53 protein-coding genes (1 of these 53 running past the window's edge) are annotated in these 57,671 nt (G+C 47.2%); 16 read left to right on the forward strand and 37 right to left on the reverse strand.

Translation table 11 applies throughout. The annotated features are described in order from the left end of the window. Window positions 1–209 precede the first annotated feature (209 nt). Window positions 210–551, reverse strand: a complete 342-nt coding sequence (locus tag VN447_RS16330; protein WP_325526407.1) for a DUF192 domain-containing protein — start codon at window positions 549–551, stop codon at window positions 210–212. Between the two features lie 192 nt (window positions 552–743). Here VN447_RS16330 and VN447_RS16335 point away from each other — a divergent pair, with 192 nt between their 5' ends. Continuing rightward, the gene (locus VN447_RS16335; protein WP_325526408.1) at window positions 744–1,061 is read left to right on the forward strand and encodes a pyrimidine/purine nucleoside phosphorylase; all 318 of its coding nucleotides are present in this window, start codon (window positions 744–746) and stop codon (window positions 1,059–1,061) included. 55 nt (window positions 1,062–1,116) lie between these two features. On the opposite strand, the gene VN447_RS16340 is transcribed toward VN447_RS16335, so the two are convergent. From VN447_RS16340 to corA, 11 genes are all read right to left on the reverse strand, one after another. Next, on the reverse strand, window positions 1,117–2,043 hold the full coding sequence (locus VN447_RS16340) for a type II secretion system F family protein (protein WP_325526409.1): 927 nt from the start codon (window positions 2,041–2,043) through the stop codon (window positions 1,117–1,119). A gap of 15 nt (window positions 2,044–2,058) precedes the next feature. Continuing rightward, on the reverse strand, window positions 2,059–3,429 hold the full coding sequence (locus tag VN447_RS16345; RefSeq protein WP_325526410.1) for a CpaF family protein: 1,371 nt from the start codon (window positions 3,427–3,429) through the stop codon (window positions 2,059–2,061). A 98-nt stretch (window positions 3,430–3,527) separates the two neighbouring features. Beyond that, complete coding sequence (locus tag VN447_RS16350) at window positions 3,528–4,451, reverse strand: Tad domain-containing protein (protein WP_325526411.1); 924 nt, start codon at window positions 4,449–4,451, stop codon at window positions 3,528–3,530. Continuing rightward, entirely contained in the window at window positions 4,448–4,864 is a 417-nt protein-coding gene (locus tag VN447_RS16355; RefSeq protein ID WP_325526412.1) for a TadE family protein, read from the reverse strand. The genes VN447_RS16350 and VN447_RS16355 overlap by 4 nt, the downstream gene beginning before the upstream one ends. Before the next feature lie 232 nt (window positions 4,865–5,096). Then, a complete protein-coding gene (locus tag VN447_RS16360; protein WP_325526413.1) occupies window positions 5,097–5,273 on the reverse strand; it encodes a Flp family type IVb pilin in 177 nt (58 codons plus the stop codon). A 205-nt stretch (window positions 5,274–5,478) separates the two neighbouring features. Beyond that, entirely contained in the window at window positions 5,479–6,612 is a 1,134-nt protein-coding gene (locus VN447_RS16365) for a sensor histidine kinase (RefSeq protein ID WP_325526414.1), read from the reverse strand. A gap of 130 nt (window positions 6,613–6,742) precedes the next feature. Beyond that, a complete protein-coding gene (locus tag VN447_RS16370) occupies window positions 6,743–7,720 on the reverse strand; it encodes a type II secretion system F family protein (protein WP_325526415.1) in 978 nt (325 codons plus the stop codon). A 15-nt stretch (window positions 7,721–7,735) separates the two neighbouring features. Beyond that, entirely contained in the window at window positions 7,736–8,953 is a 1,218-nt protein-coding gene (locus tag VN447_RS16375) for a response regulator (RefSeq protein ID WP_325526416.1), read from the reverse strand. A gap of 5 nt (window positions 8,954–8,958) precedes the next feature. Beyond that, on the reverse strand, window positions 8,959–10,194 hold the full coding sequence (locus VN447_RS16380; protein WP_325526417.1) for a type II and III secretion system protein family protein: 1,236 nt from the start codon (window positions 10,192–10,194) through the stop codon (window positions 8,959–8,961). A gap of 44 nt (window positions 10,195–10,238) precedes the next feature. After that, window positions 10,239–11,093, reverse strand: coding sequence for a Flp pilus assembly protein CpaB (gene cpaB / locus VN447_RS16385; protein ID WP_325526418.1), 855 nt, complete (start codon window positions 11,091–11,093; stop codon window positions 10,239–10,241). A 109-nt stretch (window positions 11,094–11,202) separates the two neighbouring features. Further along, window positions 11,203–12,273, reverse strand: a complete 1,071-nt coding sequence (gene corA, locus VN447_RS16390; protein WP_325526419.1) for a magnesium/cobalt transporter CorA — start codon at window positions 12,271–12,273, stop codon at window positions 11,203–11,205. A 192-nt stretch (window positions 12,274–12,465) separates the two neighbouring features. Between corA and VN447_RS16395 the strand changes: the two genes are divergently transcribed. Beyond that, window positions 12,466–12,642 (forward strand): aspartyl-phosphate phosphatase Spo0E family protein, encoded by a 177-nt coding sequence (locus tag VN447_RS16395; RefSeq protein ID WP_325526420.1) that lies wholly within the window; start codon window positions 12,466–12,468, stop codon window positions 12,640–12,642. 104 nt (window positions 12,643–12,746) lie between these two features. On the opposite strand, the gene VN447_RS16400 is transcribed toward VN447_RS16395, so the two are convergent. Both VN447_RS16400 and VN447_RS16405 read right to left on the reverse strand, forming a co-directional pair. After that, window positions 12,747–14,519 carry a sigma-54-dependent Fis family transcriptional regulator gene (locus tag VN447_RS16400; protein WP_325526421.1) on the reverse strand — a complete coding sequence of 591 codons (1,773 nt, stop codon included), beginning with the start codon at window positions 14,517–14,519 and terminating at the stop codon, window positions 12,747–12,749. Window positions 14,520–14,852: 333 nt separating this feature from the next. Continuing rightward, complete coding sequence (locus VN447_RS16405) at window positions 14,853–15,593, reverse strand: beta-ketoacyl-ACP reductase (RefSeq protein WP_325526422.1); 741 nt, start codon at window positions 15,591–15,593, stop codon at window positions 14,853–14,855. 436 nt (window positions 15,594–16,029) lie between these two features. On the opposite strand from VN447_RS16405, the gene VN447_RS16410 reads away from it, so the two are divergent. From VN447_RS16410 to VN447_RS16450, 9 genes are all read left to right on the forward strand, one after another. After that, on the forward strand, window positions 16,030–17,430 hold the full coding sequence (locus VN447_RS16410) for a GntP family permease (protein ID WP_325526423.1): 1,401 nt from the start codon (window positions 16,030–16,032) through the stop codon (window positions 17,428–17,430). A gap of 118 nt (window positions 17,431–17,548) precedes the next feature. Beyond that, window positions 17,549–18,385, forward strand: coding sequence for a methyl-accepting chemotaxis protein (locus tag VN447_RS16415; protein WP_325526424.1), 837 nt, complete (start codon window positions 17,549–17,551; stop codon window positions 18,383–18,385). 195 nt (window positions 18,386–18,580) lie between these two features. After that, a complete protein-coding gene (locus tag VN447_RS16420; RefSeq protein ID WP_325526425.1) occupies window positions 18,581–20,131 on the forward strand; it encodes an acyl CoA:acetate/3-ketoacid CoA transferase in 1,551 nt (516 codons plus the stop codon). Window positions 20,132–20,173: 42 nt separating this feature from the next. Next, the gene (locus tag VN447_RS16425; protein WP_325526426.1) at window positions 20,174–21,355 is read left to right on the forward strand and encodes an acetyl-CoA C-acetyltransferase; all 1,182 of its coding nucleotides are present in this window, start codon (window positions 20,174–20,176) and stop codon (window positions 21,353–21,355) included. 81 nt (window positions 21,356–21,436) lie between these two features. Next, window positions 21,437–22,576 (forward strand): acyl-CoA dehydrogenase, encoded by a 1,140-nt coding sequence (locus tag VN447_RS16430; RefSeq protein WP_325526427.1) that lies wholly within the window; start codon window positions 21,437–21,439, stop codon window positions 22,574–22,576. A gap of 93 nt (window positions 22,577–22,669) precedes the next feature. Beyond that, window positions 22,670–23,455 (forward strand): electron transfer flavoprotein subunit beta/FixA family protein, encoded by a 786-nt coding sequence (locus VN447_RS16435; RefSeq protein ID WP_325526428.1) that lies wholly within the window; start codon window positions 22,670–22,672, stop codon window positions 23,453–23,455. Window positions 23,456–23,468: 13 nt separating this feature from the next. Further along, window positions 23,469–24,668, forward strand: a complete 1,200-nt coding sequence (locus VN447_RS16440) for an electron transfer flavoprotein subunit alpha (RefSeq protein WP_325526429.1) — start codon at window positions 23,469–23,471, stop codon at window positions 24,666–24,668. Between the two features lie 37 nt (window positions 24,669–24,705). Further along, complete coding sequence (locus VN447_RS16445) at window positions 24,706–25,125, forward strand: MaoC family dehydratase (protein ID WP_325526430.1); 420 nt, start codon at window positions 24,706–24,708, stop codon at window positions 25,123–25,125. Window positions 25,126–25,137: 12 nt separating this feature from the next. Further along, window positions 25,138–25,995, forward strand: coding sequence for a 3-hydroxybutyryl-CoA dehydrogenase (locus VN447_RS16450; RefSeq protein ID WP_325526431.1), 858 nt, complete (start codon window positions 25,138–25,140; stop codon window positions 25,993–25,995). Window positions 25,996–26,114: 119 nt separating this feature from the next. Here VN447_RS16450 and VN447_RS16455 read toward each other — a convergent pair whose 3' ends face one another. Next, window positions 26,115–26,930 carry a methyl-accepting chemotaxis protein gene (locus tag VN447_RS16455; RefSeq protein WP_325526432.1) on the reverse strand — a complete coding sequence of 272 codons (816 nt, stop codon included), beginning with the start codon at window positions 26,928–26,930 and terminating at the stop codon, window positions 26,115–26,117. A gap of 400 nt (window positions 26,931–27,330) precedes the next feature. On the opposite strand from VN447_RS16455, the gene VN447_RS16460 reads away from it, so the two are divergent. Beyond that, on the forward strand, window positions 27,331–27,879 hold the full coding sequence (locus VN447_RS16460; protein WP_325526433.1) for a hypothetical protein: 549 nt from the start codon (window positions 27,331–27,333) through the stop codon (window positions 27,877–27,879). A 302-nt stretch (window positions 27,880–28,181) separates the two neighbouring features. After that, complete coding sequence (locus VN447_RS23320) at window positions 28,182–28,379, forward strand: Spo0E family sporulation regulatory protein-aspartic acid phosphatase (protein ID WP_414714922.1); 198 nt, start codon at window positions 28,182–28,184, stop codon at window positions 28,377–28,379. On the opposite strand, the gene VN447_RS16465 is transcribed toward VN447_RS23320, so the two are convergent. Then, a complete protein-coding gene (locus tag VN447_RS16465) occupies window positions 28,374–28,847 on the reverse strand; it encodes a GNAT family N-acetyltransferase (protein WP_325526434.1) in 474 nt (157 codons plus the stop codon). The genes VN447_RS23320 and VN447_RS16465 overlap by 6 nt on opposite strands. A 358-nt stretch (window positions 28,848–29,205) precedes the next feature. On the opposite strand from VN447_RS16465, the gene wrbA reads away from it, so the two are divergent. After that, on the forward strand, window positions 29,206–29,817 hold the full coding sequence (gene wrbA, locus VN447_RS16470; protein WP_325526435.1) for an NAD(P)H:quinone oxidoreductase: 612 nt from the start codon (window positions 29,206–29,208) through the stop codon (window positions 29,815–29,817). A gap of 111 nt (window positions 29,818–29,928) precedes the next feature. Here the strand turns inward: wrbA and VN447_RS16475 are convergent, their stop codons facing one another. Both VN447_RS16475 and VN447_RS16480 read right to left on the reverse strand, forming a co-directional pair. Continuing rightward, window positions 29,929–31,092 carry a type III PLP-dependent enzyme gene (locus VN447_RS16475; RefSeq protein WP_325526436.1) on the reverse strand — a complete coding sequence of 388 codons (1,164 nt, stop codon included), beginning with the start codon at window positions 31,090–31,092 and terminating at the stop codon, window positions 29,929–29,931. A gap of 154 nt (window positions 31,093–31,246) precedes the next feature. Beyond that, window positions 31,247–31,873 (reverse strand): DUF3793 family protein, encoded by a 627-nt coding sequence (locus VN447_RS16480; RefSeq protein ID WP_325526437.1) that lies wholly within the window; start codon window positions 31,871–31,873, stop codon window positions 31,247–31,249. Between the two features lie 283 nt (window positions 31,874–32,156). On the opposite strand from VN447_RS16480, the gene larA reads away from it, so the two are divergent. Beyond that, window positions 32,157–33,416, forward strand: a complete 1,260-nt coding sequence (gene larA, locus VN447_RS16485) for a nickel-dependent lactate racemase (RefSeq protein ID WP_325526438.1) — start codon at window positions 32,157–32,159, stop codon at window positions 33,414–33,416. Between the two features lie 49 nt (window positions 33,417–33,465). Beyond that, complete coding sequence (locus VN447_RS16490) at window positions 33,466–33,969, forward strand: flavin reductase family protein (RefSeq protein WP_325526439.1); 504 nt, start codon at window positions 33,466–33,468, stop codon at window positions 33,967–33,969. A gap of 180 nt (window positions 33,970–34,149) precedes the next feature. On the opposite strand, the gene VN447_RS16495 is transcribed toward VN447_RS16490, so the two are convergent. The 19 genes from VN447_RS16495 to VN447_RS16585 all read right to left on the reverse strand — a co-directional run. Further along, window positions 34,150–36,597, reverse strand: coding sequence for a diguanylate cyclase (locus VN447_RS16495; protein ID WP_325526440.1), 2,448 nt, complete (start codon window positions 36,595–36,597; stop codon window positions 34,150–34,152). Between the two features lie 57 nt (window positions 36,598–36,654). Continuing rightward, window positions 36,655–38,370, reverse strand: a complete 1,716-nt coding sequence (locus tag VN447_RS16500; RefSeq protein WP_325526441.1) for a methyl-accepting chemotaxis protein — start codon at window positions 38,368–38,370, stop codon at window positions 36,655–36,657. An 85-nt stretch (window positions 38,371–38,455) separates the two neighbouring features. Next, a complete protein-coding gene (locus tag VN447_RS16505) occupies window positions 38,456–38,677 on the reverse strand; it encodes a hypothetical protein (protein ID WP_325526442.1) in 222 nt (73 codons plus the stop codon). A gap of 183 nt (window positions 38,678–38,860) precedes the next feature. Further along, complete coding sequence (locus VN447_RS16510; protein ID WP_325526443.1) at window positions 38,861–39,592, reverse strand: response regulator transcription factor; 732 nt, start codon at window positions 39,590–39,592, stop codon at window positions 38,861–38,863. Further along, window positions 39,593–40,267: a response regulator transcription factor gene (locus VN447_RS16515; RefSeq protein ID WP_325526444.1), complete on the reverse strand. Its 675-nt coding sequence runs from the start codon at window positions 40,265–40,267 to the stop codon at window positions 39,593–39,595. It abuts the gene before it with no gap. Window positions 40,268–40,342: 75 nt separating this feature from the next. Then, a complete protein-coding gene (locus VN447_RS16520; RefSeq protein WP_325526445.1) occupies window positions 40,343–44,593 on the reverse strand; it encodes a PAS domain S-box protein in 4,251 nt (1,416 codons plus the stop codon). Between the two features lie 334 nt (window positions 44,594–44,927). Then, a complete protein-coding gene (locus tag VN447_RS16525) occupies window positions 44,928–45,608 on the reverse strand; it encodes a DUF2225 domain-containing protein (RefSeq protein WP_325526446.1) in 681 nt (226 codons plus the stop codon). 43 nt (window positions 45,609–45,651) lie between these two features. Continuing rightward, window positions 45,652–47,379, reverse strand: a complete 1,728-nt coding sequence (gene cydC / locus VN447_RS16530) for a thiol reductant ABC exporter subunit CydC (protein ID WP_325526447.1) — start codon at window positions 47,377–47,379, stop codon at window positions 45,652–45,654. Beyond that, a complete protein-coding gene (cydD, locus tag VN447_RS16535) occupies window positions 47,372–49,096 on the reverse strand; it encodes a thiol reductant ABC exporter subunit CydD (RefSeq protein ID WP_325526448.1) in 1,725 nt (574 codons plus the stop codon). Before cydD ends, cydC begins: the two co-directional genes overlap by 8 nt. A gap of 195 nt (window positions 49,097–49,291) precedes the next feature. Continuing rightward, a complete protein-coding gene (locus VN447_RS16540) occupies window positions 49,292–49,489 on the reverse strand; it encodes an H-type small acid-soluble spore protein (RefSeq protein ID WP_325526449.1) in 198 nt (65 codons plus the stop codon). 45 nt (window positions 49,490–49,534) lie between these two features. Further along, window positions 49,535–51,283 carry a methyl-accepting chemotaxis protein gene (locus tag VN447_RS16545; RefSeq protein ID WP_325526450.1) on the reverse strand — a complete coding sequence of 583 codons (1,749 nt, stop codon included), beginning with the start codon at window positions 51,281–51,283 and terminating at the stop codon, window positions 49,535–49,537. Window positions 51,284–51,446: 163 nt separating this feature from the next. Further along, window positions 51,447–51,854, reverse strand: a complete 408-nt coding sequence (locus tag VN447_RS16550) for a heme-binding protein (RefSeq protein WP_325526451.1) — start codon at window positions 51,852–51,854, stop codon at window positions 51,447–51,449. A 27-nt stretch (window positions 51,855–51,881) separates the two neighbouring features. Further along, window positions 51,882–52,397, reverse strand: a complete 516-nt coding sequence (locus tag VN447_RS16555; RefSeq protein ID WP_325526452.1) for a GNAT family protein — start codon at window positions 52,395–52,397, stop codon at window positions 51,882–51,884. A 181-nt stretch (window positions 52,398–52,578) separates the two neighbouring features. Next, window positions 52,579–53,163 (reverse strand): 4Fe-4S single cluster domain-containing protein, encoded by a 585-nt coding sequence (locus VN447_RS16560; RefSeq protein WP_325526453.1) that lies wholly within the window; start codon window positions 53,161–53,163, stop codon window positions 52,579–52,581. Beyond that, window positions 53,160–53,363 carry a DUF2997 domain-containing protein gene (locus tag VN447_RS16565; protein WP_325526454.1) on the reverse strand — a complete coding sequence of 68 codons (204 nt, stop codon included), beginning with the start codon at window positions 53,361–53,363 and terminating at the stop codon, window positions 53,160–53,162. The genes VN447_RS16560 and VN447_RS16565 overlap by 4 nt, the downstream gene beginning before the upstream one ends. A gap of 17 nt (window positions 53,364–53,380) precedes the next feature. Beyond that, entirely contained in the window at window positions 53,381–54,928 is a 1,548-nt protein-coding gene (locus tag VN447_RS16570; protein WP_325526455.1) for an AAA family ATPase, read from the reverse strand. 26 nt (window positions 54,929–54,954) lie between these two features. Then, window positions 54,955–55,335: a DUF1257 domain-containing protein gene (locus VN447_RS16575; RefSeq protein WP_325526456.1), complete on the reverse strand. Its 381-nt coding sequence runs from the start codon at window positions 55,333–55,335 to the stop codon at window positions 54,955–54,957. Window positions 55,336–55,348: 13 nt separating this feature from the next. Next, a complete protein-coding gene (locus tag VN447_RS16580) occupies window positions 55,349–56,677 on the reverse strand; it encodes a hypothetical protein (protein ID WP_325526457.1) in 1,329 nt (442 codons plus the stop codon). Window positions 56,678–56,696: 19 nt separating this feature from the next. Then, window positions 56,697–57,671, reverse strand: partial view of a hypothetical protein gene (locus tag VN447_RS16585; RefSeq protein WP_325526458.1) — the final stretch only. Its footprint extends 1,140 nt past the window's final position; 975 of the gene's 2,115 nt are visible here — the last part of the coding sequence; the start codon falls outside the window, past its right edge — the gene reads right to left on this strand; its stop codon occupies window positions 56,697–56,699.

Here is a 57,671-nt window from a genome sequence, read left to right on the forward strand (position 1 = left end):
TACGGAACCGTTAAGAGTTAGAATGTAGGTCTTAAGCGAGCAATAGACCCTCTTTCTTGCTTAAATAAAGACATTGTGATGATTTATCTCTCTCGAATGGACTGGAACAGTCCAAATCACTCTTTTTTTAAGCAGACTCAACAGGACAAAAAGAGCTTTGCAAAAGTCCCGGCACAATTAGGAAGACCTTCGCAATCGCTTAGCAAGTGTTACTCGATAAGCTCCAGTTTGTCGCCAATTTGGGTAAGGGCTGCGGCTGCAGTGCCTTCAGGCAACTCAATGACATAGCTAGCGCCCAGTGAAATCGCCAGACAGCAGGGCTTTAGCCCTGCCACCACTTTGACTACTGCGTGAGAAGAATCAACAAATATTACATCAATCGGATAGCGCATACCAAAGGTATGTACACTGCTGCACGGCTTTATCAAAAGCCCCGCTCCCTCCTGCAGCTTAGGCGTAGCTAAAAGTCCAATCATCCGGGTAAAAAAACTGGCTGCTACCTTGATATGTTCACCTAATATCTGTTGTCTTGTTGTGTTAATAATCCGCATATTTATCCTTGCCTTTCTTAACTGTTCTATCATTAACCAAACATTTCTATCGACAATTGCAACGAAAATCGATAACTGAAACATAACATACGGCTTTTCTATTTTACTAAGGCACTATGATAAATTATAATAAAAGCAGTGAAGAGCGCGTTAAGTAAAAAACCATAAATATTAATCAGGAGGCTTAGCAGTATGGAGCAGTTTGAAAAGGTATCTGTCGTCAAGAAAGCTAATGTATATTTTGAGGGAAAGGTGACCAGCCGCACAGTGATTTTTGCAGATGGCAGCAAAAAAACACTGGGAATTATGCTCCCTGGTGAATATGAGTTTGGTACGGCGGCGGCTGAGGTTATGGAGGTTTTAGCAGGTGAGCTAATCGTATTATTGCCAGGACAAAGCAACTGGATTACGTATAAAGCCGGCGACAGCTTTGACGTTCCCGCTGACTCACGCTTTAAACTCAAGGTACCAATAGTAGCAGACTATTGCTGTTCCTATGTCTCAAACTAAATATCACTATAGCAGAAGGAGCCGGCTGACTAATTGCCAGGGCTCCTTCTGTTTTTTATTTACCCATTAAACTGCTAGCCATCTGGATGACGGCTGGGCCAAGCAGCACGACAAACAGCGAAGGAAAAATAAAGAGAACCAGTGGCAGCAGCATCTTTATCGGCGCTTTCATGGCTTTTTCTTCTGCCCGCTGGCGGCGTTTTTCCCGCATGGAGGCAGACTGCACTCTGAGCACATTACCAATGCTTACACCAAGTTGGTCAGCCTGAACTAGCGAAGTAGTGAACAGCGATAAGTCCGGCACATCACAGCGCGTGCCCATAGCGCTTAACGCGTCGCGCCGCGCAACGCCCATGCGAATTTCCTGCAGTACCCGGTTAAACTCTTCCACAAGCGCGCCTTTCATCTTTTCCGCCAGTTTAGCCAGCGCCCCATCAAAACCCAGACCGGCTTCCACGCTGACTGTTAATAAATCAAGGACATCAGGCAAGTCTTTTTGAATGCTCAGCTTGCGGGCAGCAATCTTATGATTTAAAAGCAGAAATGGCAACAGTTGGCTCACAAGGAAGGCCATGAGAATAAACCCAATTACTTGACCACCGGCGACGCCGGCCAGCACGCTTAGCGTTCCGGCAATTACCGGTAAAGCGACTGCCAAAAAGCCCATTAACAAGAGAAACTCATCACTGGTTAATCTGCAAAATCCGCCAGCCATAATGAGTTTTTGCTCAATGGTGGCCCGCACAGCTTTGGGTGTCAGTTTTGTCAGTACTCCGGCCATATCGCCTCGTAGCGGGGCTAAGATACGCTGCCGGAATGGCTTGGCCAGCTCATCATCAATGTCAGTGCGTCCTGACACTATGCCGTCAAGAGCTCTGAGCCGCATCTCAACCTGATCAGCCACCGGTACAAAGGTGTGAAGTACCAGGTAAAGGAGTACAAATGCTGTTATAAAGGTAAGCGCTATTATGGCAATAAGCATATGCATCCCCCCCTTTTATTTGGGCCAAAAGGTTTCGTTAGGCAGGTTTATTCCGTTTGCCGACAGCTTCTCCAGAAACTTAGGCCGAATGCCTGTCGGCTTAAAATAGCCGGTGATTTTACCGGTTGCATCCCGCCCGGTCTGTTCAAAGATAAATATATCCTGCAAGGTAATAACATCACCTTCCATACCTTGTATTTCTGTCAGGTGGGTAATCCGTCTACTGCCGTCCTGCAGTCGTGACTGCTGGAGAATTAGGTCAACAGCTGACGCTATCTGCTCTCTGATCGCTCTGACCGGCAAATCCATGCCAGCCATGAGCACCATGGTTTCCAGCCGGCTGAGCATATCGCGCGGCGTGTTGGCGTGACCTGTGGTAAGCGAACCGTCATGACCGGTATTCATAGCCTGCAGCATGTCAAGCGCTTCACCGCTTCTGACCTCGCCTACAACAATTCGGTCTGGCCGCATCCTGAGACTGTTGCGGACAAGATCGCGCATAGAAATTGCACCTTTACCCTCAATATTGGACGGCCGGGTTTCAAGGGTAACAACATGTTCCTGCCTAAGCTGCAGCTCAGCAGCGTCCTCGATGGTGACAATCCGCTCATCATGGGGGATAAATGACGAAAGAATATTGAGTGTGGTTGTTTTACCCGAACCGGTACCGCCTGATACCACAATGTTAAGCTTGCCTTCTACGCAGGCCAGTAAGAAATCCGCCATTTCCTGGGTCAGGGTGCCAAAGTTAATAAGATCCTTTACCATGAGTGGGTTTTTGGCAAATTTCCGGATAGTCAGGCATGGGCCCTTTAAGGCTAGCGGCGGGATGATGGCGTTGACCCGGGAGCCGTCAGGCAGCCTGGCGTCAACCATGGGCGAGCTCTCATCAATACGGCGGCCAAGCGGCGCAACAATTTTCTCAATGACATGCATGACATGGGCATCATCGCGGAATCGCACATCGCTAAGCACTAGTTTACCTTTACGTTCAACATAGACTTGTGTAGGACTATTGACCATAACTTCGGAAATAGACTCATCTTTTAATAACGGGTCAATCGGTCCATAACCTAAAACCTCATCAACAATTTCGGTAATAATCCGCGACCGCTCGCTTCTGGGTACTGGTACTGTTTCTTCATCCATAACCACATTGGCAATGCGGGCAACAACCTCTTCCAGCATTTTGCGGTCAGCATCCTTATCAACAAGCACTTTGCTTTCTTCCAGGCTCATTTCTTCGACTATTTTCTTGTGAATCTTGCCTTTAAGACTTTGATAAGGATCGATTTTCGGCGGCGCTGCCGTTTTTGGCTTTTCTACACCTTTGGGCGGCTGCTCCTGCTTTATCTGAGCTTCTTCCAAGCGTTTTAACAGCGACATAGTGTTCCTCCTATGGCTAATGGCGTTATTCAACAACAGTACCAGACATGAAGCACAGATGCCGCAGTTGCCTATCAGTGGATGCAATGTTACTGCGGCTAGTTTGGCGCTACTGATTCATACGGAACAAGCGCGGCACTATATACACCATAATCGGTCGCGGTGCCAGACGATTCACCGGCAACTACAGTCTGCATGAACTTGCCGCTTACAAGGTTGTCCTTCCCTGATCCAGCTACTCCCTCTAGAAAAAAGCCGGCAAAGCCAACAATCTTTACATCATGCCGCCCTGTATCATTAGTGATTGATTCAATCAATGGCACAATTACTATCCGTGGCGAACCTATCTCTACCGTATTAAAGGTAGCATACGGATCAAGGCCTATACGGTAGTTGACTCCTTCACTGGTACCACCTGACATATTACCAGTTTCGGTGGACACCCATTGACCTACCGACAACTTGGCATCATAGCCCAACTTAATATTATCGGTATAATTACGCGAACCGGTCCCCCCCAAAGCCAACGCATCGTAGTTACCGGCGTAGCCATCACCAGCACCAACTTTCAGAGCATAAGTCTGGCCGTAGATAAACTCCTGCCAGACTACTCCAAACGGCACCACCCCAATAACCCCGCTAGTGGGTCTTATAACGGCTGCAGCTTCTGCCCGGACATCGACTGCGTTCAGACCAAGGATTTTGGCAAATGTCATGTTAACTGTCCGTTTAGCGGTAGCAGTAACCACCTTATTGGTAGGAACAGCGACCTCTACCACATCGCCGGGATGGCTGTTCCGGGCGCCATACTCTCTGCCACTGGCCTCAGCATGAGCAGTATCATTAGGCAGATCCTGGACCCCGGCTAGAGCCGCGGCATCAGCTATGTTAACAAGCTCCGCCCTGTTTACATATAAAAATCCAACATCGACAACAAGGGCGGTAAAACCGATCAGGGCAGTGATTGCACAAGCAGTTAATACTGTTATTGTGCCTTTTTGATTATTAACAAATATCCTCATGGCAGTTCCACCCGCATAACCGACCGCCCGGTAAGTACCGGCGCGTCAGGCGCAAAAGCGCTATCAATGATTTCCTTAATTATAGGTGTTGTTACTTCAATCGGCTTGCTAGCCGTCACAGTAACTGATTTGCCCTGCTCGCGTTTGCCGCCTGGATAGGCAATGTTAACTTGCAAACCAGTATTACCAATGCTGGCGACTACATCGTTGACGACTGCCCGTGCTGCAGTATCGTCACTCACCGCAGCAGTTCGCGCGCCTTCCCGGGCGGCTGCCGTCAACACCAGATACTGATTCATTACCAGTCCGAACTCTAAGATGGCAAACAAAAGCAGTATGAATACAGGTAGTACAATGGCTGTCTCAACCATAGCCTGCCCCCGGTTCCGTTTAAGATAGTGGGTAATTTTCATATCATCACCCCTAGTAAGTAGTCATTATGAGATTATTCTCTACCATCATTGTAGCATGCCTACATCTATGATAACATAATGCCTGAGTCTTATCTCGCAAAGGAACTTAGTCCTTAGCAACCTAGGAGTATAGTCCTAACCTACTACTGAAAGAACAAGCCCTCCTGACAAAAGGCCAGGAGGGCTATATTTTACGCCAATAGTTCGATATATAAGTGCTAAAAGGATTCGTTTATTTGAATTTCGCGGTAAGGGTATCCAACTTGGACGCCAAGTCGACGCCCATAGGGGTGAATGATGCCACCGCAACGGCGGCAATTAATGCCAGAATCAAACCGTACTCAACCATGCCTTGGCCTTTCTCATTCAGATATCGAGCTTGGATCATTTCCCAATACATTTTCAACATTTGTCATACCTCCTAAATTTTTATGATTGTATTTTATTTAGGTAATCTCGTTTGGTTCTGATTTCATTATACCAGCGAGAAGGTATGTTAACATCGTCCTAGAGTCTCATTTACAGTAGGCATTGAGGCTTATTCTGGTAATCAATTTGGTAGGTGCTGGGTCCCAGCCACACCAAGGAAAAAGTCCTAACAGGTATCGACAGGCCTATGGCTTGAGCGGTACAGTAGCAAAGATTCGCGTGCCTTTACCTAATTCAGATTTTATATTTAGCTCGCCCCCTAGGAGGTTAATCCGTTCACGCATGCCCATTAAGCCAAAGCTCTCGCTGCCAACGTTCTCTGCAGACGCAAAGCCTTGTCCATCATCTTCCACGACAGCCGAGACTACGCTGGGGCGAAAGTCAATACGTACCCATACCGAGGATGCCTGCGCGTGTTTTTCTACATTGTTGAGAGCCTCCTGGATAATACGGAACAGGCCGATCTCAACATGGGAATCCAAACGCTTTTCTTCTCCCATTATTTTGACTTCGGGAAAAATACCACTCCGCTCTCTCATCGTATCAAGCACCCGTCTAATTGTAGGGACAAGCCCTAAGTCATCAAGGGTCATGGGTCTCAGATCAAAAATAATCTTTCTGGTTTCCCTAAGCGCTACCCGTACTTGTTCGCGAAGATCCTTGAGTTCGTGTTTTGCCCGGACAATGTCGGTATCAATCAAACGTTCGCATACCTCAGCCCGGAAAACGATATTGGCCATTGACTGTGCCGGGCCATCATGAATCTCCCGCGCCACCCGCCGCCGTTCCTCTTCCTGGGCTCTGATTATCTTCGCTCCAAAGACCTGGCTTGCCTGCAAGGATTCAATCTGAGTGACGACTGTTCCCATCTGATTACCCAAATAGCCGAGTACCGCTCCGACCTGTGAAACAAGCCCTTCCGCCTTCTCAACTGTGCTCTTCAGTACTTTAAGCCTGAGTTCCAAATCATCGCGCTGGCGGCGCAAATTCTGTTCCTGCAGCCGGGCCATCGCCAATTCGAGCTGGACATTACTGGTGTCTTCATAGGCGGCTTTAATATCGGTTTCTGTATATTCGCGAAAATTGCGGCTCACTTCCATAAGCCGGAGCCGGGAGCGACGCTCTTTTTTTTCCAGTTCGTCCACCTTGAAAATGATCTCGGCCGTTTCCTGTTTGATGCGCTCAACATCCCGCCGCACATTCTCCATTTCAGTCCGTGCAGCCTCATATATATCAAAAATCTGCGATTTGCTTTTTTCTACCGCGGCTATTGTTCCTTTTACGATCTTATCTAACATTTTTACATCAAGATTCTTCATGCAGGCCCAGGCTCCTCACCACACTAATTGAATTACACATTATAAGCCAAATTCGTCATACCAGGCCCATATCCTGCTAATAAAACACGCCAAAAGAGGGTGGAAATTTTTTCACCCTCTCACGCTTCTTTCAGATGTCAATATTGACAATTTTTTGGATGGCCACAATTCCTAGAAGCTGGCCACCAACAGCGGCCCCCAGCATAAGCTGCCCTGTCGGATGTGTGAAAAGGATATTACTATACCCGGGATTAAGAACCTGAAGCAAAAGCAGCATAGCGACTGGCAACAAGCTCACAATAATGCCTGACATGCGTCCCTGGGCGGTAAGTGTTTTAATCTGGCCTTTAATGCGAATCCGCTCACGGATGGTCGCCGCAATATTATCAAGAACTTCGGCAAGGTTGCCTCCTACCTGCCGTTGAATTAACACGGCGGTAATAGCCAAATCGAGGTCGTCACTGTCTACACGCTTGGCCATGTTACTCATTGCTTCCTCTGTGGGGACACCCAGATTCATTTCTTTCAGTGTCCGGCCAAACTCGACGGAAATGGGCGGCAGCATTTCCCGCGCAACCATTTCAATCGACTGCATAAAGCTATAGCCTGTTCTAAGGGCATTGGCAATCAAAATCAGCGTATCCCCCAACTGAGCATTAAATGCCCTGGCCCGCCGTTTAATTTTTATTCGCAGGAACAGAAACGGTGCTAAGTAACCAATAACACCACCAACCACCGCGCCGGTCAATCCGCCTTTAAGCAGGCACAGCACTGCTCCGGCAAAAGTTGTTCCCAGGCATATGACTAAAAGCTCGGAGGTTTTCAGCGGTAGTCCGGCCTGAATAAGACGATGCTCAACTCCCCTTGACCAGGATCCATCAGATAGCTCCAACAATTTACTCAATTGCCTGATTAACGCCCGCCAGCCGGTCAATTCGCGTGCTGCAGCCCTCTGCACCGCAGCCTGACTTGTCACATCTGCGGCTTGCTTGACATAGTGGCCGAGACGCTGTCCAACTGCTTCTCTGTCATGTGTCTGCCAACGATAGAGCAGCAAGCAGACAACAAGCAGATTAAGAAATAGTGCAATTCCGATCAGCGGCAGCATGCTACCGTCTCCTCTCTAGCCAAATAACCGTTTAAATCTTCCTACAACCCCCAGGGCCGGCTGCTCTTCGATCTGCTCCTGCCACTCGCTGCCGGCAACCAGGCGAGCCAAATTGACGATACTATGGGCCACCGGCGTTTCCGGATGACTGACAACAAACGGTACACCCCGGTTGACCGAGGCCACAACCACCTTGCCATCACTAGGCACAGTAGCCGAGAACTTATATCTCAGGCTTTCTTCCACCTCGCTGATCTCCATACCGGCATCGGTATTGGCCCTGTTTAACACTACTTTGACCTTATCCTCACCATATTTGAGTGACTCCATAATCTCTAAGCATAGTTTGACATTCTTAATTGTCGGCAGGTCAAGCGCAGCCACTACCAGGATAATATCAGAGGCATCAAGTATGGCCAACATACTGTCAGAAAAGGTTGGCGCAGTATCAATAACCGTGTATTTGAAGCTTGAGCGCATAGTCTTAAGGATAGCTGACAGGTGGCTGCTTGTCACAGTTTCGGCTTGTTCGGGCCGGAGGGGTGCCGGCAGCAGTTTTACATTGTTGTTAAACTGCGCCAGATAACCGTCTAGAACATTGGTATCCAGATGTTCGATATCCCGCACCAAATCGGCAATTGTAGCACGTGGTATTAGATTTAAGAACAGTGCGACATCACCGAACTGCAGATCAGCATCAACGATTCCTACATTTGATCCGGTTTTAGCCGCCAGAGCCACTGCCAGATTTGTTGAAATCGTTGTTTTGCCAATACCGCCTTTGGTACTGAATACTGTGATGATTTTGCCTTGCTCTTCCCGCTTGGGCTCAAGCTTTACGACATTGCGCCGCTTTTTCTCATTACTAAAACTTTGCTTAATGGCCTGCAGTAATTCATCCCCACTAAAGGGCTTTACCAGATAATTTTTGGCTCCGGCGACCATCGCCCGCCTTAGGTATTCCTGTTCGCCCTGTACACTCATGATGATAATAGCGGAATCAGGGGCTTCAGCGGCAATTTTTTCCGTAGCCGCAATCCCATCCATGCCTGGCATATTAATATCCATTAAGATAATATCAGGCTGCAGTTTTTTTACCTTTTCGACAGCTTCACTACCTGATTCGGCTTGACCGATTAAAACTAAATCCGGATCAAACTCCATCAGTTTGCAAATATTTTCCCGGGTTGCCGCAATATCGTCGGCTATAAAAACTTTAATCTTTTCAGCCATTTGTCTTACCCCCTAAATGGGTTTTCTTTGACAAACTCCTTCATTTCCTGTGTCTGCGATGGAATATATTCGGCAGGATTAACAATCGTCGGAGTTACCAAAATAATAACTTCTGTCTCTCCCCGGCTAAATGAGGTGCTCTTAAACAAGTTGCCAAGGATAGGAATATCTCCTAACAGCGGGATTTTCTGTACGTCTTTAGATGTTTCACTGGAAATTAAACCACCAATGGCCATGGTTTGGCCGGAAGACATTGCAACAGCAGTCTCGGCTTTACGCATTTTAATAGGCGGAATTTTCATGCCCAGACCAAGTTCAATTTTGTGTTCACTAGACCAATCCAAAGTGCTGACCTCAGCTTTAATTTTGCTCTGAATAAGTTTTTCAGCGTTCACTTCAGGCGCGATGTCCAGCTTAATTCCATACTCTTTCCATTCAATGGAAATACGGCCATTATCTAAGCCAACAGGCACTGGTATCTGGCCGCCTACCATAATATTGGCCTTATCACCGCTTAGTGTGATCATATTGGGTTGGGATAATATCTTGGCCAAACCGTTTTTCACCAGTGCGTCTAGCTGTGCATTTATCGGACTATAGGTGCCCAGATTACCAAATGCTGTTGGTGCCAGCGGGTTTGTACCGCCATATGATTGACCAAAGGCGAAATTACCAGGGGTTCCAGCCTCATTGCCAGACCATTTAATGCCTAAGCTCTTAGCCGCTTCCCGGTTAATCTCAATCACCCTGGCCTCGATTTTCACCTGTACCGGCCGGGTAAGCTCCAGCAGATTGACAACTTTATCGGCATACGCTGACGCCACCTTTTCGGCCCGGGTTTTCTGGTATTGATCATTGACGGTGCCTTCCAGAATAATAGTTTTATTAACCTTGCTTACAGTAATATCGGAAAGTCCGAGAATATTCTTAATGTCGTTGGCAATAGTGATATCAGCGGCGCCGACCTCCACCAAATAGCTGTACCGGTTGCCGCCGGCCCAGATATGAAGGGTGGTTAACCCTGGCGCTTTGCCGACTAAGAGCACTTCAACACCTGATACAACTACTACATCGGCAATTTCAGGATTAGCCACTGCCACACGCTCAACGGCGTTAAAAGTAAGAACGCGCGATTGATTGACGGCCACTGCCAGTTTATCCTCGGCAGCCACTGCAACAGCACTGATCAGCATAATCGCTAGTATAATACCAGCTACCACAGGCAACTTAAGTTTCTTCATAAGACTCCTGCCTTTCTATTCGGCTCAACTTGCAGAGAATTTTGCTAATGGATTGGCACTACCTCTGTTTTGGTACCACGAATCATCTGGATGCCTGAAGGCGGCTGCTTGACCGGAGGTGGTGGGGGCGCCTGCTCTCTTGGCTCTGTGTTTGGCACATGACTACCGACAAGGTCATACGGTGTAACCGGACCGGCAATACTGATACCTGCATTGTGAAGGAACGGTCTCAAGGCCAGGCGCACTTTGCCTTTGTCTTCAGACAGCGCCAGCTTGGAGGCTTCCTCTGGCGCTACGGCCAGCGTTACTGTCGCTGTTTTAATAACATCTTTTTTATCTTTAGAATTATTGCTATTAACTGTTTCAGCAGCTCCACCCTCGGTTTCCCGGTTAGAAGCCAGTACCAGAACATTCTGTAAGACTAAATGGCTGAGATTATCGCCTGTAATGTTTTGGTCAAATGTAACAACTACATCCACATAGTCACCGGCTTTGACAAATCCAGCCACCCCGGTTACTTCGTTCACGCCGATCGTTACAGCTCGTTTATCTGAGGGAATCAAACCGGTAAAGCCTGCTGACTTGCCTTCGATAATAAGCCGCCTGGCCGTAATCTGTTCACCGGCCACAATCTGCTCCTTGGACAGGGTACCAACAACTTCTTTGCTATCCTGTACTACGCCAGGCTGCAGATATGGGGCAGGGACCTTTATCACCTTCACCATCTCGGGGGTAATTCTAGTCTTGGCGCCGATGTCAACTTGGGCGACCACGACTGCTACCGTATCCTTGGGCTGACTGCCACTTGACTTTTGCAAATAGCTGTACACTAGACCTGTTGTTAATAAACTAAGAATAACTGCACTCATTAAGAGCCCTTTGTTAGAAAGCTTGAGCATGCCTTCCCTCCTGCCCGTTACTCATACTCTTACTATAATTTTAACCGAGCAGCCCCCCGTGACCTATCGGACCTACCGTTTAATTTCTTAGGACTTATGACCTGTACCCTTATAACCAATGTTTTTGCCGGAAATAACGCATCATAATCAGGCCTATCCCCAGCATGACAGACATAATAAGCGGATAGCCGTACTCCCAAGTCAGTTCAGGCATATTCTCAAAATTCATGCCATATACCCCGGCAATGAAAGTAAGGGGAATAAAGATCGTCGAAATGATTGTCAGCATCTTCATGACTTCGCTCATCCTGTTGCTAATACTGGATAAATAGATATCCATCATCCCTGTCAGCATGTCACGGTAAATCTCAACTGTCTCAATGACCTGAATAGCATGATCGTACACATCTCTTAAGTAAATCAGCGTCGATTCCTGGACATGAGCGGTTTCCCCCCGTTCAAGCACACTGATTAATTCACGCACAGGCCATACCGACTTACGCATAAACAGCATATCATGTTTAAGAGCGTGTAGCTCATGCAGCAGTTCCGGGCGTGGCTGAGCAACAATCTGATCTTCTACCATTTCAATTTTTTCACCCAAATGTTCAAGTACCAAAAAATAATGGTCGACCACACTGTCAATCAAGGCATATAGCAAGTAGTCTGCTCCCAGCTTTCTGATTTTGCCCTTCCCGCTTTTAATTCGCTCATATACTCCGGCTAAAACGTCTCTGTCACCTGGTAATCTTTCCAGAAAAGAGATTACATAGTTGGAGCCAAGGATAAGACTAACCTGTTCGGCCTCATAATCAGGCGCCTCATCTGTCACGTTCAATGATTTTACAATTACGCACAAATAATCTCCATAATCCTCCAGCTTGGGACGCTGGTCGGTGTTTAAGATGTCTTCGAGCACCAAGGGGTGAATATTAAACTGCTGACCAATACTTTCAACGGCTTTAGAATTAAGTCCGCGTACGTTAATCCAGGTAACGCCAGATTTTGTCGACAACTGCGCTAACCCATTGTACGAAGCACCATTTGTTTCAGTAAATGTATCGCCGTCATAATGCACTACGCTAATATAAGTCTTCTCGGCGCGGGTATCACCAATATGTACCAGCGTTCCCGGCGGTAAACCAACCTTAGAAGCCTTGACTCTCTGAAATTTAGGCATAACACACCTCACAAAAAAATATGTAAGGAAAGACGTTCTCTCTTCTTACATATTTTCCCTTTATGAATTCTCTGTCTTACTGTTCATATTAGCTAGCACCATACAACCACCGCAATAAAAGAGCCGACATGTGATCTACATCATACTTTGTCCAAACATCTTCTAGTAAAATATTACATAAAGAGGGTGGCAATGATGGATAAGACGATGATCCGACTGTCTGAAGAGATTGAGAGATTGCGTGAACAAATGCATAAACGGTCTGAAAAAGTCGGTATATCACATCCTGATATTATGCGCCTCAGCCGTAAGCTTGACAAATTAATTAATCAATATTTGTATTATACCCGCTGTCTAAAAGTTTTCTAATGCGGTTAGTTACAGTTTCGTCCACAACAAATCTGCGTAGTTACTATATAAGCCCTTGCGTATTCTACCGGGAATTCGCAAGGGCTGTTTACTTACATCGCAAATCATATATTATTTATTAGATTATACTTCTGCATCTTTTGATAAAAACCTGAGCGATGAATACCCAAAATTCTGGCTGCCTTACTCTTATTGCCGCCAGCTGCCGCGAGAGCCCGCAAAATTGCCTGCTTCTCCGCATCATCTTTTATATCAGCTAAATCGTGAGGGGGTTCTCCGCCGCCAGTCTCTGCCTGGATTCCGGTCACCTTTTTGAGCATTGGCGGCAAATGCTCCGGCGCAATGATTATCTCGTCATCCATCAGGTTAATCGTACGTTCCAGTACATTTTCAAGTTCGCGAACATTGCCAGGCCAGTTATATTGCATTAACAAAGCAAGCGCTTCCGGCGAAATGCCTTCCACCCAGTGCTCAACCTGACTATTAATTTTTTCGAACAACATCTGGCATAACAAAGGAATGTCTTCTGTTCTCTCTCTTAACGGGGGAATATTGAGTGTAAATATATTTAACCGATAATATAAATCCTGCCGAAACTGCTTTTGCTCGATCATGTTTTCCAGATCGCGGTTTGTTGCCGCAATAACACGGATATCAAGCTTGGTGGACTTAGTTCCGCCCAGGCGCTCCAGTTCCCGCTCCTGCAGTACCCTAAGCAGTTTGACTTGCATGGCAAGAGGCATCTCACCGATTTCATCTAGGAAGATCGTACCGCCGTTAGCCAATTCAAATTTACCGGGTTTTCCCCCCTTGCGGGCACCAGTAAATGCACCTTCCTCATAGCCGAATAATTCCGCTTCCAGGAGATTCTCAGGCAGTGCTGCACAATTGATCTTGATAAAAGGACCCTGACGCCGTCGGCTGGCATTATGCACAGCATGAGCAAACAATTCTTTGCCAGTACCGGTTTCCCCCAATATCAGCACAGTCGACATCCCTTTAGCCGCTTTAGCCGCTACATCTCTCAGGCACTTCATCGTATCACTATTGCCAACAATGCTGTCAAAAGTATACTTGCCGCCATAAGCCTTGAATAACTCTTCTTTGTAATACTCCAACTCTGATTCAAGCTTGTTGATTCTTCGGGCAAGCGACTTCAGGTCCTTTACGTCTCTAAAAACCACGTTTCCGACAGCGCCGATGATTTCGCCATCTTTGATAATGGGAATCCTAGAAACGACACAGGTATTTGCCTGGATTTTTTGTAGATCAGTGACTTCGGCCTTTCCTTCCTGAGCCACAAGATGCATTCTGGTATTAGGAATAACGTCAGCTACGTGTTTTCCCACCACCGCTTTAGTGTCAAGATCCAGGAATTCGCCATACGCTTTATTCATCATGGTAATATTGCCTGATTTGTCCACAACCACAATGCCTTCATGCAGGCTTTCTAAAATGGATTCCAATGTACTCTTGAGCCTTTTTATGTCTTCAAGTTGAGTAACTACTTCATTAAATTCAGTAATGTCCTGAAAAATAGCAACAGCGCCCATAATTATGCCGTCTTTGATTATGGGCGTACGATTGGTTAATATTTCACATTTCCCGATATTCTGGCGCTGATTAATCTCAGCTAAGCCTGTCTCCATAACCCGGATAAGTCCGGTGTTGGGAATCACGTCATCTATCATTTGTCCGATCACGTTTTCGGCCTTTAGCCCGCTAAAAGTTTCCGCGGCAGTATTAAGAAATGTGATGATACCATGAGAGTTAACCACCATTACCCCATTGCAGACCGAATCAAGCACAGCGCGCATCTCCGTCATTCCGGTCGACGAGAATGCTTCCAGCAGACCGCTCACTCCACATTTTTGCATTCCGGGACCTCCTATATAAAATAATTGTCTCAGTAGGAAGTGTTCAACAGCCTCTGACTAGTTCAAGTATCGAGGATCTTAGCGCTACTAATCCCGCTCTAAAAAAGGATTTAACAGCTAATCTTGCTTAAAAAGAAATTAGTCTTTAACAACAATTATAGAACGTGACCATGTTAGTGTCTACAAAAAAAAGTCATCATAGTATGAAAATTGTCAGAAACTATCGAATTTTGAAGAGGGAGAAGCTATATACGAAAAAGATGATAACGCGAAGTGCAAGCACTCCACGTTATCATCTTTTTTATACATAACCAAACAAGCAGTTATTGAATCCTACAGCGTACAGGCACCGTCAACGCTAAGAACTGTGCCATTGATGAACTTGGCATCATCAGATGCCAGGAAGGCAAAAGCCGCAGCAATTTCTTCCGGCTCACCCAGTCGCCCTGCGGGTACTTTAATCAGTATTTTTTCATTCAGTACTTGTTCAGGAATTTTCTTGACCATTTCTGTGGCAATAAATCCTGGCGCAACGCAATTAAACCTGATACCATTTCTCGCCATTTCTTTGGCCCAAGACTTAGTCATACCAATTACCCCCCACTTAGTGGCTGCATAGTTAGTTTGACCAAGATTACCGTACAGGCCTACAACTGAAGAGGTAGTAAGTACCACCCCAGATTTCTGTTCAAGCATATGCGGGAGCACGGCGGAAGTGCAGTTAAATACACCTGTCAGGTTTACATTTATTACTGAATCCCAAGCCTCTTTAGTCATTTTTTTCATCATTGCATCTTTAGTAATACCCGCATTGTTAATCAATACGTCTACTTTGCCAAATACCTCTACTGCTTTAGCTACCATAGTCGCTACATTTTCCGAGTCAGTAACATTGACTTGAACGTAGATAGCCTGCACGCCTTTTTCTGTCACCTCTTTCACAGTAGCCGTGCCATCAGCAAAATCCGCAACAACAATATTTGCACCCTCTTCAGCAAACCTTAGCGCAGTCGCCTTGCCAATTCCGCTCGCAGCCCCAGTAATAATTACGACCTTGTCTTTCAAACCCTTCATAAAAAAAAACCTCCCCGTTTTAAATAAAGACCATTAGAAGTAACATAAGGTTTCAACGTTCATTTAAAGTATGATGCAAAAATCATGCCAATATCCTAGGTAGCTACAAATTACAGATAAGAATTGTCTGCAAGCGACTATACCACTACACCACTTTTTAGTGAAGCTATGTATATATGTCTCACTTCATACACACACTGTCTATTAATATATACACCAACTAGTGTTGTTTTTCAGCCGCCACCCCTGGTAACTCCCGCACAGAAGACAGAAAATAATGATTTTACATTTACTTTGCCAAAAAAATTTTCATTGGCATGATACTTGCTTATAAATATATTTGAAATGCGCACTATGTAAGAAAGGAGGTTATTCCAGCTAAACGATTTGATTTATGATTACAAAAACACTCTAATATCTTTAGGAGGTTAATTAAATGGAAGTAATCGGCATTCTCCTTAGTTTATTTTTACTTATGTTCTTTGCCTACCGTGGTTTTTCGGTAATCTTATTTGCCCCAGTGTTCGCTTTACTTGCCGCTTCGTTGTCAGGGCTCCCTCTTATGCCAGCCTACACCGAGCTGTTCATGGCTAAAGCAGTTACCTACATTAAGTCATTTTTTCCGGTATTCTTACTTGGTGCGGTTTTTGGCAAATTGATGGAAGATACCGGCTTAGCCAAAGGCATTGCGCAAGCCATTATTAAAGGCTTGGGTAAGGATCGTGCAATTCTGTCCATTGTTTTGGCAGGCTGTGTACTTACCTACGGCGGCGTAAGCCTGTTCGTTGTTGTATTTGCCATCTACCCTTTTGCATCGGCGTTATTTAAAGAAGCCGATATCCCCAAAAGATTGCTGCCAGCCACTATTGCGCTTGGCGCGTTTACTGCCACTATGGACTGTATTCCCGGCACACCTCAAATCCAGAACCTTATTCCTACTAACTTCTTTGGAACCAACATTTATGCCGCTCCCATTCTTGGCCTTTTAGGTGGTACGGCTATTTTAACCCTTGGTATTTTATGGCTGGAACACCGCCGAAAAAAAGCGGCGGCAGCAGGCGAAGGGTACGGTAACCATACTATTAACGAACCCGAAATCAAAAAAGACACTGCACTTCCTTCCTGGCAACTGGCTATTTTACCGCTACTCGCCGTACTTGTAGTTAACTACGTTATGACCAATATGTTCACTTGGAACCCTGCCATGCTTGAACCGTTTAAGGCCATGAAACTGCCGATGACTGCTCCCGCTGTTAAGAACGTTATCAGCATCTGGTCTTTGATTATTGCGCTTGTTACCGGTATAGGCTTGGCCATAGCCTTAGGTTACAAAAACCTCGGCTCAACCGGTATGCTGGCAAAATCACTCAACGCCGGTGCGGTTGGTTCACTCCTGGCTATCATGAATACTGCCTCTGAAGTAGGCTATGGCAATGTTATCGCTTCCCTCTCAGGCTTCAAATCGATATCAAGTGCCTTGATGAGCATTAAGGTGGGCGGTTCACCACTGGTATCTGAAGCTGTGACAGTCAATATCCTGGCCGGTGTTACTGGCTCGGCCTCAGGCGGTATGTCTATCGCGTTAGACCTTATGGCCAAAGACTGGCTGGCTTGGGCAAATTCTATCGGCATGTCGCCGGAAATACTGCACCGGGTAGCCTCCATGGCATCAGGCGGTATGGACACTCTGCCCCACAATGGCGCAGTTATCACCTTGCTTGCAGTATGCGGTCTAACTCACAAAGATTCCTACGGCGATATTTTTGTCCTGACCTGTCTCAAAACCCTCATGGTGTTCGTCATCATTCTCCTGCACACCATGACTGGAATACTGTAATTTGTACATTCGCAAGACTAATAAAAAACCTGTGTTGTCATCAACACAGGTTTTTTATTAGCAAAAGCAGTGTAGCAATTGAGTTGCACCAGCAAGCATACCTAAGAAGGGAGAAGCCATGGAAACCTCGATTATTGACCACTTTACCAAGACCATCCCGTATTTGCTAGATTTGTCCATTGGAGATATTGGAGTGAGTCTAACTGACAGAGATAAATATCTATTTTATAAACCTGGCAAGACTCTAAATTTGCAAGTGGCCGTAGGCTCGGCAATAAAACCCGGAAGCGCCGTTTACCGTGCGGTACATGAACGTCGTCGCGTGATTATCAAGGGTGATAAAGCGTTATTTGGTCAGCCTTATATCGCGGTAGCTGTCCCGCTTTTCAACGATTGCCATGAAGTAGTGGGAGCTGCCTGCATCCAGGAAACTGTCGACAGGCAAGAATCGCTGAAAGAAATGGCAGCCCAACTATCTGCCACCATCAGTGTTCTTGCTACAACAACAAATAACATCTCGGCACAAGCCCAAGAGCTGTCGGCTGTAAGCCAGACACTGGCAAAAGTCTCACATGAGTCTGCAGCCAGAGTAACCGAAAGCGATCAAGTTTTACGATTGATAACGAACATCGCAGCACAAACAAATTTACTTGGTCTTAACGCAGCGATCGAGGCGGCGCGCGTGGGCGAGCAAGGGCGGGGCTTCGGGGTTGTAGCTGAAGAAATTCGCAAACTGGCTACCAGCAGCACTGATTCTATAAAGAAGATTGATACCATCATTAAAACAATTCAAACAGATAGTCATAATTCCAACTCACAAATTGAACACATTCATCAAGTTTTGTCGCAAGTAGCTGAAGCGATCACCAGTATCGCCGGTACAGCTCAACAAATCAGCAGCATGGCCCACCAACTAGATAACATAGCAGACAGCCTGTTCCAGGATAAACGATAGCCGTCAACCTGTATATAGACGGTGTACAAGAAATTAGACGCATGTGTTTACAACAATAAACACATAATACCCTGGACAAATTCTGTATCTGCTCACAATTCCGGCTACTAGCTTTAACTTTTTAAAAATACAGACTGTTGGCATGTTCCTTGCATTAATCATTGTCGAGATACTTCAACAAGGAGAGTGGGCATATTGGCAAAAGTAATCAGTGCGCAGGACGCCGCCAAACTCGTACAAGACGGCAAAACTGTTGCTACCAGCGGTTTTGTCGGCAACGGTCACCCTGAAGCGTTGACAGCCGCGTTAGAAGAACGATTCATCAACGAAGGCGCCCCAAGAAACTTAACTCTTATTTACTGTGCCGGTCAAGGCGACGGCAAAGACCGCGGTCTTAACCATTTTGGGTCAGAAGGCATGGTCAAAAGAGCTGTCGGCGGCCACTGGAATCTTGCACCGAAGCTCGGCAAGCTGGCTGTTGAGAACAAAATAGAAGCCTACAACTTTCCCCAGGGAACGCTTACGCATTGGTTTCGCAATATAGCCGGCCGCAAGCCAGGCGTAATCACCAAAGTTGGTCTTAACACATTTGTAGACCCGCGGGTTGATGGTGGCAAAATCAACAGCATCACCAAAGAAGACCTTGTCGAGGTCATTGAACTAGGCGGTGAGGAATGGTTATGGTATAAGCCTTTCCCTGTTGATGTTGCGATACTCAGAGGTACCAGCGCGGATGAGCGCGGCAACATCACCATTGAACACGAGGCTGTTTCTTTAGAGCAGTTATCCATCGCTCAGGCAGTCAAAAGTTCTGGTGGTATTGTCATCGTCCAGGTTGAGCGGCTTGTAGCCAACGGCAGTCTTAAGCCCATGGATGTTAAAATCCCTGGCATCAGCGTAGACTATATAGTGGTGGCTGCCTCTCCTGACTTGCATATGCAGACATTTGGCGAACAATATAACCCCACCTATTCTGGAGAAATCCGCGTATCACTGTCAGCCATTGCCCCACTGCCACTTGATGAACGGAAGGTCATCGCAAGGCGGGCCGCACTTGAATTAATTCCTAATGCTAAAGTTAACTTAGGCATCGGCGTTCCAGAAGGAGTGGCACTAGTGGCCAACGAAGAATGCATCGGTGATACATTGACCCTGACGGTGGAAGCAGGTCCTGTTGGCGGCGTTCCTGCAGGCGGGCTGAGTTTTGGCGCAGCCATCAATGCCGAGGCCATCTTGGACCAGCCTTATCAATTCGACTTTTATGACGGCGGCGGCTTAGACCTTGCCTTCCTTGGCCTGGCTGAAACCGATAAACAAGGCAATATCAATGTCAGCAAATTCAAGGGACGAGTCGCAGGCTGCGGCGGTTTCATTAATATTACTCAAAACGCTAAACGGGTCTTCTTCTGCGGCACCTTCACAGCCGGCGGCCTCAAAGTGCAGGTTGCTGATGGGAAACTGTCGATACTGAACGAAGGCAAGGCAAAAAAATTCCTTGACCAAGTTGAACAAATTACCTTCAGCGGTCAGTATGCTCAAAAAGTAAAGCAGCCTGTCATGTACATCACTGAAAGAGCAGTATTTGAGCTTTCCGCGGACGGAATGATGCTTACCGAGATAGCCCCAGGCGTTGATCTGGAAAAAGACATCCTTTCGTTGATGGACTTTAAACCACTCATCTCCCCCAACTTAAAAACCATGGATGAGCGCATCTTCCGCGATGAGCCTATGGGCCTGGATAAGTAATAACCAATGCAGTCAAATAATCACTAAAGGATGGTGCAATTAATGAAAGAAGTAGTAATCGTCAGCGCAGTACGTACTGCCATCGGCAATTTTAACGGTTCCCTGGCCGCTGTAGCCGCAACAGACCTTGGTGCTTTAACCATTAAGACCGCTATTGAAAAAGCCGGTATTAATAAAGAAGCCGTTGACGAAGTCATCTTCGGCAACGTACTGCAAGCAGGCCTGGGGCAAAACCCCGCCCGGCAGGCGGCGATAAAAGCCGGTCTGCCAGTGGAAGTTCCTTCATTTACAGTTAATAAAGTTTGCGGTTCTGGCTTAAAAACAGTAAATCTGGCGGCTCAAGCCATTATGACCTGTGACGCTGATATTGTGGTAGCCGGCGGCATGGAGAATATGTCTCAAGCCCCCTATCTCATGGACAGCAAAGCCCGTTGGGGCTACCGCATGGGGCATGCCAAGCTCACCGATGTCATGATTCACGACGGTCTCTGGTGCGCCTTTAACGATTACCATATGGGAATCACTGCCGAAAATGTGTCTGCTCAATATAATATCAGCCGGGAAGATCAGGATCAACTGGCTTATGAATCTCAAGCAAAAGCACTCAAAGCCATTGAGACCGGCGCTTTTAAAGAAGAAATATGCCCGGTCGTCATCAAAGGCAGGAAAGGCGATACTATTTTCGATACTGACGAATATCCTAAAGCAGGCACAACAGCTCAGTCGCTGTGCGGTTTAAAACCTGCTTTTAAAAAAGACGGTTCCATCACTGCAGGTAACGCCTCAGGTATTAATGATGGAGCTGCCGCACTGGTCATTATGTCTGCCGACAAAGCTAACGAACTAGGTCTCAAACCACTGGCCCGCATTCGTTCCTTTGCCTCAGGCGGTGTTGACCCCTCCATTATGGGTATGGGACCAGTGCCGGCAACCCGCAAAGCGCTGAAGAAAGCCGGTCTTACCATTGCCGACATCGACTTGATCGAAGCTAATGAGGCTTTCGCGGCTCAGTTTCTTGCAGTAGGTAAAGAGCTTGGCTTTACCAAAGAAAAAGTCAATGTCAACGGCGGTGCGATTGCGTTAGGCCATCCTATCGGCGCCAGCGGCGCGCGGATACTTGTTACCCTGTTGCATTCCATGCAAGCCAGAGAGGCTAAGCTAGGTCTGGCCACCCTGTGCATCGGCGGCGGCCAAGGCGTTGCCACCATCATCGAGCGCATTTAGTTAACATCGGTTAGCTGCCACCTCCCTTTCAGCCAAAAAGGGAGGTGGTATATATAATTTTATATAAGGGGGTCTATTATTATGTTGTTTGAACTTACTGAAGACCAAAAGATGACTCAAAAGCTGGTACGGGAATTTGCCGAAAAGCAGGTCGCACCCAGTGTTGCCGAACGCGACGAAAGCGAAGTTTTTTCCCGCGAGCTCTTTGATGCCATGGGAGAAATGGGGTTAACCGGAATTTGCTTTCCTGAACAGTACGGCGGCGCTGACGGCGATGTGCTGAGCTACATTCTGGCCGTAGAAGAACTCTCCAGAGTGGACGACGGCATCGGCATCACCCTCTCCGCGACCGTATCGTTGTGTGCCTGGCCTATTTATGCCTTCGGCAACGAAGAGCAAAAACAAAAATACCTGGCGCCCCTCCTTGAGGGCACAAAAATGGGAGCGTTCGGTCTGACTGAGCCTAATGCCGGTACTGACGCCGCCTCCCAACAGACAATCGCGGTCTTAGAGGGTGACCACTATGTGCTAAACGGCAGCAAGATTTTCATTACTAATGCCGGCGAAGCTGAAACCTATGTTGTGTTTGCCATGACTGACAAAGCTAAAGGCGTAAAAGGTATCTCCGCTTTTATTGTGGAAAAAGGCATGCCTGGTTTCACCTTTGGCAAAAAAGAGCACAAAATGGGTATCAATACCTCAATTACAATGGAGCTTGTATTCCAGGATGTTAAAGTGCCCAAAGAAAACCTGATGGGCAAAGAGGGCGATGGCTTTAAAATCGCGATGGCTACCCTTGACGGCGGCCGCATCGGCGTAGCCGCACAAGCACTCGGCATAGCCCAGGCCGCGCTTGATCATGCTGTTAAATACTCTAAAGAACGCGTACAATTCGGCAAGCCAATTGCCAGCAATCAAGCGATTGCGTTTATGCTGGCCGATATGGCCACAAAGGTCGAAGCGGCCCGCCTGCTGGTCTACCGCGCTGCCTACCTGAAGGACAAAGGCCTGCCCTACTCCAAAGAAGCGGCTATGGCCAAAATGTATGCGTCCGATGCTGCCATGTCAGTTACTACTGATGCCGTACAAATCTTTGGCGGTTATGGCTACAGCCGTGAGTATCCTGTTGAGCGTCTCATGCGCAATGCCAAGATTACTCAGATCTACGAAGGAACAAACCAAGTACAGCGCATGGTTATTTCTGGCGCTATTTTGCGGTAATTTACCTACACAAAATCCAATAAAGATTTCCGCTTCGGCGTACTGCCAGTAAATCTTTATTGGATACTTTTATAACAGGAGGATTTTGGTTTTATGGAAATAGTAGTTTGTGTTAAGCAAGTGCCCGACACTACCGAAGTAAAAATTGATCCTGTCACAAATACGTTAATCCGACAAGGTGTGCCCAGCATTGTCAATCCCTTTGACAAAAACGCGCTAGAAGCCGCTTTGCAGCTTAAAGATAAACATGGTGGCAAGGTAACCGTCATTACCATGGGACCACCCCAGGCCAAGGATGCACTTAAGGAGTGCCTCGCTATGGGAGCGGATGAAGCTATTTTGATGAGCGACAGGGCATTCGGCGGTGCAGATACTTTAGCTACCAGCCACACCCTGGCTGCCGGAATTAAAAAGTTAGGCAACGTAGATATCATCCTCTGCGGCAAGCAAGCCATTGACGGCGACACAGCCCAGGTAGGCCCCGAAATCGCAGAGCATCTTGATATCCCGCAAGTCACCTATGTGGCTAAAATTGAAGCTGACGGCAACAAGCTCCGGATAGAGCGGGAGCAGGAGGAGGGTTACGAAGTGATCGAGGTGTCTACGCCGGTTATGCTGACTGTAGTCAAATCGATCAATGACCCCCGTACCCCCACCGTCAAAGGTACCATGAAAGCCAACCGTAAAGAGATTCCTGTCTGGACGGTAAATGACGTACCTGTGGAGGCCGAAAAGATCGGTCTTAAAGGCTCACCTACACAGGTACGCAAGATCTTTACCCCCAAACAACGTACACAAGGCGAGATTATTCAAGCAGACACCGCCCGTGCAGCGGCTGCCCTGTTAATTCAAAAATTGTCTGATGCCAAGATCGTTTAGGGGGTTATAGAACATGGCTGTAAAAGTAATTGCTGAGAAATGTATCGGTTGTACCGCCTGTGTAGGCACCTGTCCCTTCGGCGCTATTATTATGGAAAACGACAAGGCAGTCATCACCGAAGCGTGCACAGCCTGTGGCGCTTGTGTGGATGTTTGTCCTGTAGGGGCTATCATTCGTGAAGTAGAAGAAAAATCAATCACAGTTGACAAAGACCTGTATAAAGGCGTTTGGGTATACATTGAGCAAGTAGATGGGCACATCCGCAATGTGAGCCATGAGCTTTTAGGCGAAGGCCGCAAACTTGCTAACGCTATGGGCCAGGATTTATCGGCTGTATTAATCGGCCAGGACGTAGCCGGCTTAACCAAAGAGGTATTTGCCAGCGGCGCTGACAAAATTTACTTGGTCGAGGGCTCTGAATTCAAACATTATTCTACCGATGGGTATACCATCACAATGACTGACTTGATTAATACCTACCGCCCGTCAGTTATCCTTATGGGTGCAACCAACGACGGCCGGGATCTTGGCCCCCGGGTTGCCTGCCGGGTAGGCACCGGACTTACAGCTGATTGTACTAATTTGGACATTGACGAAGCAACCGGACTTGTTGCCTGGACGCGGCCAGCCTTTGGCGGCAATATTATGGCTACCATTCTGTGCCCCGACCACCGTCCGCAGATGGGGACCATTCGTCCTAAAGTATTTAAGCGTCCGGAACAAGATTTCTCCCGTACCGGCGAAGTTATCAAGGTAGCCAGCAAAGTACAGCCTGGCGATATTCGCACCAAACTCATTGAGGTAATTCAAGGCAGTGCTGTTGCCTGCAATCTCGAAGAAGCCGAATTCATTGTTTCCGGCGGCCGGGGTATCTGCAAACCCGAAAATTTCAAGTTGATTGAGGAACTTGCCGCTGTTTTGGGCGGTGCAGTCGGCGCTTCCCGCGCTGCTGTTGATGCCGGTTGGATACCTGCTTTAAACCAGGTTGGCCAAACAGGAAAAACGGTTGGTCCTAAAGTTTATATTGCCTGTGGCATTTCCGGCGCTATCCAGCACTTAGCCGGTATGTCGTCTTCAGACATCGTAATTGCCATCAATAAAGACGCCGACGCTCCCATCTTTAAGATGGCAGACTATGGTATTGTCGGCGATGTGCTGGAAGTAATACCAGCACTTATTTCTGAGTTTAAGAAGATCAAAGCTGCAGGCTAAACGCAGCTAAAAAATTCTGTAACAAGGGGTGTTTTTTATGGTACAGGACGTAAAATTTGCTGACATTAAGATTGGCGATAAGGCCAGTATGGCTAAGACGGTAACAGAATATGATGTATATACCTTTGCTGGTCTCAGCGGAGACTTTAACCCAGTGCACATTAATGCTGAATTTGCCAAAAATACCATGTTTAAAGAGCGTATTGCCCACGGCATGCTGTCTGCCGCCTTTATCTCCGCCCTGCTTGGCACAACACTGCCGGGGGCCAATACGATTTACCTTGCTCAGGAACTAGCCTTTAAGGCTCCTGTAAAAATCGGCGATACTGTTACAGCGACAGTAGAAGTTATTGAAAAAATCGAAGCAAAAAGCCGGTTAATCTTGAAAACTACAGTCACTAATCAGGAAGGCACTGTTGTTATCGACGGAAAAGCCACAGTAATGAAAAAAGACTAACGAGGTACTTACATGGAAATAAAAAAGGTCTTAATTATCGGCGCCGGGCAGATGGGCAGCGGCATTGCTCAGGTAATGGCCCAGGGTGGTCTTACTGTTATCCTTAGAGACATCAGTGAGGAGTTTGTTCAAAAAGGCGTAAAAGCCATCGATAAAAACCTCGCGAAAGCTGTTGAAAAAGGTAAACTGACTCATGAGGATAAAACGGTTATTATGAGTCGAATCACCGGAGCAGTTGAACTGACCACTGAAGTCTGCGCTGTGGATTTAGCCGTCGAAGCGGCAGTAGAAAACATGGATATCAAAAGAGATATCTTTCAAGCACTGGACAGGTTGTGTCCTGCCCATACAATACTTGCAACAAATACCTCGTCTCTGCCTCTTACCGCGGTTGCAGCTACTACCAAGCGAGCTGATAAAGTAATCGGCATGCATTTCTTCAATCCAGCTCCTGTCATGAAACTTGTAGAAATCATTAATGGCCTGGCAACATCGCAAGAGACCTTTGAAACGGTACAATCCCTCGCCCTCAAACTGGGAAAAGATCCGGTTAAAGTTGAGGATTTTCCCGGGTTTATTGGCAACCGTATCATGATTCCTATGATTAATGAGGCAATCTATGCTTTGATGGAGGGAGTAGCCAGCGCAGAAGATATCGACACCGTAGCCAAGCTTGGCTTTAACCACCCTATGGGCCCGCTAGCTCTATCTGATTTGATTGGCAATGACACCGTGCTGTCTATCATGGAAGTCCTATACACCGGTTATGGTGACCCTAAGTACCGTCCCTGCCCACTTCTTAAGAAGATGGTGCAGGCCGGATACCTCGGGCGTAAAAACGGCAAAGGGTTCTTCGAATATACCCGGTAATTGTAATTTTCGCTAAGTGCATAAAAACTACCCCTTAAGGCATACAGGATATCTCCCTGCACTGCTTTTTAGGGGTAGTTTATTATTCGCAGACCAGCTATTTCAGCATCTTATTTGATTTAAACCATATTTGCGATGTTTTCCACTTCATTAGCGGTAGCAGTCAGCTCCTGCATCGTTTTTCCGATCTGCTCCGTCGCCGTCGCCTGATGCTCACTCAATTGCGCCGTACTGCCAATTACCTCTACAACAGAAACAGCCTCCCGCTCAATATTTTGAAGAATTTTTTTGATATCATTTACCGACTGGGCGCTGTGAACCGCCATTTTGCGTATCTCGTCAGCGACAACCGCAAAACCACGGCCTTGCTCACCGGCCCGGGCGGCTTCAATTGCGGCGTTAAGCCCCAGTAGATTGGAATTTGCGGCAACATCACTCACAAATCGCAAAATCTCGTCAGTCTTGTTAATCTCGGTAATAACACGTTCGCTGCCGCTTTTCACCTTGACAAGATCGTGTGCCAGGCGACTGGCCGAAGCGGCCAGTTCTTCGGTAGTTGCCGTTATTTCTTCAGTCATAGACGCAATGGTATGAGCAGCGTTGTGTAAAGCTTGTTCTGTCAGAAGGCTGATTGCCATACCAACCACGCCGGAAAGTGTCCCATCTTCTTCAAAGATAGGCCTGACAATGGAGCGCAGCTTAACACCGTAAAGATGCTCCGGGATTAATGTTTTGACTGTCTGCCTGGTGGCAATACAATTCTTCACTGATGTTCCCGGTGCCGGCTCACCCACCTTTACTTTTGCCTGAAAAGTTTTCGCTTCGATATAATGAATAATTACACCCTCGGCATTTGTCACCAAAACAGAACAGTCGAACGCGTTCAGATCACGATAAAGTTCTGCGGCGGCAATTGCTGCTTCCAATTTTTTCATATTATTAACCCCTCTCTTAGATGTCATTAGATTTGATTACTAAATCAAACGAAATATAGTAACTAAAAATCCTGCAATACCTTTTATATGTCTGATTGTTTGTATGTCTAGACAAGTACTGTAAACAATACGCCATATTGCCGCATTTCTCCTGCCCAACACCGGCAAATATTCACAATTATCGTTCTTTTTTAAAAACTACATAGCCCGAGCATACAATGCGCTACAAAATAACTGCCTCATAATCTGCAATAAAAAAGCAGGCTGCCACAGCACACACCCGCTCCGTTTTCGAACTGATATGCACCAGCACCTCAGCTTGCACCACCAATATTGACAGGCTGCATAGCGTAGTCGTTCCACAAGCATACTAAAACCACTACAATTATGGGGGCGGCAAATGATGGAGGACAGGTTGTTTCGAGGCTTTGTGGCTGGAGTTGTTGGCGGGGTTGTGTCAAGTGCATTAAGCCATCTTTCATACTTTTTAGGATTCACTACGCTACGGTTATCAGATTGGGCTGCAATCCTTATCTTTGGGCATGTGCCTCCGTTCAGCTTAGAGGAACATATGTTCGCTGTCTTCATTCACATTGGCTTTTGCGGGGCTGTCGGCTCCATGTTCGCTTATTTCCTTGTATGGGTCACTAGCCGTAAGATTCTTTTCAAGGGTTGGATGCTGGGAACCACGCCTTACTTTGTAATCTATTTATTAACTGCACTTTTTCAAACCCCAGGAACGGTGCCAGCGCCATTTAGCACGGCGCTTTCGAATTACATTACGTCATCGATATTCGGTGTTGTCATGGGATATAGCTTCAAAGTTCTGGACCAAGCAATCATGCAGCATCGTAGCCCCCTAAAACTCTTAGCTCATCCCGCTGCAAAACGCACCGACGAAGATAAAAGCCAGCACCGTCCCGACAATGACGCAAGAGATGGCACATAGTCATCGCAACCGCACTTAAAAAGTGCGTTTTGGGGGAACAGAAAATATTTTATGAATTTGTGTTTTCTAAAATTCACCTGCAGTTGAATCCGGCATTATAAATAAAAAGTTGATATGCAAAGAAAAAAACCATTAATAATGTATGTTATTATCAATGGCTTTTTTGCTGTTTTTTCAAAAACCAGTTCCAAAACGAAGCGGGTGTGCCGCAGCACCTGCATAGGAATCCTTTTTACCCATTTTGATATGTATCATATTTGTATAGCTGACTCTAGTAAAATTACCGTTAAAGGGGTGGTGGCATGGACAACACGGAACTTTGCCGGCTATCTGAAAAGATTGAAGTGTTGCGCGAGCAATTGCACAAACAAGCCGAAAAGGTGGGAATCGCACATCCCGCTATCATGAAATTAAGCCGCAGGCTGGATAAGTTAATCTATAGATATATACTCTACACCCATAACCCGAGGTATTCTAAGAATACGTCCGCACATCTATAGCCTTTTCTGCAAGCAGACTAATTCTGTTTGAGACCAACCCAATTTTTGATAGAAATTCACAGCAGGCCGATTATGTTGGTCAGCAAGTAGATCCAGGCGTTTGGCCCCCTGGCTGCCAGCCCATTGGGAAACCGCTTTTAAAAGGCGAATACCAATTCCCCGGCTGCGATAAGCGTCCTTTACAACAACATCTTCAATAATCGCTTTTAACCCGCCTTCCGCGGTTGAAATAAGCAATTGAGCTGTACACATCCCGATGACTGTTTGATCAGCCTCAGCCACCAGTACACACCGGTTCGGGTCCTCCTGCAGCATCAACTCCAAGCCACAGCGCTGCTTGCTGCTGTCAACCGCGAAGTCAGTCTCAATCGCAAATAAAGCTTTTAGCAATTCAAGCATAGATTCAATATCAGTCATCTCCGCGTGACGAATCGTTACATCCAGTGACATCATACCCCAACCCCTCATTAATCCCTCTTGGTTAAGCCGATCAAATAAACTAGACTGACGTGCCGCTACCACCAACAAATCAATAACTAAATATACATATTACCCCTTCTCCAAGTGACCCTCATTTACCTGTTTTGCGAAATGGATTTGTTCCTTATCACTTCTTCCTCTATCTATGATCTGTATTAGAATTTAAGATATCAGCGATTATCCCAGTTTTGGTTTTGCTCTGGGACAATGCTCCTGACCCCTCGTCCCAAGGTAAGAATAATAGACTTGTCCACAAAATAACTAACATATTTAGGAAGGATATTGAGAATTTATGGAGAAATAATTTATTTAGAAAGAATATGTATTAACTAAAGGGGTGAACCAAATGAAAGTTCTGGTTGTGTATTACTCGTTGTATGGTCACATGCATCGTATGGCAGAGGCGATTGCCGCAGGTGTCCGTGAAGTAGACGGGGCTGAGGCGGTTTTGCGCCGGGTTCCGGAAACATTAACTGTTGATATTTTAGAAAAAATGGGAGCGATTGAAGCCCAAAAGGCATTCAGCCATATTCCGGTATGTACTGTGGACGAATTAGCGGATGCTGATGCCATTATCTTTGGCACGCCAACTCGTTTTGGCAATATGTGCGGACAAATGCGCCAATTCTTAGACGCTACCGGGCAGTTGTGGCAGCAGGGAAAGCTAGTAGGCAAAGCTGGCAGCGTCTTTACCAGTACGGCTACTCAGCACGGGGGACAAGAGTCGACTATCCTAAGTGTTCACACTACACTCTTGCATCATGGTATGGTAATTGTCGGGTTACCTTACAGCTTCGCCGGCCAAACGACTATCGATGAAATGACTGGTGGATCACCTTATGGGGCATCAACCATTACCGGCGGCAGAGGCGAAAGAATGCCTAGCGCCAATGAGCTTGCTGGCGCGACATTCCAAGGAAAACATGTGGCAACAATAGCACAAAAACTTTACAAGTAAAATAAAACGAAACTGTTTTATGATTTAAAAAGTGTTAAGACTCCCGCTTCTAAAAGCGGGAGTCTTAACACTTTGCGAAAGAATTTACCTATTGAACAGAAGGCTTTTCAATTATCCGGCAGTAGCCAGTTCAAGCTTAGCCATAATTTCTTCGTATACCTCTTCCCAAACCACAATTTGCGTTTTGGCAAAACCGTTGAATACTGTCGCTGAAGCCGAAGTATATGCGCCACAGTTAGGCACTAATATCAAATCACCAATTTCAAGCGCCACCGTCGGCTTGTCCCGGAACATGATATCCAGCGAATCGCAGCTTGGACCGGCGAAGGTAGCCTGGATACGTTTCCCGGTCTTAAAGGTCTCAAGTTCAAAGTCCCAGTGGTCAAAAATAACCCCCGAGAATGTGCCGTATAAACCATCATCAAGGAAATACCACTGCTGATTGTTGCGCACCTTGGTGCCAATAACCTGGGTAATGAGATTGACGGCCGTACCGCAGATGTAACGGCCAGGTTCGGCCCAAATCTCAGTATTGGGGAAATATTGTCTAACGGCCTTATAAATTCCTGCAGCCATAGCGGCTACATCTGGCTCTTCGGTAAGCGTCGGAATCGGGAACCCGCCACCGATATCAAGGATGCGAAGGTTTAATCCCCGCTTGTTTGCAGCGTCAAAAAGCCCGCGGCAGATCTTGAGCGCATCAAGGTAGGCCTCATTGCCTGTTGATTGGCTGCCAACATGGAAGCACAGCCCGGCCACGTCGAGTCCGGCCGCATGTGCCTTGATCAACAGATCAAGCGCCTCATCAGGGTGAGCACCGAATTTTTTATTAAGGTCAACAAGTGCCCGGGGATTATCCACCCGGATACGCAAGAGTACCGTGCCGCCAGGAATGGCTGCTGCCATCTTGCCGATTTCGCTCTCGCTGTCGAAGGTAAACTTATTTACGCCAGTCTCACGGGCCACCTTCAGGCCGCTTGCCGTTTTTACCGGATTGGCGTATACCATGCGTTCTGCCTCAATGCCTAAATGGTTGAGCATACGCATTTCGCCGTCAGAGGCGACATCAAAATAGCCGCCAAGCGAACTAAGTTTCCGGACAATACGCTCATCCGGATTTGCTTTGACGGCGTAATATATCTTTACGCCCGGCATGTTTTCTGCCAGCAAATTATAATTGAGTTCAATTTGTTCCAAAGATAGCACCAATAACGGAGTGCTGTAGCTATCAGCCAGCGCTTTGACAGCGTCCTGGGATAACCTGAAATATTTCACTTATCATCGCTCCTTTTACCTACAATATTTTGACCAAAAGTACTATATGATTGTAACATAATTGACCCAAAGTGCAAGTAAATTTTTTCTTAAAATAAAACCCGCGTACCACAATAGGATACGCGGGAAAATCGTTTATTAATCCTCGACATTGCTACGCAGTTTTACAGTACTTTTCTAACAAAATACTGCGTGGGCTTGCACCATAATTAAGCAGATTAGCAGCATAGGTTTTGCATTCGTCAATTTTTTCCATGGCCCTTAAGGATGGTGCCGGATCACCATAGATACACCACATACCCCGGCAGCTTAAACATTCTTCTCCCTGGCCCATAAAACCCAGCACATCTTTAAGCGGTATGCCTAGCAAGAGCCCAATTTCATGAGGACATCCGTTTTGATATCTCTTTTTTAAGCAATCCATATTTTCACATATAGGACAGTCAGGTTTATAACCAAACTCTGACAAAAACCTGCAGTGGTCTGTTTGCCTTAAACAACCAGCCAGGCTGTCCGGATGATAAAACAAGACCGTAAGACTATTCGCCGTTTCCCGTACAGTTGCCCACTCGATCTCTGATTGACGGAGAAGAGTCGGCCCAAACTTACGCCAAAAAGTCAGCCGGAGAAATCTGCGGCTGTCAGCAAACGTTAGTAATGTCGCCGGCTTTTCCCCATAAATGGTAGGTGCCAGCTCAACGACCAGCCATTTAAAAAAGTAGGATGGGGTATTTTGATTCTCCAGCTTTAATAAAGACTCGCCAGTTTGCATACATAGCATAGTACCGCCTCCTTCCCATTAACCTCTTTTTTACATATTATGCGCCATAGTGCGAAAAGCATCATATAATGATTATCATTATCATCTATACTACAGTATATAGCTAAATTTTTACATTGTCAATCAGATTATCACATTCAAGGTCTTTTAGCTGCCTCCATGAAATCCTATCCTCTGGATAATCGTTCCATCCATATTGAGATTATGATAACTTCAGGATAAAATATAGTTATAACGCCAAGCTAACAGTAGAATAAAACTGACGAAAGGCAGTGTGATCGACGTGAAACCAGTATCTCTCGCTTACGGAAAAACTGGTCTGGACATTATGGTTCCCGACCGTGCGGTCATTATCGAACCTAAGTCTTTAGACGGATTGACCAATGAAAAAGCCGCTGTGCAACAGGCCCTTCGCCAGCCCACCGGAACACCGCCTCTGAAAGATATGGTAAAGCATAAAGATACTGTGGCTATTGTTATTTCTGACATGACCCGCCCCACGCCAAATCACAAGCTTGTACCCTGGCTGCTAGAGGAACTCACTCATGTTCCCAAAGAAAACTTTGTCATCATTAACGGCCTTGGCAGCCATCGTGACAATACTAAAGAAGAACTTGTGCAAATGCTGGGGCAGGAGGTTGTCGACACTGTCCGCGTTATCAACCACAATGCCTTCGAACCCGAAGAATTGGTACTAGTAGGGAAAAACAGCTACGGTTCTGATGTCTATTTGAACAAAACATATGTTAATTGTACCTTCAAGATCGTGACAGGCTTTATCGAGCCCCATTTCTTTGCCGGATTTTCCGGCGGCCCTAAAGGTATCTCCCCGGGTATTGCCGGCATATCAACCATTCAGGACTTCCATAACGCCCAAATGATTGGCAACAAGAACAGTACCTGGGGCGTTATTGAAGGCAACATTGTCCAGGATGCCGCCACCCAAAACTGCCTGATGGCTAAACCTGATTTTATGCTCAATGTTACCTTAAATGGCAAAAAAGAAATCACCGGCGTATTTGCCGGCGAGCTGATTGCCGCCCATCGCGCCGGCTGCGCGTTTGTTAAAGACCATGCCATGTACCCGGTAGATCAGCCGTTTGATATTGTCATTACCACAAATTCAGGTTATCCACTAGACCAAAACCTGTATCAGACAATCAAAGGTATGAGCGCTGCTGCCCAGGTTGTTAAACAAGGCGGCGCCATTTTGTCCTGTTCAGAATGCTCGGACGGTGTACCCGACCATGGCAACTTCGCCAAAATTCTCAAAATGAGGAATACGCCGCAAGAGCTGTTAGACATGATAAACAATCCGGAGTTCCGGATATTTGATCAGTGGCAGGTCCAATCCCAGGCGATGATTCAAAGTAAAGCCGACTGCTATCTGTATTCCAGCCTTGACGACCAGACAGTAAAAGACGCTAAGCTCATTCCGGTAGCCAGTCCCTGCGATGCTATCACCGAATTGTTAGAGAAGAAACCGGGCGCTAGCATTGCTGTACTGCCCTTAGGGCCGCTGACCATTCCGTATGTGAGATAGTGTTTTTTCCATTTAGTAATACCTTTTATAAGTAGAGGAGATGTTTATTTTGACAAACCAACTTACCTATGAACAATTATCGGCTGAAGCAGCCCCACTCATCCCTAAAAATGCCTTTATGACTACAGCGCATGGCGGCAAAACCAACACCATGACCATCGGCTGGGGCAGTGTCGGTATCATGTGGGGCAAACCGGTCTTCACCGCCATGGTGCGCCAGTCCCGCTTTACCAAAGAGCTTGTCGAGCAAAGCGGCGAATTTACCATCACCCTGCCGCTGGCCGACATGAAAGAAGCCCTGGCACTGTGCGGCTCCAAGTCCGGGCGCGACATAGACAAAATCGCAGCTGCCAAACTTGCACTGGCTGATAGCCAGGCAGTCGCCACCCCGGTCATCGCTGCACCGGGTCTACAGCTTGAATGCAAGGTTGTGTTTAAGCAAACTATGCCGCCCGAAGACCTGAACACTGACTACCAAAGCAAATGGTATGCCAATGGCGATTATCACACCATGTACTTTGGAGAAATTGTCGCCGCTTACAAGACAGTATAGGCTGACATAAATAAGACAAACGCTGACGGCTACACAATTCTCCCCTCTAGCCAGAAAAGTATTGGGCAGTTCATTCCTTCAAATGAACTGCCTCAATACTCTCTGCCAGAGGGGATTCTTTTTGGCCAAAACAATAAAGCATGTACCTGTTCTACGACGGCGTCCCGGCAATCCGGAATCTCAAAACGTCTGTATAAGAATACCAAACTTGTCTACTAAATTAGGATCGAATTGCCTTCCCGCACATCTGTACAGTTCAGCGATTGCTTCCTCCTTACTCAGGGCTTGCCGGTAGGGGCGATCGCTGGTCATCGCATCAAACGCGTCAACAATAGACAACATCCGGCATTCAATAGGAATCGCTTCACCTGCCAGTCCAAGGGGATAGCCTTGGCCGTTCCACCATTCCTGATGCTTGAGTATCCAGTCAGCAATTGGCACTAAATCCGGTGCAGATACTGCTATTCGATACCCAATCTCACAGTGCTGACGCATAATAACCCATTCTTCTTCTGTCAAACGGTCAGGCTTAAAAAGGATACCATCAGGTATCCCGACTTTGCCAATGTCATGAAAGCGGGCCAACAGCCTGAGATCCGCAATACTCGTCTCCGGCAGCTCTAGAACGTCCGCAAACGCTTCTATCAGATCCTGTAATCTGTCACCATGTCCCTCAGTGATATAGTCACGGGCTTCGAGCGCCTTCATTAGAGCCTTAACAATAGCACTTCTGGTGCTTTTCTGGCGGTGGAGTTTTTCTCTATACATGCTGTCATCTGCTTGTTTCAATAAAGCATCGATATCGAGAGGAGGTTGCGTGCACACAGCGAGCCCTATTGATAAACTAATGGGAACAGTCGGGTTCTGGGCGTTGTAGGAATCAATATTTTCGCGTACTCGCTGACAACAGCTTGCGATTTCTTTTAGCGAATTACCAGGCAAAAGAATTGCGAATTCATCGCCGCCAATCCGCGCTATGAGATCACTGGAACTACAGCAGCTTTTTAATATTCCCGCAACCGCTCGCAAAACAGTATCGCCCATCGTATGACCAAGCGTGTCATTAACCATCTTCAAGCCATCAACATCGCAAATAATTATCCCGGCCGAACCATTACTCAAGCGTTGAATTTGTTTCATCTGTTCCTCAAAATAGGCCCTATTATATACTTCAGTTAATGCATCATGTAAACTGAGGAACTTCAACCGCTCTTCCATACGCTTTCGATCTGTTATGTTGCGATTAATTGCCAACACTTCATCTTCACCACTAACAACGATCCGCACTTCGTAATGTTCAACCTCTCCATGGACGGTAAGCTGGTATTCGAAATTTTGAATATCTCCGCTTGCTAATACCAATTCAACACTATGCTGCATTTTCGTTGCAATTTCCGCAGGGAATAATTCGAAAACAGTTTTCCCTAAAAACCAGTCCGGCGACATAAACAATTGTTCTTTACTTGCTTTATAATCAACAAACTTGCCATCCCGCTTGATAATGAACATGGGATCCGGTATGGCGTTGATGAGCGCCTGGTTACTGGCCTGCGAAGTTTTTAAAGCTGCCTCAGCTTGCCGGCGCTCCTGCAATTCATTCTTGTATGATCTGACAAGCGTTGCGTTGTCCAAGGCAATGGCGGCAAGATCGGCAAACCGCTGAAGCAAAGCAACCTCATGCTCAGCGAGACTTCGTCCTTGCTCAGCAAATGCCAGCCCTAATGCGCCGATCACCTTAATGCCTCGCCGTAGCGGAATGATAACAACATAATGAGTTTCATCAAAAAAAGGATGTTGTAAACGGTGCTCCCAAGTATTATAGTCATTAGCAATGGCAATTTGTCCGGTGCTATAAACCCTGCCAAGAAGGCCTTCTGTAACCTTTATCCGCTTGATTATGTCCTGAGTAAAAGCGCCTACCGCAACCTTCCTGTCAAAAACACCTGCCTCTTCATCCACCAGGGATATAAAACCATCAGGCGTACCTCTCAGGTGTGTCGCGCTGGAAACAATCATCGCCAGCAGATCATCAAGGTCTATTTTGTGCATGAGACCTACTGCGGTATCATGCAGTGAAGTCAGAATGACATTTTGACGGCTTATTATTTCCTCTCTGACCAGTAGCTCAGTAAACTGTTGCCTTAACTCTTCTTCCGATGCCAGCAATTCTTCATAAGCCGACGTAAGTTCCTCATTCAAAACACTGTATTTTTCTTCGCTTTCTCTCAGCACTGTTTCTATTGCGACAGCCTCTGTAATATCCCTTACAATACTAAATACTGCTTCGCCCTCCGGTAATTGAACTTGCTGAGAATTAACCTCTACGGGAAACCGCTCACCGTTTCGCCGTACATGAAACGTACGAAACAAGATACCATTTTGATATGCCATTCTTATTTGATCGTCAACCTGAGAAAGTGTATCCGGAGAGCGCAAATCGTAAATACACATGCTGCGTAGTTCATTAAGGGAATAACCATAGGCATTCACAGCTGCCTGATTCGCCTCTATAATTTTACCGTCTGTACTGATAACCAAAATGATATCCCGCGCTTGCTTAATTAAATTTTTGTATAATACAGCATCCTTATAATCCCACATATTCACACTGTCATCTGATGGCACCATTCTGGTATCCTCCAACGTTTATCCTTGCAACCTCAGTACTCTGTTTCTCATAGCGTGTTATATCTGAAACTTACTGACTGCATCCCTGAGGTCCATCGCCAGTCTAGCCAAAGCTTGGCTGGAAGAAGCGATTTCCTCCATGGACGCCGATTGCTCTTCGGTGGCAGCAGATACCGTCTGCGCTTCTCCTGATGCTTTTTTGCTCAATTCATCAATTTGGTTTACTGACCCGACAATCTGCTGACTGCCGGCAGCCATTTGCCCGATTGCAGTGGTTATCCCTTTGATTTGGAGAGAGACCTGAGTTACCAGTACGGCAATTTCCTCGAAAGCCTGTCCGGAAGCATTAACTACTTCTGTTCCTTTTTTGACTTCCCTCGTTCCGTGGCTCATGGCCTCCACAGCTTTATTGGTATCACCCTGAATTTCGCTAATCAGAGTGGCAATTTGCTTAGCAGCCTCTTGTGACTGCTCGGCCAGTTTCCGCACCTCTTCGGCAACTACGGCAAAACCCCGACCCTGCTCACCAGCCCGGGCTGCTTCAATAGCGGCATTGAGCGCAAGCAGGTTGGTCTGACCGGCAATGCCGGAAATCGTATCGACAATTTGCCCTATTTCCTGAGACCTTTCCCCCAGTTTGGCTACTACCCCGGCAGACGTAGCGACTGTCTGTTCCACATTGGCCATTTGGTTTACCGCCTGATGTACTGACTTATTGCCTTCGCTCGCTTTATCTGCCGCCTGCGCGGATTTCCCTGCCACGTCATTGGCATTAGCAGCCACTTGCTGGATACTGGCTGACATCTGCTGCACAACAGCAGAGGTATCGTTAGCAGTTGCCAACTGTGCTTCCATACCTTTTGCCACACCGGTAATGGAACCGGCTACCTGGCTTGCGGCTTGAGCTGACTGGTCGGCACTGGCGGTCAATTCCTCTGACGATGCTGCCACCTGTTCCACCGATACATTGACCTGTTTTAGAAGGGTACGAAGATTGCCGCGCATATCTGCCATGGCATCGGCTAATTGACCAATTTCGTCTTTCCGAATTAGGCGGCGTGGTTTGTCCCGAAAATCACCGGCGGCAAATTCTTTGCAAGCTGTTACCATAATGAGTAACGGCTTTGTTATGATTCGCGCTATGTAGAGCCCGCTCAACCCTAACATGACGAATGCAGCTACAAATATAACAATCATTTTCTGTATGGCTAGTCTAAAAGCTGCCTGGTTGTCCATATTCATTTTTTCTGATAGTGCGGCATAATGCATAGAAAGATCGCTTAGTTGTTTCATAAAATCAACAGCCAACGGATACACTTTGGTGACATATACTGCATACGCTTCGGCGTTTTTGTTTTGAAGTGCTAACTCAAGTACACTCTGCCTGGTTTCGCGAAATTTTTGTTTACTTACCTGCATTTTGTCAAATAATACTTTACCCTGAACATCTAAGTGAGCTTTTTCAACTTCTGCGAGATTAGCATTTGACTTTACCACTGTATCCTCGATAATCTTCTTTAGTTCTTGCTTTCTTCCAGCATCTGTTGTGACCACCAATTCCAGGGTTGCTGCATTGGCACGCTCTACCAACGTACAACTTTCATTTAAAAGTTTGACAGGAATCAACCGCTCCGTATAAATAGTATTCATATCTGCATTCGCCTGTTCAAGATAGTAATACCCGGTATAGCCTATAATTGTCAAAGCCAGTAATGCGACAGATATTAGAATACCTAATTTTAAACTTACCTTAATGTTGTCAAAGAATTTCATCCAGCTTCTCCTATGCTTAATATTCTACGTATCGTTGACAAGGGCACCACCGTATCTTTTCGTCAGCAATCTCATACAATCATAGTCAAACTGTTTTATAAACAATACCATAGCTTCCAGCGGTCTGGTTTTTTGCAGACAATCTCATTTTGTTAACTTCATTTAAAAGTTTTTCCAAATCAGCATAAAGGGCAGAGATATCGCCAGCGGTGGCATCTTTTTCCCGCTCGCGAATTTGTTGCAACTTCTCTTCAATTTTGTCGGTAAGTTCATTTTCTTTTTGAGTTACAGCATGTCTACTATCCATCACCGCTCTCCTTTAGTTATTATTATCCCCTTCATTGCAAAAAAGTGAAGCTCTGCTTTTTCGCTTAAAAAGATCCATCATACCACTTTTAATATAACAGGAAGAATCTATAAAAATCATGATAGAAATACACATTTCTCCATATTTTTCATTTTATTATAAATTTTTACTTATCCCTGAGCATCAATTGACATACACCGGGTCAGTCGCGTTGCAACCACTGTCAACGTTTTCCTGGTTGTCAATATTTAACCGATAACCAACGCCCCGTACCGTACTGATCAAGATCACCCGGGACAAAAAGGCTACTTTTTGACGCAGTTGTTTCACCAATGCATCGGCACTGTTGGGTACGGCTTCGCCTGGTCCCCAGATATGGCTGAGAATAGTTTCCCTGGCGACAGCTCTTTCTCTATGTTTAAGCAACAACTCTAACAACTGCCCTTCTTTCTTGGATAATCTAATACAACTGCCTCCAAAAGAAAGTATTCGCTCCTTGGGAACATAGGAAAGCCCGTTATATTCGTAATTTCCTGTCCAACTCCCGGAAACCCTCCGCGTTAAAGCATTCAGCCGGGCGAGGAGTTCCACAAACGAGAATGGTTTTACCAAAAAATCATCAGCGCCGCTTTCCAGGACTGTTATCCGGTTCTGTATCGTATTTCGGTGAATAAGCATCAAAATTGGTGTTTTCACACCCTGCTGCCGTAAAATTTTTAGAACTGCCAAGCCATTTTCCAAAGCAAGAATAATGGCATCATAATGGTCATATGACAGGAAACTAATTGCTTGTTCACTATCCTCACTCCAATCAACCTCAATTCCATTGGTCGTCAACCCATTGTTTATCATGCGTGCAGTGAGCGGTTCATCTTCAACCAACAAAATTCGCATGGCTTCTTTTTCCTTCAACATTCAATCTTCCCAGCGAAGAACGAACCCGCTTCCTCTTTCATTCTCAATGCTACAGCAAAAACGAAAAGGTTCGAGACGCCGGCGCAATTGAGCGATTAATGGATCAACAGCAGCAAGCGACACCGGCTTCTCTTTCCAAATGGCTACCGCCAAATGTTCCCGTGAGACCGGTTGCCCCTTACAACGCAGCAATACTTCAAATAAAGCTGCTTCCTTTTTTGATAGATGAATCACTTGCCCTCTAGCGACGATCGTCCGTTCGCCGTAGCGATATTCAATTGTACTGGAGTTTGCAATAATAGCCTCATCAATAGAATGGGTACGACGTATCAGGTTTTGGATTCTTGCCAAGAGTTCAGGAAATATACATGGCTTGGAGATATAATCATCAGCACCGCAGTTTAGGCCAGTGACACAATCATCCACAGAGCTGCGGGAGGTCAGCATGATGATAGGTACGTAATTTCTCCGCCGCCGTAGCAAACTGCATATTTCGATCCCATTGCACCCTGGTAGTATCCAATCGAGCAGCAGCAAATCATATTTATTTCTGTTACACAGTGTTAGTGCTTCATGACCGTCCTTGGTCCATTCGACGTTCCAACCGGCTTTTGTAAGTTGCAAAACCAGCATTTCGCCAGTAAAAGGATCATCCTCTGCCATCAGAATACGCATCCATTAGACACCCTCTTTACATATATCACCATACTCATTATAAATTACGCAATCTTATAAAATCATGAAAGTCTTCTATTTTTCACGCTGGTCTTCATAGAGTTTTTCTATTAGCAGGCGATACTCCGTCTCCACTGCTCGCAAGTTTTCTCCATAATTCCCGTCAGCGGTCCGCAGGCTGTTTTCCAGGATCATCGCGGTGCGCTGCAAACGAGGCGCGGCAAAATTCCCAGCTGCTCCTTTCAAGGTATGAACTAATCGCTCGCCCTCCCGCCATTGTCCAGCCCGGACTGAGGTGGTGAGTTCTGTCAGCAGCGGTTCAATTACAATCGGAAAACGCTTGATACATTCCTGGTAAGTAGCATAATCGCCACCTACATACGCAAGCAGTTTTGCCGAATCAAAAACCACTTCTTGTGTGATTTCACTTTCTGTTTGAGGCGCAGTTTTATCTGTCAGCACCGCATATAGTTGTGACGCCGTAAATGGTTTAACCAAATAATCATTCATACCGGCGCTAAGACACCGTTCCCGTTCATCGGCTAACGCCCCTGCGGTCAGTGCCACAATAAAAACATCACGGTTTCTCGTTGTTCCTGGAGAGCCACGTAGTAAGCGAACCGTGTCATAGCCATTTAGTCCTGGCATTTGGATATCCATCAAAACGACATCATATTTCCTATTTTCCAGTTTACGCAAGGCTTCCCGTCCATCCAATGCCACATCAGCGTCTGCGCCCATTTGCGCTAACAATTGCGCGATGAGTCTGCGATTCATCTCATTATCATCGACCAGCAGGACACGCAATCCCTTAACCACAGCCTCTGCCAGCGACCAACCAGCCTTGCTGTCTTTAATAAATTCTCCAGGCTTTAACGGCAGAGAGAACCAAAAGGTAGATCCTTTACCGACATTACTGTCAAAGGATAAATCCCCCCCCATTTTCTCAACCAACAGCTTAACGATAGACAAGCCTAAGCCAATACCGCCGTGGCGCCGTGTTGAAGCCGTATCAATCTGAAAAAACCTTTCAAAGATCAGGTCCTGATTTTCCGGTGAAATTCCAGGACCCGTATCGGTTACTGAAAATTTGATTAACTGTCTGCGGCCCTCTGCTGCAGCGGCCTGAGTAACCCGCAGGATCACCTGCCCGGACGTGGTAAATTTAACCGCATTGTCCAGCAAATTTGTTAATACCTGCCGGATTCGAACACTGTCGCCCAGCACCCAGGCAGGTAAATCCGGGTCTATGGAGGTTTCTAAAGATAGTCCTTTAGTCTGTGCTTTTGAGTTGATCAGTAACGAGGTAGAACGTATTAGGTCGACCAGGGAAAACACGTCTTCTTCAATCCGGATTACATCTGATTCCAAGCGAACAAAATCAAGAACATCGTCAAGAATTGTTACCATTGATCTGGCGCTGGCATGGATGTCGCGTACCTGATCGGCTATTTCCACCGGCAGGGACTTCGCCAGCAGCAGCTCAGAGCTAATCAGTATCCCTGTCATCGGTGTTCTTACTTCATGACTCATGTTGGCTAGAAACTCTGTCTTGGCACGAGAGGCTACTTCGGCGGCGTCCCGCGCAATCTGTAGTTCACCCTCCCGGTTACGGTTCCATAAGGCCACCGCAAAAAGCTCCCCTAACCGTTCCACCACATCGAGGTCTGCTTCGGTGTAGTCTTGTGCCGAATTGGCCAGCGTAATATGCCCCAGTAGCACCTCTCCAAACATAGCAGGCACAGTAAGATAGTTTTTTAAAGGAAGGTGCCCTCTGAGCAATCCTTTTGTTATCGGATGATTAGCTGGGTTGTTAGTGAAAAAAGCTGTACGGATATTGTGTGAATGCTCCCATAAGCCAAAATCTAAGCTGTGCTGTTCTCCCGGTAAACCATACAAGCCAGATCTAGCAGAGCACTCCGCCTGCCGCATTGTAATGAGTGTGGTACTCGGCGGGGCAGCAACTGAAGAAATAAATCCATGCTTACTTCCAGTTAATAATTTCGCTTGATTAACCACTAATTGATATATTGCGTCAGTGGTAGTATGCGGATTAATAATTGCGGCTGACAACGAGGCCAGTGCTATATTAATCATCGTCTCACGTTCTAATTTTTCATTAACATCATACAGCGTCGCTTCAGTGCGCTTTCGTTCAGTGATATCAACAAGGGTGCAGATAACGGCAGGTTGACCCTCAAACTCAATGATTAGAGCACTGATCAAAACCCAAAAAGCTTCCCGGTGGCTGCCTTTTAGCTGGATTTCCATATTTTTTACGACACCGTCTCTGTCCAACCGCGCAATCACCGTATCCCTGATTTCAGGATTAACATAGAAGCACGAAGTAGTTTTTCCCAGTATTTCTGCAGCGTTATTAGTAAACCCCATCACCAGCGCACTTTCGTTTATAAACAAAACAGTCCTGTCCGTTTGACTGGTAATAACAACTCCGATCGGAGCCGTGTTAAGTAATTCACGAAACTTACTTTCTCGCAGAAATTTCTCCTCTTCACGCTGCTTCCGCGCATCTATATCGGTGAATGTGGCAAAGATGGCATGCTGCCCTTCAAACATAATGAATCGAGCACTGATGCTATTCCAGAAAACATCACCATTTTTTCTTTTGAGTTTTGCTTGAAAATCCGTGACCTTTCCCTGCTCTTGAAGAAGTTCGAGCATTTTATTCCGTTCACCTAAATCATCCCAGAAGTCTGAGGTCGCATGACCAAGAACCGCTGCACGATCCACGCCCCCTGCATTTACTAACGCGAGCTTATTTACATACAGCAAGCTACCGTCATCTACTCTGGAAATAGAAATGGCGCTAGGCAGTAACTCGATTAATTCCCGGAACTGTTTTTCGTTGAAACGCAACGCCATTTCTGCCTGTTTTCGTTCTGTAAGGTCACGGACAACACTAAATACAACCTGCTTTATGCCTATTTTTTCTCCTCGTGCTTTTACTTCCACAGGAAATACCGTATTGTTCTTACGCCGGTGAACAGTCTCGAAGGTGATCCCGCCTTCAGCAGCCATAATTAGCTGAGAAGTAATTAATTCCTTTTGCTGTTCTGGGCGCAAATCAAAAATGTACATATTGAGAAGTTCTTCGCGCGAGTAACCATAGTTATCCTCAGCAGCTGGATTAGCTTCCATAATTCTGCCGTCTGCAGGGTCAATAAACAGCATAATATCTTGGCTGTGAGTAAAGAACACTTGGAACTTTCGCAGCTCTTCCTGCACCAGCTGGCGCTCTGCCACTTCTGCTTCCAGCGCCCTACTTAGCTGTCGCAATTCGCTGACCATCTTTGCCAGTTTGGCGTTGCTGTCATGCAGCTTCTTTTCTGCGATTCTTTGCTGAGTAATATCTGTTACAAATACTGCATTCACTACTTTATCATTCGGCCAAGAAATAGCTTTTCTTTCGAAAAAATAATGGCGATCATTACTACCGTCATAACGCTCCCACCTGTCGAACTTGCTATTATCCCCTTGCCCCAGCCGGATAGCACAATTGGGGCAAGGGGATACGAAACCAAAGACTTCATAGCAATTACGGCCAAACATTTTTTTACCGCAAACCTTATCTAACTGTTTACTGCTATAGATCAATTCAAAGGTATCTATATCAACAACATAGGCCAGGTTGCTGATTCCGGCCACAATACTTTCCAATATAGCCTGATTTTGCTGGCTGATTTTCAGGGAATACTCCATCTCGTCCCGGCTGAGAGCTTTTCCAACCAACAAGGCGATAGACTCTAATAGCTCGATAGTCGCCAGATTGAATTGGTTAGCTTGTAAGTCAGCCAATTGAATAAGGCCAAGGACAGCATCACGATAAATGATAGGCACTATGGCAACACTACGAAACCCTGCTTGGGAGCAAGCGCCCCGATACATTTTTCGCTCGTCCCCGGACAAAGTCTCACCAAAAGCTACCGAGTCATTAATCCACAAAGAGCCTGCCCTGGTGGTGACCGCCTGCTCGCAAGGCAAGCGCTTTCCCCTGACAATGCGAGTACAACTGCACTCTTCTCTTAAAATGTGGATCTGGTTCTCTGCTTCCCAAAACTCACGGCTAAAGCCACTATAGGCTTGATACGGTATATAGCCGTTGTCATTCAATACACGAATGCCCACAGCTTTGCATTTGCTTTCCTGCTGGATAAGTCTGACCACATTATCTAAAAAGTTTTGCTTTGATTCGCCAGTACTAAGACTATGGATTAGAGAGCGAGTGACCTGAAGATGGTCATTTAGTTTGTCTTTTTCTATGTCAGTACTACAAATTTGGCTTAATCCTGGGAGCTCATTCTCCACGCAAATAGTCACCCTCTCATGATTAGTTTGCTAGTGGTATATTAGCATAAATGTTAATACATTACTGTTTTGGATATTTTTATTAAACATTTTTCGACAATACCCTCTAGAATTCTTCAGAAAATAGAATATTTATTGTAAATTAGCTTTTATAATCTCATCCAGCTATTAATGGCACCCTTTACTTGAATTAAAATAGCCTTCAGGAATTTTTTTACCTGAAAGCCATAAACGTTGCTTCGGGAGCGCCCTTTAGTTGTCATTCAAAAAAAAATGAGCGCTGGCGGTCATTACCGCCAGCGCTTCTGGTTGCATAATTGCCGAACAATGGACGCTAACTATCAGCCTGATCCCGGGCCGCCCTGGCTTCATGCCAAGCATCCCGCGCCAGGTTTGTTACCCGTGGTTCAAGCTTGGCTGCCGGGCTGCCGACAACTTTACCCAAATATGACAGAGCTTTATCGTTCTGGCCGGTACGCCGGGCCAGTTCACCAATCAAATAGGTAACCGCCGCTTCGCTTAATGTGCCGATCGGTAACCGCTCCCGCATTAAAGCCTGTTCGTAATATTCACAGGCTTTAGCCAGGGCGGTTTTTTCTTCCTCATTGTCTTCACCATCACGGTATACCCAGCCAAGTTTCAAATATAATTCAGCAAGCCGGCTAGCCGGAGCAGAAATAAGGTCGGCAAAGAAGATAGCCAGCTTGTAAGTCGCAATGGCCTGTCCACGCGTCCGCTCCCCACCAAAGTTGATATTAACATCCCGCCCTGACAAAAATTTAGCAATCTTATCCTGGGCTGCAGAAGACAGTTCATCAAAGCAGGTATCAGCAGCCGCATATCCGCAGTGAGAACACACCCAAATAGTGTAATAATAAGGTTTTACATCTTGAAAATACGCGCAAAAATCGCTATCCTGCTTTACCATAACCTGGCGGCTACGCAGCCGGGTAACACTAAACTGTTTCTGACATACAGGACATTCTTTTTCTACCGAGTATGTCGGCTCTGCCATATCATCGCCTCCACATATACCTTACCATACCAAGACTTAGGTCTCAAGCAATATTTAGCAAATCCTGCTGCAAACGCCACATTCGGGAAAATATCCCTCTCTTCGCCAGTAATTGCTCCATTGTGCCCTGTTCGGCAATAGTTCCGTTTTCTAACACAAGGATCTCATCCACAGCTTCAAGGCCGGTCAGCCGGTGAGTGATAAGAATAATCGAACGATTACATGCTACTTGCAGTATATTCTCCATAACAGCCGCTTCAGCACAGGCATCAAGCCCTGCTGTTGGCTCGTCTAACAGCCATACCGGTGCCGCTTTTAACAGTGCCCGGGCCAGGGCAATGCGCTGACGTTCTCCACCAGATAGGGCCAGGCCATTCTGGCCTGTCATTGTTTCCAGGCCCTGAGGCAGCTTGTTAATAAACTCCCTTAATTGAGCACCCTCCAGGGCGTCTTTCAGCTCAGTCTCAGTGGCGTCCGGTCGTGCCAACAAAATATTGTCTCTGATGGTCGCGTTAAAAAGATAGGTATCCTGGCTGACTACGCTTAAAACCTGCCGCACGGCTTCGGGCTTATACTCTTTAATATCGTCTCCGTTTAACAGCAATTCCCCCTGGTTAGAGTCCCAAAATCGTAAGATAATCCCGGCTAATGTGCTTTTTCCCGCGCCGCTTGCCCCCACGATGGCCAGTCGTTTTGTTGCTGGCAGACTGAAGGTTATACCTGACAGGACCGGTGGCAAATCAGGCTGATGCGAAAACGACAGGTTATGGGCGGCAAGATCTATAGAGCCTGGCCGTATTGTCTTAATTCCTGAGCAGCCAACAGCAGCCGGTAGCTGAGCGACCAACTTAATGCGTTCCAGTGCAGCCATGCTCTCCTGCCAATAATAGACGATAGCTGGTAGCGGCAAAATGGCTTCAAAGCTTGCCTGCACAGCCAGTGCTGCCACTGCCAGATAAATTCCGTCAAGCCTGCCGCTGCTAATGAGCGGCGCTGCCAGAGTGATAACGGCAATAACGGTTAGATTCATCCCCAAGGTTCCCAGAGCGTCGGCCAAAGCTGCTATTACATTAGCCTGTTTTTGACTGGTTATAAATCGGCCGTTTACTGCCGCTACTTTGGCCGCTTGATTCTCATGCTGACCAAAGGCAGCCAGTTCGGTCATGCCCTCGATGCTGTCAAAGAGAGCGCCATTAAGTGCAGCCCGGGTCTTAATCACATTGCGCCCTGACTTCTGTCCAAGCTGAGCGATCAGGCCCGGTAGGACGCAGCCTGTTACCAGGAAGGCAACGGCAACAGGCCAGGCAAGCGCCGGTGCCAGCCACCCCAGCAGCAGCACCGTTGCGACAGCAGTGAGCATAGCGATCAGCGCCGGGAATACCGCGCGCAGATAAAAATATTTCAACGTCTCCACATCTGCGACAAGGCGACTAAAAACATCGCCTTTGTTAAATGCCAGCAAACCAGCTGGTGCCAGCGGCTCAAGCCGGGTATACAGCCACACCCTGATATCTGCCAGCAGCCGGAAGGTAACATCATGGCTCAAATACCGTTCTATGTAACGGCAGACAGCCCGTGTCAGGCCAAAAAACCGCACCCCGACAATGGCTACAGATAACGCAGCAACCGGCGGATGGAGAGCAGCCGCTGAAATCAGCCAAGCCGAAGCAGCTAAGAGGCCCACATTGGCATAAACAGTAAAACTGCCAAAAAAACAGGCGACAGCAGCCATCCATAGCGTACGTCGGCTGCCTGTTAAAAGTTTAAGCATACTGCCCCTCCCCGGCCTGCGAAGCCCCTACAAGCTGACTGTATACTCCCTGCCGCTTCAATAGCTCAGCATGCGTACCTGTCTCAGCGATCTTGCCTTCTGTCAGCACGATAATTTTGTCAGCCTGACGCACGGTTGTCAGGCGATGGGCAATAATAATCGCAGTCCGCCCTGTGAGCAGCCGCACCAATGCGGCATCCAACACAGCTTGTGAGGTGACGTCTAAACCACGCGCCGCCTCGTCTAAGATAAGTAGCGGCGCATCTTGTAAAAATGCCCTGGCAATCGCAAGCCGCTGGCATTCGCCGCCGCTCAAACTCCGGCCGCCTTCACCCACCAATGTATCATACCCCTCAGGCAGACGGCTAATAAAATCATGCGCCCCTGCCGCTTTCCCTGCCTGAATAACGGTATCCATCGAGGCATCGGGCTTGGCCAGACGAATATTCTCCGCCACTGTCCCCTGGAATAAATGCGGCCGTTGCGGTACAAAGGCAACATGACGCAGCCACTCAGCCGGTCTGAGTGCCGTAAGGTCTTGACCATTTACTGTAATCTTTCCTGATGCAGGCGTAATAAAGCCTAAAAGCAGGGCTGCCACCGTACTTTTACCAGCCCCGCTCGGGCCAACAATAGCCAGATGCTGACCTGCATCCACGGTAAAGGATACTCCGGTTAAAGCCGGACGTTCGCCATCTTGGTACGCGGCGTAAACCTGGTTGAACGCAAGGGCAATCTTCTGCTGGGGCAAGAACCGTTCAGTACCTGTATCGAGGCTCCCCCCGGTCAGTGCCAGCAGCCGGAAAATATCAGCAGCCGCCGTTTTGCCTGTCATTCCGGCATGAAATTGACTGCCTAAGAGCCGCAGCGGCAGATAATATTCAGGTGCTAGAAGCAGCACAAAAAAGGCCTGGGCAAAGGTAACCTCGCCGTAAAGCAGCCTGAGCCCCAGGGCTACGGCCACCAATGCCGTACTGATGGTAGCTAAAAGCTCAAGCGCCAGGGCTGACAAAAAAGCGACTTTGAGTACATCCAGGGTGGCATCCCGAAACTCCCGGCTGACTCTGCTAATGATTGTTATTTGCTCAAGGCTCCGCCCAAATAATTTCAGGGTTGTCAGCCCTGCCAATACGTCCAAAAAATGCGCGCTCAGACTGTTTAAGGTCTCCCACTGCCGGATATTCATCCTTTCAGCTGCTTTGCCGATGAGAACCATAAATACAGGGATTAGCGGCGCAGTCACCAGCATTATGACAGCCGAGGTCAGATCAAGCGGCCACACCACCATCAGGATAAATACCGGAATAAGGACAGCCTTAGCCAGTTGCGGAAGATATTTAGCAAAGTAAGGCTCCAGGTTTTCTACCCCTTCGCTCACGATATTAATTAGTTCACCGGCTGGCTGGTTGGCAAGCGTCACCGGGCCGAGGCTAAACAGATGATGTGTCAGCCGTTCCCTAAGGGCGGTCTTTACAGCTGTTGCCAGGTTAAAAGCCTGCACCCCTTCGAGATACGTAATGAGCGCCCTTAGCAACGCCAAGCCGGTAAGTAACAATAAAATACCTGAGACAGCAGCTAAATCCTGCCTGCCTAAAAAGATTCTGTCAATGACCTGGGTAAGATAGTAGGCCTGAAGAGCCGCCAACGCTCCGCCACTTATCCCCAACCCAGCAACGGCAACCAGCAGCCCCCGCTGCTTCATTGCTTCCTGGCTCAATTGTCTGTTAATCAGCTTCGTTCACCTGCCTATAAAGAGAAAACCGCCATTAGTAGGCGGTTTAGTTATGAATTCCTTCTTAGCAATATATACTACAGATACCAGCATATTCCTGCTGCTTGATCAACTTTACTGCGTAAAGAGTTATTAGCACTTTAGTTATTGTCGAATAAACCGAGCCTGCATTGCCGAGGCTTAGTGCAGGTGTGTTACCGGCCCTGTTTCTTCAAGCTGATCAACATCAACATGGAGCGTATTGCGTTTCTCAAGATAGGTGACATGGGCCGTACTCCGACCTTTATCCACATCTTCAATCCAGACATAATTATTGCGGTACTTAACGCCAATAATATCTTCGGACTTCATGATTTCTTCAGCTCTCGTCACTTTCACTTTAGCCACCCCTTTTTAGGAGTAGTATTTCACCAGGTAATCGGTTTATACTTTAAACTTTTTTACTGACTCCTGCAATTCTTCCGCCATTTTTGCCAGCACCTGACTGGACGATGCAATCTCCTGCATGGAAGCGGCCTGCTCCTCAGTAGCTGCCGAAACGGTCTGCGTTTGACCGGCAGTATCCTTACTTACACTATCGACAGTGTGAACAGCCTTAACTATTTGCTGGCTGCCAGCAGACATCTGGTGAATCGATGCCGAAATCTCTTTTATCTGAGCAGAGACTTGGGTTATCAGAGCGGCAATATCGTTAAATGATTTACCTGCCAAGCCTACAACTTCACTTCCTACCTTTACTTCGCGCGTGCCGTCGGCCATAGCTAGAACAGCTTTTTCGGTGTCTGTCTGGATCTCTTTAATTAAGTCAGCGATCTGTTTAGCGGCCAGTTGGGATTGCTCAGCCAGTTTGCGGACTTCCTCAGCGACAACGGCAAAGCCTCTACCTTGTTCTCCGGCGCGGGCAGCTTCGATCGCGGCATTAAGCGCCAGTAGATTGGTTTGACCGGCAATACCTGAAATAGTATCTACAATTTGGCCAATTTCTTTAGACCGCTCACCCAGCTTGGCAACAACGCCTGCTGAACCGGCAACAGTCTTTTCAATACTATCCATTTGTTCAACAGCGGCAGCAATCGATTGAGTTCCTGCCTGTACAGCGTGTGCAGCCTGTTCCGAGACACCGGTTACACCGCTGGCGTTAACTGCAGCATACTGAATACTTGCCGATATTTCTTCTACGATAACTACGGTGGTATCAACAGCGGTTACTTGCTGCTCAACCCCGGCAGCAACTTGGCTAATCGTTACGGCAACTTGTTGGGTCGCTTGCGCTGACTGTTCAGCGCTTGCCGTCAGCTGTTCTGAAGAAGCTGCCAGATGCTCAGCACCCTGCTGAACCTGTAAGAGCAGCACCCGCGTATTTTGCTGCAAGTGTGCCAGCGAGGCGGCGACATTACCAAATTCGTCTCCGCGCTTTAGCAGTTGAGCATCAATATGCCCAGTATAATTCCCCTCTGCCATTTGGTCTAACTGACCTGTCACTGCTTGAATCGGACGGGTAACCATCTTTGTCAGGATTATACTAAGGGCAACTCCCGCCAGCAGCGATATTATCCCGATAGTAACAGCAGTAAATACCGCATCAGTATTGCGTTTTTGCGCAGAACGCACTTTATCAGCTGCAATTTTTGAATTTTCCTCCATTGCCGCATGCAGGGTTTTTTGAATAGTTTGGGCAAACGGAGTCAAACTTCGGGTTACCAAAGCCGATTGCCCTGTCAAATCATTATATTTGAGAGTATTTCCTGCCTGTTTTTCAATAAACTGCTGCCGCAGTATTGGAATAAGCTGTTCTGTTACACCTTTTTTATAACTTGTCGTATCTTGCACTAACTTTTCAATCTTTTTCTTATTTTCCCCGGCAGTCAGTTCAAGCAGTTGTGTTTCCAATGCCAGTACATTATTCAGTTTTTCCTCAAAATTTTTGCTGTATTTGTCATCACCGTCAGCAATAAATCGCCTTATTTCCAAGACAGCCCCAGTATATTCATTTTCTGCTTTAGCAGCCAGAATGGCTCGTTGATTCGAAACTTCAATCTCTTGGATTTCTGCTTTAAGCGCATAAGACGAAAATATTGATGTTCCACTAATAATACCTAGCAAACCAAGTATGAAAATTAACGATAAACTGATTTTTACTCCCATTTTCAAATCTGCGATTGTTCTAAACAACTAAAATTCCTCCTAGTATCTATTGATAATGACGTTATATTTGTCTGCCATAATATATTTCGACATGTTTTTAATAAAAGTAAATATATTATACCGTTTTTTGTCGAAATTAGGAAATAAAAAAGGAGCCTAGATATTTCTGACTCCCTTGGATAGATATTTTTCATTTATACTGCAGTCCTGCAGCCACATTTGCCAACTGTTGGTCTTCTTCGGATGGACGACCACTGATACCTACTGAGCCCAGCACTGTTCCGTCTGAAGCCACGATTGGCGCACCACCAGGCAGTGGCGTGAGGTTAGTGTCACAAAAGTAGCTGATATCAAGCTGCTCCTGGTGTAACCTGGCCAAAAAAGCGTCTGTCCTTGTCTGCATCCGCGCCGCAGTATAGGCCTTATGCCGGGCAAAATGGACACTTCTTGCCGGCACGTCATCCATCTTCAACAGTGCGATTAATGAACCATCATGATCGCAAATGGCTATAGCTACCGGCTTGCCGCCATCCTGTTTTACCTTTTGAACAATCCAGTTGATCATCTGCTGACACATGTTCATTGTCAGGTTCTGCATATTAACTGTGTCCCCCCTTACCCATTGCTACAACTGAAGCGGCGGGCAATCCTCCCTAAGCAGGCCAAAAATCTCAAGATCAACATATTCACCCGCAAGAAAAGCAGCCTTACGCAGTGTTCCTTCATAACGGTAGCCACACTTTTCGGCTACCTTACGGCTGGCCTCATTACCGGCAACCAAGGTAAGCTGCAGTCTGGGAATCGGCTTTGACTCAAATAAAAATGCAGATAACAAGGCCAATGCCTCAGACATATAGCCTTTCCCTCTGTCCTCGCGTCGAAAAACCTGATAGCCAACCTCATACCCGGCCCGGTAATCGGCATTCCTAAAGTAGATAATCTCGCCAACAATCTTACCTTCTTGTTCTTTATCTGTAATGAGCATCCGGCCAAAGTTCTCAGACCAAAAACCTTTTTCGGCAAACCCCCGGCGAAAAGCGGGCTCAGCCGGAATATCAATCAGCCAATACACACCTTTTTCCGATACATCAGTCATTAATCTATAAATTAACTCAAGGTCAGCTTCCCGTACAGTTCGCATACAGACTTTTTTTCCTTGAAGCACACATCCACACCTCACACTACCAACGCCTTCCTTAGCAAATATATGTATACACACGAAATTTTATTTGCCTAAGTATAGTATCCCTCATTATCTAACATTATCATAAAAAAGTAAAGCCTAGCAGCTATATGCCAGGAAAAAATTTAGCATTGCGTAATTAGCCCAGACCTGAAACAACAATGTTGCCTACAGCATCAATAGTAATTTCCCGTGCATTATCTGCCTGACTTATCATATCTGGGTGATTCTTTAATCTTTCAGTAAGAAAAATAAGTTCTTGATTAGAAGAGCCCAGCAGGTAGTCCTGCGAACGTCGTTCTTCGACATACGGACCGGCTACCAGTAAGTCTGTAACCGCAAGCATCCTGTCCCAATCAGGGTTAGCCGCGCCCTTAAGCTCCTCATATCTGTAACCTGTAAAAATCATAATCGTCAAGCCGTGCTTGACCAAAAACTCAGCCAGTTCGGCAAGCACTGCAGCCTGAGCAAAGGGTTCGCCGCCGGAGAAGGTGACACCTTCTATGCCGCTCTCAGCCAGAATACTACAAGCCAGTTCATCTACAGGCACTAATTGTTTGTCCTTAAACTCAAGCATGTCCTGGTTAAAGCAGCCCGGGCAGCGGCGGGGGCAGCCCTGCACCCATACCACGGAGCGAAGGCCCGGACCGTTAACGCGGGATGCAGGCAAGAAGGCGGCCATGTTGATCAGGCCGCCTTGCAAAGCTTTTTCCTGGACATTCATCGCTGATTATCTCTAACTTTAGAGGGGTCAGCCGGCTGCTGATAATACTCGGGCGTCATTTCGCGCACCTTGACTTCACCGAGGGCGTCTTCAATCGGCTTAGTGATATCCAGACATTTGCCGCCTTTGGCTCCAGCCACTTTAATGTTGACTTTGCCGTCAGCATCAATCGTTATTTCCAGTTCCTCTTTATCCATCATATACCGCCCTTTCCCCGTTAGTCCTGATCCTCAATCTCCAGCAATACCTGACCTGAACCGGTTTCACCGGCAACCTCGCCCGGATAGGACGCCGACTGGGCGCGGCCTTCCTGCAGCCATTGCCGGAGATATTGAATGTTCTCCCGCTGAGAAACCGACAGCGGTACTTGACGCTTAAGGGATATCACGATATCCTCGGTGGTGATCTCACGCATATGATCACTAAAAGCCAAATACATAGCATCAATAATTGCCTGCTCAATCTCAGCGCCCACATAGCCGTCTGATTCTTTTACCAGACGTTTAATATCAAACTCGCGGGGCGAGCGGTTGCGCCGCTTAAGATGGGTGACAAAAATTTCGCGGCGTTCAGCCATATGCGGCAGATCAAGGAAGAAGATCTCGTCAAACCGGCCTTTACGCATCAGTTCAGGTGGTAATGCAGCAATATTGTTGGCAGTAGCGACTACAAAGCAGGGCGCTTTTTTGTCCTGCATCCAGGTCAGCAGTGTAGCAAACACCCGCTGACTGGTACCAGCATCGCCTGAGCCAAAAGCAAAAGCCTTTTCAATTTCATCCACCCACAGAATGCACGGGGCAATCGTCTCGGCAATATGCAAGGCCCGGCGGGTCCGGTCCTCTGACTCGCCCACATATGAGCCAAATAAGGCACCCACATCAAGTCTGAGCAAAGGTAGCTGCCACAGGCCGCTAATCATCTTGGCTGTCAGGCTTTTGCCTGTACCGGGGATTCCGACCATGGCAATGCCTTTTGGTGCAGGCAGACCGTAGTCACGGGCGTCTTTAGTAAACGCTTTTTCCCTGAGGCGCAGCCAGTCTTTTAAGACACCCAGGCCGCCGACGCTTTCGGCAGTTTCGGTGGTGCTCAGGAACTCAAGCGCTTCGCTTTGGCGCACTAGTTGGGCCTTTTCTTCGGTAATCAGTGAGATACTGCGGTCATCCAGGCAGCCGCAGGTAACAATGGCTTTGGAAAATACCCTCCGGGCTTGACCGGCGGTCATACCCATTGCGGCCTGAACAACCTTCTCCCGGCCGGTATCAGTGAGATTCATTTTAACATTGGCACCTTTCAACAGTCCTTCAAGGACAGTGTCCAGCTCTTCTCCATTTGGACGTCTCAAGTGAATGACTACAGCCTCGTCCTGCAATTCGTCCGGGATTTGTCCGGTAGGGGTTGTAATAACAATGGAGGTCCGGGTTTGGGTCAGGCGCTGCACCACACTTCTCAGTTTGCGTCTGACTGGCGGGTTGGACCAAAAATCGTGAAAATCCTTGCAGACAAAGATAGCACCGGTATTATCCATCCCCGTTTTTTCCATTAAGTCAAGTGCTACCAGCGGGTCTCTGCACTTTAAATCAAGCGAGGTACGTCCAGCCAGTACGACAAATCCGTCAGCAACATCCCATGACAGACAGGTGCGGTTTTTCTGCTCGCATACGGCTTTGACATGCTCGATGGCCCGCTCTTCCTCAGGTGTTACGATAACAATAAGCGTGACGCGCGCTCTTATATATGTATCAAATTGCTCAGCAAAGTTCTCCATCTTCTTTACCTCCTTCATCGCCACCATCATACCCAGCGTCTTACAACCAGGCGTATTTGTCCGTTGGCATCCTGCTGCTGTTCGACAACATTGAAGCCCTGACGATTGACCTGCTCCATGACGGTAGCCAGCGCATAGTGCTGTTGAACCTTGGCAGTAAACTGTTGCTCAGTTACGCCTTGTACACCAAACCAGTCGGCCACAAAGCTGTACGTTCCATCAGGTCCCAGTGTAAAGCCAACATCATACCCTTGCCGCATGCGCACAGCGATATCAACAGGTGTTTCCTGTCCACGATACCCCCTGATTGACATTTTCTCTTCAACCTCATAGCCTAGTTCTTTAAGACAACTGAGTAACAGCTCTTTATTGGTAATCTTAGTGGCTACCTGAGTAAAATGTGACATCTTTGCCCCTCCTCTATATAAGCTTAGCCGCCGGTGCTTTGTCAGCAATGATACGTCCGCTGCCGACCTCGCAGGCTGTTACAGATAGCTGCCCGGCTCCGTCAATGCTGATACTGGCTTGAATAGCCGGCTGGCCACACCTGGCCGGTACGCCGGTCGTTACTATCAGCGGATCTTCCTCGTTAATACAGTGATTGCCGCCCGCTTCAAGCCGGTAGATAAACAACGCATACTCCTGCTGGCCTTCATAACTGGCTTTGATGGTCAATTCGACAACAGGACCGACGCTAGGATAAAAAGTACCGCTGGCTGCCAGCAAGCGATATTGGTATTCGTCCTGGTCCAAATAACGCACCCCATAGTTATGCCTGATATAGCCGCAGGCATCAATTCCAGCAGTTAGCGTTGCCGCACCGCAGGCGGCTGCATCAAGCAAGTGTTTGTCATAAATAGGAATCCCTGCAAAAAATTTATGGATAGTCGCCTTAAACAAGGGTTGCTGGCCGCCGCTACCGGTCACAATGACCCCGGCAAAGGTGTCCCCGGTATAGCCCAGTCCGGCAGCCTGCCGTAGTGTCTGCCGTAATATATATTCCAGCTGACTGGCGCACGCATTGTCCCGCTCTTGCCCAGTCTCTGGCTCGATTAACCATTCACGAACATGGCTTAACACCCGAAGCCGCCGCTCATTATCCCCGCCCGGCTCCTTACCTGCCTGCACAATGGCAGTTTCGACAATATGCGTGTCTAAGTCAATCACAATATATCGATCCTCAGGCTTTACCGGCATCCCTGCCCCCCAGGCAGCGGCCCAGGGGTGTTCCACCAGTTCCAGCCGGGTAAAACCAGCCTGCCTCACAGTGCTCTCCAGCCAGCGGCGATACCGCTGCCAAACGACCTCTGCCGTACAAGCCTCAGCTGGCACAGTAAAGGCGATGACAGCTTCGCTGCCTAAGCCCAGAACCTGACTGGCACGGCTGATGACTGCGGCTAAATAGTCTCTGGCCATATCTTGACCACAGAGCCACCTGCTGCCTGCTGCGTTATATACCCGTTTGCCGGTAATAACATCAAGCCTCAGGTTACTAAATACCGTCCGGTTATTAGCCAGGCCACTCACTTTCTCAGCTACCTCCTGCCCGATTAAGTATGAATCTGACTCTCTTCCATACAGGATTAAGGAGGGTGCTGCATACACTGTTTTGCCGCCATCGCCGGGGGGCATGCGAATTGGCCGTGTAACCTCAGGCACATACAGCGTCTCAGCCTGACGGGAGGCTTGTCGCCAATACGCAATTACAGTATGTGAATTGCCAAAATCAATTGCCAATCGTCCAGCCACCTGATCTCCTCCCCTACGACTACAACATAATATCATAACGAAACTTGCTGGCCAGCAAAGCCTGTAAAAACGCCACCGCTTGTCTCGCCTCAGGCTCAAGAGCCGGTGATGCCAGTAGCTGTCCGGCATGCCGCCAGTCTGCATGAGTAGCCTGCGCCAGCGGCTTTACTATCCGTAATTGCGTTATCGCGATTACGCAATTACCTGGCTTAGCTACTGCCGCTAAAGAGCCATCATGATTAGCCGCAAGCAGCCTGCCTGCTGCCGGCATCGTCCACAGCAGCTTGCCGTACTCTGTTTGCCATGTTTTTAATAGGCCGTCAGCGCCTGTACTCACTACGATCTTGCCATCCCCGCTCAGCTTCAGAGACTGAACGGCTCCAGCGTGGGCCGCCCAGAACTGTTTGCGATGTTTACTGCCTGTTAGCGCATACAACCGGATTATGCCGTCCCGGCCGCCGCCCACTGCCACTCGTTGCTCCAGATTTACAGCAGCTGCGCCAAACAGACTGCCCGGATACTGACCTTGATTAGTCATATAAGAACCGTCCCAGTCCCAAACCCTGGCGGCTGCCGCGCCGCCGGCACAAGCCGCTGCCAGAATTCTGCCACAGTAACCAGTCGCCATCGCAGTTACCAGTCCCGGCTGTCCGTTCACACTGCTAACCCATTTAACTTCAGGCAGCCGCCAAATATGCACCTTGCCTTCCCGTCCGGCGGTTGCCAGATAGCGCCCATCAGGTGTAAAAGCCGTTGCTGTAATGGCATCAGCATGAATATCTACAGTCCGCCATACATGGCGGCTGCCTAGCTGCCATAACCTAAGCCGGCCATCCTGGCCACCGCCAGCTACAATCCGCTTATTGGGATGAAATGCCGCGCACTCAATGATACTATCTGCCTGATCTAATTCCAACACAGTTGTCTCCCGGCCGTCAGGAACAAAAGCAGCGCTACCTGCTTTGGGACATACAGCCAAGGTTTCTCCCCAACG

Origin of the sequence: Sporomusa sp. (genome assembly GCF_035561155.1) — a bacterium.
In the GTDB taxonomy this organism is placed as follows: domain Bacteria; phylum Bacillota; class Negativicutes; order Sporomusales; family Sporomusaceae; genus Sporomusa.

Coding starts and splice junctions, on each gene's coding strand:
- VN447_RS16330 (WP_325526407.1), bottom strand. CDS start 551: ATGCGGATTATTAACACAACAAGACAACAGATATTAGGTGAACATATC.
- VN447_RS16335 (WP_325526408.1), top strand. CDS start 744: ATGGAGCAGTTTGAAAAGGTATCTGTCGTCAAGAAAGCTAATGTATAT.
- VN447_RS16340 (WP_325526409.1), bottom strand. CDS start 2,043: ATGCTTATTGCCATAATAGCGCTTACCTTTATAACAGCATTTGTACTC.
- VN447_RS16345 (WP_325526410.1), bottom strand. CDS start 3,429: ATGTCGCTGTTAAAACGCTTGGAAGAAGCTCAGATAAAGCAGGAGCAG.
- VN447_RS16350 (WP_325526411.1), bottom strand. CDS start 4,451: ATGAGGATATTTGTTAATAATCAAAAAGGCACAATAACAGTATTAACT.
- VN447_RS16355 (WP_325526412.1), bottom strand. CDS start 4,864: ATGAAAATTACCCACTATCTTAAACGGAACCGGGGGCAGGCTATGGTT.
- VN447_RS16360 (WP_325526413.1), bottom strand. CDS start 5,273: ATGTTGAAAATGTATTGGGAAATGATCCAAGCTCGATATCTGAATGAG.
- VN447_RS16365 (WP_325526414.1), bottom strand. CDS start 6,612: ATGAAGAATCTTGATGTAAAAATGTTAGATAAGATCGTAAAAGGAACA.
- VN447_RS16370 (WP_325526415.1), bottom strand. CDS start 7,720: ATGCTGCCGCTGATCGGAATTGCACTATTTCTTAATCTGCTTGTTGTC.
- VN447_RS16375 (WP_325526416.1), bottom strand. CDS start 8,953: ATGGCTGAAAAGATTAAAGTTTTTATAGCCGACGATATTGCGGCAACC.
- VN447_RS16380 (WP_325526417.1), bottom strand. CDS start 10,194: ATGAAGAAACTTAAGTTGCCTGTGGTAGCTGGTATTATACTAGCGATT.
- cpaB (WP_325526418.1), bottom strand. CDS start 11,093: ATGCTCAAGCTTTCTAACAAAGGGCTCTTAATGAGTGCAGTTATTCTT.
- corA (WP_325526419.1), bottom strand. CDS start 12,273: ATGCCTAAATTTCAGAGAGTCAAGGCTTCTAAGGTTGGTTTACCGCCG.
- VN447_RS16395 (WP_325526420.1), top strand. CDS start 12,466: ATGATGGATAAGACGATGATCCGACTGTCTGAAGAGATTGAGAGATTG.
- VN447_RS16400 (WP_325526421.1), bottom strand. CDS start 14,519: ATGCAAAAATGTGGAGTGAGCGGTCTGCTGGAAGCATTCTCGTCGACC.
- VN447_RS16405 (WP_325526422.1), bottom strand. CDS start 15,593: ATGAAGGGTTTGAAAGACAAGGTCGTAATTATTACTGGGGCTGCGAGC.
- VN447_RS16410 (WP_325526423.1), top strand. CDS start 16,030: ATGGAAGTAATCGGCATTCTCCTTAGTTTATTTTTACTTATGTTCTTT.
- VN447_RS16415 (WP_325526424.1), top strand. CDS start 17,549: ATGGAAACCTCGATTATTGACCACTTTACCAAGACCATCCCGTATTTG.
- VN447_RS16425 (WP_325526426.1), top strand. CDS start 20,174: ATGAAAGAAGTAGTAATCGTCAGCGCAGTACGTACTGCCATCGGCAAT.
- VN447_RS16430 (WP_325526427.1), top strand. CDS start 21,437: ATGTTGTTTGAACTTACTGAAGACCAAAAGATGACTCAAAAGCTGGTA.
- VN447_RS16435 (WP_325526428.1), top strand. CDS start 22,670: ATGGAAATAGTAGTTTGTGTTAAGCAAGTGCCCGACACTACCGAAGTA.
- VN447_RS16440 (WP_325526429.1), top strand. CDS start 23,469: ATGGCTGTAAAAGTAATTGCTGAGAAATGTATCGGTTGTACCGCCTGT.
- VN447_RS16445 (WP_325526430.1), top strand. CDS start 24,706: ATGGTACAGGACGTAAAATTTGCTGACATTAAGATTGGCGATAAGGCC.
- VN447_RS16450 (WP_325526431.1), top strand. CDS start 25,138: ATGGAAATAAAAAAGGTCTTAATTATCGGCGCCGGGCAGATGGGCAGC.
- VN447_RS16455 (WP_325526432.1), bottom strand. CDS start 26,930: ATGAAAAAATTGGAAGCAGCAATTGCCGCCGCAGAACTTTATCGTGAT.
- VN447_RS16460 (WP_325526433.1), top strand. CDS start 27,331: ATGATGGAGGACAGGTTGTTTCGAGGCTTTGTGGCTGGAGTTGTTGGC.
- VN447_RS23320 (WP_414714922.1), top strand. CDS start 28,182: ATGGACAACACGGAACTTTGCCGGCTATCTGAAAAGATTGAAGTGTTG.
- VN447_RS16465 (WP_325526434.1), bottom strand. CDS start 28,847: ATGAGGGGTTGGGGTATGATGTCACTGGATGTAACGATTCGTCACGCG.
- wrbA (WP_325526435.1), top strand. CDS start 29,206: ATGAAAGTTCTGGTTGTGTATTACTCGTTGTATGGTCACATGCATCGT.
- VN447_RS16480 (WP_325526437.1), bottom strand. CDS start 31,873: ATGCTATGTATGCAAACTGGCGAGTCTTTATTAAAGCTGGAGAATCAA.
- VN447_RS16495 (WP_325526440.1), bottom strand. CDS start 36,597: ATGGTGCCATCAGATGACAGTGTGAATATGTGGGATTATAAGGATGCT.
- VN447_RS16500 (WP_325526441.1), bottom strand. CDS start 38,370: ATGAAATTCTTTGACAACATTAAGGTAAGTTTAAAATTAGGTATTCTA.
- VN447_RS16505 (WP_325526442.1), bottom strand. CDS start 38,677: ATGGATAGTAGACATGCTGTAACTCAAAAAGAAAATGAACTTACCGAC.
- VN447_RS16510 (WP_325526443.1), bottom strand. CDS start 39,592: ATGTTGAAGGAAAAAGAAGCCATGCGAATTTTGTTGGTTGAAGATGAA.
- VN447_RS16515 (WP_325526444.1), bottom strand. CDS start 40,267: ATGCGTATTCTGATGGCAGAGGATGATCCTTTTACTGGCGAAATGCTG.
- VN447_RS16525 (WP_325526446.1), bottom strand. CDS start 45,608: ATGGCAGAGCCGACATACTCGGTAGAAAAAGAATGTCCTGTATGTCAG.
- cydC (WP_325526447.1), bottom strand. CDS start 47,379: ATGCTTAAACTTTTAACAGGCAGCCGACGTACGCTATGGATGGCTGCT.
- VN447_RS16550 (WP_325526451.1), bottom strand. CDS start 51,854: ATGCAGAACCTGACAATGAACATGTGTCAGCAGATGATCAACTGGATT.
- VN447_RS16555 (WP_325526452.1), bottom strand. CDS start 52,397: ATGCGAACTGTACGGGAAGCTGACCTTGAGTTAATTTATAGATTAATG.
- VN447_RS16560 (WP_325526453.1), bottom strand. CDS start 53,163: ATGAATGTCCAGGAAAAAGCTTTGCAAGGCGGCCTGATCAACATGGCC.
- VN447_RS16565 (WP_325526454.1), bottom strand. CDS start 53,363: ATGATGGATAAAGAGGAACTGGAAATAACGATTGATGCTGACGGCAAA.
- VN447_RS16570 (WP_325526455.1), bottom strand. CDS start 54,928: ATGGAGAACTTTGCTGAGCAATTTGATACATATATAAGAGCGCGCGTC.
- VN447_RS16575 (WP_325526456.1), bottom strand. CDS start 55,335: ATGTCACATTTTACTCAGGTAGCCACTAAGATTACCAATAAAGAGCTG.